This is a genomic window from Pseudomonas sp. G(2018), from assembly GCF_005502415.1.
GTDB lineage: Bacteria > Pseudomonadota > Gammaproteobacteria > Pseudomonadales > Pseudomonadaceae > Aquipseudomonas.
This window is the reverse complement of record NZ_SCOO01000004.1, coordinates 227767-282494: the sequence shown is the minus strand read 5'-3', so window position 1 is coordinate 282494 and position 54728 is coordinate 227767. Positions and strand designations below refer to the sequence as shown.

The 54728-nt window shown below is 59.9% G+C and carries 57 protein-coding genes, 1 tRNA gene and 1 riboswitch (2 of these 59 only partly in view); of the genes, 27 read left to right on the top strand and 31 right to left on the bottom strand.

The window, feature by feature from the left end; all coding sequences use genetic code 11:
• Positions 1-363: the 5' end (the start) of a DMT family transporter gene (locus FFS64_RS06445; RefSeq protein WP_137804666.1), read on the bottom strand. 543 nt of this gene lie to the left of the window's left edge; 363 of the gene's 906 nt are visible here — the first part of the coding sequence; its start codon is at positions 361-363; the stop codon falls past the left edge of the window.
• A 213-nt stretch (positions 364-576) separates the two neighbouring features.
• Here FFS64_RS06445 and FFS64_RS06440 point away from each other — a divergent pair, with 213 nt between their 5' ends.
• From FFS64_RS06440 to FFS64_RS06430, 3 genes are all read left to right on the top strand, one after another.
• The gene (locus tag FFS64_RS06440) at positions 577-1158 is read left to right on the top strand and encodes a DJ-1/PfpI family protein (RefSeq protein WP_137804665.1); all 582 of its coding nucleotides are present in this window, start codon (positions 577-579) and stop codon (positions 1156-1158) included.
• Positions 1159-1172: 14 nt separating this feature from the next.
• Positions 1173-1478, top strand: coding sequence for a ribbon-helix-helix domain-containing protein (locus FFS64_RS06435; protein WP_137804664.1), 306 nt, complete (start codon positions 1173-1175; stop codon positions 1476-1478).
• Between the two features lie 128 nt (positions 1479-1606).
• On the top strand, positions 1607-1951 hold the full coding sequence (locus FFS64_RS06430; RefSeq protein ID WP_137804663.1) for a YegP family protein: 345 nt from the start codon (positions 1607-1609) through the stop codon (positions 1949-1951).
• Positions 1952-2022: 71 nt separating this feature from the next.
• Here FFS64_RS06430 and FFS64_RS06425 read toward each other — a convergent pair whose 3' ends face one another.
• Together FFS64_RS06425 and FFS64_RS06420 are read right to left on the bottom strand one after the other, a co-directional pair.
• The gene (locus tag FFS64_RS06425) at positions 2023-2910 is read right to left on the bottom strand and encodes a dihydrodipicolinate synthase family protein (RefSeq protein ID WP_137804662.1); all 888 of its coding nucleotides are present in this window, start codon (positions 2908-2910) and stop codon (positions 2023-2025) included.
• Positions 2911-2940: 30 nt separating this feature from the next.
• On the bottom strand, positions 2941-3723 hold the full coding sequence (locus FFS64_RS06420) for an aldolase (protein ID WP_137804661.1): 783 nt from the start codon (positions 3721-3723) through the stop codon (positions 2941-2943).
• Between the two features lie 111 nt (positions 3724-3834).
• Here FFS64_RS06420 and FFS64_RS06415 point away from each other — a divergent pair, with 111 nt between their 5' ends.
• Positions 3835-4377, top strand: a complete 543-nt coding sequence (locus tag FFS64_RS06415) for a helix-turn-helix domain-containing protein (RefSeq protein ID WP_095195446.1) — start codon at positions 3835-3837, stop codon at positions 4375-4377.
• 116 nt (positions 4378-4493) lie between these two features.
• Here FFS64_RS06415 and FFS64_RS06405 read toward each other — a convergent pair whose 3' ends face one another.
• The gene (locus tag FFS64_RS06405; protein WP_137804659.1) at positions 4494-5513 is read right to left on the bottom strand and encodes a DUF4917 family protein; all 1020 of its coding nucleotides are present in this window, start codon (positions 5511-5513) and stop codon (positions 4494-4496) included.
• 151 nt (positions 5514-5664) lie between these two features.
• Here FFS64_RS06405 and FFS64_RS06400 point away from each other — a divergent pair, with 151 nt between their 5' ends.
• The 8 genes from FFS64_RS06400 to FFS64_RS06365 all read left to right on the top strand — a co-directional run bounded on the left by FFS64_RS06400 (position 5665) and on the right by FFS64_RS06365 (position 13712).
• Positions 5665-6573, top strand: coding sequence for a LysR family transcriptional regulator (locus FFS64_RS06400; protein ID WP_137804658.1), 909 nt, complete (start codon positions 5665-5667; stop codon positions 6571-6573).
• Between the two features lie 252 nt (positions 6574-6825).
• Positions 6826-8019 (top strand): CaiB/BaiF CoA-transferase family protein, encoded by a 1194-nt coding sequence (locus FFS64_RS06395; protein WP_137804657.1) that lies wholly within the window; start codon positions 6826-6828, stop codon positions 8017-8019.
• A complete protein-coding gene (locus FFS64_RS06390) occupies positions 8016-8942 on the top strand; it encodes a hydroxymethylglutaryl-CoA lyase (protein WP_137804656.1) in 927 nt (308 codons plus the stop codon). The genes FFS64_RS06395 and FFS64_RS06390 overlap by 4 nt, the downstream gene beginning before the upstream one ends.
• 183 nt (positions 8943-9125) lie before the next feature.
• Positions 9126-10457, top strand: coding sequence for an MFS transporter (locus tag FFS64_RS06385; protein WP_137804655.1), 1332 nt, complete (start codon positions 9126-9128; stop codon positions 10455-10457).
• Between the two features lie 320 nt (positions 10458-10777).
• A complete protein-coding gene (locus tag FFS64_RS06380; protein WP_137804654.1) occupies positions 10778-11416 on the top strand; it encodes a LysE family translocator in 639 nt (212 codons plus the stop codon).
• 87 nt (positions 11417-11503) lie between these two features.
• Entirely contained in the window at positions 11504-12850 is a 1347-nt protein-coding gene (locus FFS64_RS06375; RefSeq protein ID WP_137804653.1) for a diguanylate cyclase domain-containing protein, read from the top strand.
• A 117-nt stretch (positions 12851-12967) separates the two neighbouring features.
• Positions 12968-13135 (top strand): KGG domain-containing protein, encoded by a 168-nt coding sequence (locus FFS64_RS06370; protein WP_095195453.1) that lies wholly within the window; start codon positions 12968-12970, stop codon positions 13133-13135.
• A gap of 73 nt (positions 13136-13208) precedes the next feature.
• Positions 13209-13712, top strand: coding sequence for a DUF4142 domain-containing protein (locus FFS64_RS06365; RefSeq protein ID WP_137804652.1), 504 nt, complete (start codon positions 13209-13211; stop codon positions 13710-13712).
• A gap of 46 nt (positions 13713-13758) precedes the next feature.
• Here FFS64_RS06365 and FFS64_RS06360 read toward each other — a convergent pair whose 3' ends face one another.
• Complete coding sequence (locus FFS64_RS06360; RefSeq protein ID WP_137804651.1) at positions 13759-14169, bottom strand: low affinity iron permease family protein; 411 nt, start codon at positions 14167-14169, stop codon at positions 13759-13761.
• Between the two features lie 143 nt (positions 14170-14312).
• Here FFS64_RS06360 and tam point away from each other — a divergent pair, with 143 nt between their 5' ends.
• Positions 14313-15083 (top strand): trans-aconitate 2-methyltransferase, encoded by a 771-nt coding sequence (gene tam, locus FFS64_RS06355; RefSeq protein ID WP_137804650.1) that lies wholly within the window; start codon positions 14313-14315, stop codon positions 15081-15083.
• 321 nt (positions 15084-15404) lie between these two features.
• Here the strand turns inward: tam and FFS64_RS06350 are convergent, their stop codons facing one another.
• From FFS64_RS06350 to FFS64_RS06285, 14 genes are all read right to left on the bottom strand, one after another.
• On the bottom strand, positions 15405-15812 hold the full coding sequence (locus tag FFS64_RS06350; protein ID WP_137804649.1) for a type II toxin-antitoxin system HicB family antitoxin: 408 nt from the start codon (positions 15810-15812) through the stop codon (positions 15405-15407).
• A 37-nt stretch (positions 15813-15849) separates the two neighbouring features.
• Positions 15850-16029, bottom strand: coding sequence for a type II toxin-antitoxin system HicA family toxin (locus tag FFS64_RS06345; RefSeq protein ID WP_137804648.1), 180 nt, complete (start codon positions 16027-16029; stop codon positions 15850-15852).
• A gap of 432 nt (positions 16030-16461) precedes the next feature.
• Positions 16462-16535 (bottom strand) — tRNA-Gly (locus FFS64_RS06340).
• A 161-nt stretch (positions 16536-16696) separates the two neighbouring features.
• The gene (locus FFS64_RS06335) at positions 16697-17581 is read right to left on the bottom strand and encodes an alpha/beta fold hydrolase (protein WP_137804647.1); all 885 of its coding nucleotides are present in this window, start codon (positions 17579-17581) and stop codon (positions 16697-16699) included.
• Between the two features lie 313 nt (positions 17582-17894).
• Complete coding sequence (locus tag FFS64_RS06330; RefSeq protein WP_137804646.1) at positions 17895-18587, bottom strand: pseudouridine synthase; 693 nt, start codon at positions 18585-18587, stop codon at positions 17895-17897.
• 34 nt (positions 18588-18621) lie between these two features.
• Positions 18622-18840 carry a cysteine-rich CWC family protein gene (locus tag FFS64_RS06325; protein WP_137804645.1) on the bottom strand — a complete coding sequence of 73 codons (219 nt, stop codon included), beginning with the start codon at positions 18838-18840 and terminating at the stop codon, positions 18622-18624.
• Positions 18827-20320, bottom strand: a complete 1494-nt coding sequence (locus FFS64_RS06320) for a sensor domain-containing diguanylate cyclase (protein ID WP_137804644.1) — start codon at positions 20318-20320, stop codon at positions 18827-18829. The genes FFS64_RS06325 and FFS64_RS06320 overlap by 14 nt, the downstream gene beginning before the upstream one ends.
• A 151-nt stretch (positions 20321-20471) precedes the next feature.
• On the bottom strand, positions 20472-22244 hold the full coding sequence (gene atzF, locus FFS64_RS06315; protein ID WP_372242166.1) for an allophanate hydrolase: 1773 nt from the start codon (positions 22242-22244) through the stop codon (positions 20472-20474).
• Between the two features lie 24 nt (positions 22245-22268).
• Complete coding sequence (gene uca, locus FFS64_RS06310) at positions 22269-25916, bottom strand: urea carboxylase (protein ID WP_137804642.1); 3648 nt, start codon at positions 25914-25916, stop codon at positions 22269-22271.
• Between the two features lie 202 nt (positions 25917-26118).
• The gene (locus tag FFS64_RS06305; RefSeq protein WP_137804641.1) at positions 26119-26760 is read right to left on the bottom strand and encodes an urea amidolyase associated protein UAAP2; all 642 of its coding nucleotides are present in this window, start codon (positions 26758-26760) and stop codon (positions 26119-26121) included.
• An 11-nt stretch (positions 26761-26771) separates the two neighbouring features.
• Complete coding sequence (locus FFS64_RS06300) at positions 26772-27497, bottom strand: urea amidolyase associated protein UAAP1 (RefSeq protein ID WP_137804640.1); 726 nt, start codon at positions 27495-27497, stop codon at positions 26772-26774.
• Between the two features lie 12 nt (positions 27498-27509).
• Entirely contained in the window at positions 27510-28298 is a 789-nt protein-coding gene (locus tag FFS64_RS06295; RefSeq protein ID WP_137804639.1) for an ABC transporter ATP-binding protein, read from the bottom strand.
• Entirely contained in the window at positions 28295-29110 is an 816-nt protein-coding gene (locus FFS64_RS06290) for an ABC transporter permease (protein ID WP_137804638.1), read from the bottom strand. The genes FFS64_RS06295 and FFS64_RS06290 overlap by 4 nt, the downstream gene beginning before the upstream one ends.
• 15 nt (positions 29111-29125) lie before the next feature.
• On the bottom strand, positions 29126-30193 hold the full coding sequence (locus FFS64_RS06285) for a putative urea ABC transporter substrate-binding protein (protein ID WP_137804637.1): 1068 nt from the start codon (positions 30191-30193) through the stop codon (positions 29126-29128).
• A gap of 61 nt (positions 30194-30254) precedes the next feature.
• Positions 30255-30355: riboswitch (guanidine-I (ykkC/yxkD leader) on the bottom strand.
• A 277-nt stretch (positions 30356-30632) separates the two neighbouring features.
• Between FFS64_RS06285 and FFS64_RS06275 the strand changes: the two genes are divergently transcribed.
• On the top strand, positions 30633-30878 hold the full coding sequence (locus FFS64_RS06275) for a hypothetical protein (RefSeq protein WP_095195463.1): 246 nt from the start codon (positions 30633-30635) through the stop codon (positions 30876-30878).
• A 167-nt stretch (positions 30879-31045) separates the two neighbouring features.
• On the top strand, positions 31046-31492 hold the full coding sequence (locus FFS64_RS06270) for a hypothetical protein (protein ID WP_137804636.1): 447 nt from the start codon (positions 31046-31048) through the stop codon (positions 31490-31492).
• A 53-nt stretch (positions 31493-31545) separates the two neighbouring features.
• On the opposite strand, the gene FFS64_RS06265 is transcribed toward FFS64_RS06270, so the two are convergent.
• A complete protein-coding gene (locus FFS64_RS06265; RefSeq protein WP_137804635.1) occupies positions 31546-32661 on the bottom strand; it encodes an enoyl-CoA hydratase/isomerase family protein in 1116 nt (371 codons plus the stop codon).
• Between the two features lie 132 nt (positions 32662-32793).
• Here FFS64_RS06265 and ung point away from each other — a divergent pair, with 132 nt between their 5' ends.
• Positions 32794-33486, top strand: coding sequence for a uracil-DNA glycosylase (ung, locus tag FFS64_RS06260; RefSeq protein ID WP_137804634.1), 693 nt, complete (start codon positions 32794-32796; stop codon positions 33484-33486).
• Between the two features lie 45 nt (positions 33487-33531).
• Here the strand turns inward: ung and FFS64_RS06255 are convergent, their stop codons facing one another.
• From FFS64_RS06255 to FFS64_RS06235, 5 genes are read right to left on the bottom strand one after another with little or no spacing between them, the layout of a single operon-like run.
• Positions 33532-34572 carry an AbrB family transcriptional regulator gene (locus tag FFS64_RS06255; RefSeq protein WP_137804633.1) on the bottom strand — a complete coding sequence of 347 codons (1041 nt, stop codon included), beginning with the start codon at positions 34570-34572 and terminating at the stop codon, positions 33532-33534.
• On the bottom strand, positions 34565-36079 hold the full coding sequence (locus FFS64_RS06250) for a tripartite tricarboxylate transporter permease (RefSeq protein ID WP_137804632.1): 1515 nt from the start codon (positions 36077-36079) through the stop codon (positions 34565-34567). Before FFS64_RS06250 ends, FFS64_RS06255 begins: the two co-directional genes overlap by 8 nt.
• A 1-nt stretch (position 36080) precedes the next feature.
• Positions 36081-36539: a tripartite tricarboxylate transporter TctB family protein gene (locus FFS64_RS06245; protein ID WP_137804631.1), complete on the bottom strand. Its 459-nt coding sequence runs from the start codon at positions 36537-36539 to the stop codon at positions 36081-36083.
• A gap of 58 nt (positions 36540-36597) precedes the next feature.
• Positions 36598-37578, bottom strand: coding sequence for a tripartite tricarboxylate transporter substrate binding protein (locus FFS64_RS06240; protein ID WP_095195470.1), 981 nt, complete (start codon positions 37576-37578; stop codon positions 36598-36600).
• 39 nt (positions 37579-37617) lie between these two features.
• Positions 37618-38910 (bottom strand): OprD family porin, encoded by a 1293-nt coding sequence (locus FFS64_RS06235; protein WP_137804630.1) that lies wholly within the window; start codon positions 38908-38910, stop codon positions 37618-37620.
• 238 nt (positions 38911-39148) lie between these two features.
• Between FFS64_RS06235 and FFS64_RS06230 the strand changes: the two genes are divergently transcribed.
• Complete coding sequence (locus FFS64_RS06230; protein ID WP_075947499.1) at positions 39149-39820, top strand: response regulator; 672 nt, start codon at positions 39149-39151, stop codon at positions 39818-39820.
• Positions 39813-41201, top strand: a complete 1389-nt coding sequence (locus FFS64_RS06225) for a sensor histidine kinase (RefSeq protein ID WP_137804629.1) — start codon at positions 39813-39815, stop codon at positions 41199-41201. Before FFS64_RS06230 ends, FFS64_RS06225 begins: the two co-directional genes overlap by 8 nt.
• A 23-nt stretch (positions 41202-41224) precedes the next feature.
• On the opposite strand, the gene FFS64_RS06220 is transcribed toward FFS64_RS06225, so the two are convergent.
• Both FFS64_RS06220 and FFS64_RS06215 read right to left on the bottom strand, forming a co-directional pair.
• Positions 41225-42046, bottom strand: coding sequence for an HDOD domain-containing protein (locus tag FFS64_RS06220; RefSeq protein ID WP_137804628.1), 822 nt, complete (start codon positions 42044-42046; stop codon positions 41225-41227).
• Between the two features lie 35 nt (positions 42047-42081).
• Complete coding sequence (locus tag FFS64_RS06215) at positions 42082-43023, bottom strand: folate-binding protein YgfZ (protein WP_137804627.1); 942 nt, start codon at positions 43021-43023, stop codon at positions 42082-42084.
• 149 nt (positions 43024-43172) lie between these two features.
• Between FFS64_RS06215 and FFS64_RS06210 the strand changes: the two genes are divergently transcribed.
• Entirely contained in the window at positions 43173-43427 is a 255-nt protein-coding gene (locus FFS64_RS06210; protein WP_007898624.1) for a succinate dehydrogenase assembly factor 2, read from the top strand.
• Positions 43411-43863 carry a protein YgfX gene (locus tag FFS64_RS06205; RefSeq protein WP_137804626.1) on the top strand — a complete coding sequence of 151 codons (453 nt, stop codon included), beginning with the start codon at positions 43411-43413 and terminating at the stop codon, positions 43861-43863. The genes FFS64_RS06210 and FFS64_RS06205 overlap by 17 nt, the downstream gene beginning before the upstream one ends.
• Here FFS64_RS06205 and nadB read toward each other — a convergent pair.
• Positions 43832-45448: an L-aspartate oxidase gene (gene nadB, locus FFS64_RS06200; protein WP_137804625.1), complete on the bottom strand. Its 1617-nt coding sequence runs from the start codon at positions 45446-45448 to the stop codon at positions 43832-43834. The two genes, FFS64_RS06205 and nadB, sit on opposite strands and share 32 nt — an antisense overlap.
• A gap of 558 nt (positions 45449-46006) precedes the next feature.
• Here nadB and rpoE point away from each other — a divergent pair.
• The 4 genes from rpoE (at position 46007) to FFS64_RS06175 (ending at position 49781) form a co-directional block, all read left to right on the top strand.
• A complete protein-coding gene (gene rpoE / locus FFS64_RS06195; RefSeq protein ID WP_003172477.1) occupies positions 46007-46588 on the top strand; it encodes an RNA polymerase sigma factor RpoE in 582 nt (193 codons plus the stop codon).
• 31 nt (positions 46589-46619) lie between these two features.
• Positions 46620-47207: a sigma-E factor negative regulatory protein gene (locus FFS64_RS06190; RefSeq protein WP_137804624.1), complete on the top strand. Its 588-nt coding sequence runs from the start codon at positions 46620-46622 to the stop codon at positions 47205-47207.
• 8 nt (positions 47208-47215) lie between these two features.
• Positions 47216-48175, top strand: a complete 960-nt coding sequence (locus FFS64_RS06185) for a MucB/RseB C-terminal domain-containing protein (protein ID WP_137804623.1) — start codon at positions 47216-47218, stop codon at positions 48173-48175.
• A 178-nt stretch (positions 48176-48353) separates the two neighbouring features.
• Complete coding sequence (locus tag FFS64_RS06175; RefSeq protein ID WP_137804621.1) at positions 48354-49781, top strand: DegQ family serine endoprotease; 1428 nt, start codon at positions 48354-48356, stop codon at positions 49779-49781.
• 78 nt (positions 49782-49859) lie between these two features.
• On the opposite strand, the gene FFS64_RS06170 is transcribed toward FFS64_RS06175, so the two are convergent.
• The gene (locus FFS64_RS06170) at positions 49860-51293 is read right to left on the bottom strand and encodes a M48 family metalloprotease (RefSeq protein ID WP_137804620.1); all 1434 of its coding nucleotides are present in this window, start codon (positions 51291-51293) and stop codon (positions 49860-49862) included.
• A gap of 98 nt (positions 51294-51391) precedes the next feature.
• Here FFS64_RS06170 and FFS64_RS06165 point away from each other — a divergent pair, with 98 nt between their 5' ends.
• Positions 51392-51631, top strand: coding sequence for a sulfurtransferase TusA family protein (locus tag FFS64_RS06165; RefSeq protein WP_095195482.1), 240 nt, complete (start codon positions 51392-51394; stop codon positions 51629-51631).
• Positions 51632-51662: 31 nt separating this feature from the next.
• A complete protein-coding gene (locus tag FFS64_RS06160) occupies positions 51663-52733 on the top strand; it encodes an AI-2E family transporter (RefSeq protein ID WP_137804619.1) in 1071 nt (356 codons plus the stop codon).
• 143 nt (positions 52734-52876) lie between these two features.
• On the opposite strand, the gene FFS64_RS06155 is transcribed toward FFS64_RS06160, so the two are convergent.
• On the bottom strand, positions 52877-53350 hold the full coding sequence (locus FFS64_RS06155; protein WP_137804618.1) for a peroxiredoxin: 474 nt from the start codon (positions 53348-53350) through the stop codon (positions 52877-52879).
• A 10-nt stretch (positions 53351-53360) separates the two neighbouring features.
• Positions 53361-53921, bottom strand: a complete 561-nt coding sequence (locus FFS64_RS06150) for a glycine cleavage system protein R (RefSeq protein ID WP_056856013.1) — start codon at positions 53919-53921, stop codon at positions 53361-53363.
• 328 nt (positions 53922-54249) lie between these two features.
• On the opposite strand from FFS64_RS06150, the gene dapA reads away from it, so the two are divergent.
• On the top strand, positions 54250-54728 hold the 5' portion of the coding sequence (dapA, locus tag FFS64_RS06140) for a 4-hydroxy-tetrahydrodipicolinate synthase (RefSeq protein WP_095195485.1). It continues 400 nt past the right edge of the window; the window shows 479 of its 879 coding nt (coding positions 1-479); it begins with the start codon at positions 54250-54252; its stop codon lies off the right edge, out of view.

Below are 54728 nucleotides of genomic sequence, written 5' to 3'. Positions count from 1 at the left end.
CGACGGACGTTCATGGGACAGCCACGCGGCGTACAGCGCCACGCACAACGGTTGCAGGCCATTGACCAGTGCGCCATGGGACGCCGGCAAGGTTTGCATCGCCCAGGCCGACAACACCGGAAAGCCAAGAATCACCCCGGCCGACACCAGCATCAGGCCTTTGACCTGTTTCCAGGTCGGCCATTTTTCACGGCGCCACAGCAACAGCACTGCCGCAGGTACCGCCGCGAACAACGCACGACCCAGGCCATTGAGTAGCGGATGAAGTTCCTGCACGACGATCCGTGTGAAGGGCAGGGTGAGGCTGAAAATGACGACGCCGAGCAAGCCCAGGGCCATGCCGGTGTTTTCGCGGGAGGACATGATGGCAACCAGAATCTTGGGTGAGGGGAAGTGCTTTCATCTAGCCATAAACTGTGGGTTTCACGCTGCTACAGATAAGCGCAGAGTTATCCGTACAGTTCAAGGACGCCATCGCGGTCCATCAGGTAGTAGCCGGTTGTTACCCGACTCATCGGATAAGGACTACCTTGAATACTCCTGCATGCCCACGCATTTTCCAGAGGAGTCCTCCCCATGGCGGCTAAAAAAATTCTGATGCTGGTCGGCGATTACGTCGAAGACTATGAAGTGATGGTGCCGTTCCAGGCCCTGTTGATGGTCGGCCATACGGTGCATGCCGTTTGCCCGGAGAAGACCGCCGGCCAGACCGTACGCACGGCCATCCACGACTTCGAAGGCGACCAGACTTACAGCGAAAAACCCGGACACTTGTTTGCCCTGAATTTCGATTTTGCCAAGGTCAAGTCTGCGGACTACGACGCCGTGCTGATACCTGGCGGTCGTGCGCCGGAGTACCTGCGCCTGAACGAAAAAGTCCTGGAGCTGGTGCGGGATTTCGATAAGGCTGGCAAGCCGATCGCTGCCGTATGTCACGGCGCGCAATTGCTGGCGGCGGCAGGGGTTCTCGAAGGGCGCGAGTGCAGCGCCTACCCGGCCTGTGCTCCGGAAGTACGCCTGGCTGGTGGTACGTTTATCGACATTCCGGTGACGGACGGTCATGTTCAGGGCAATCTGGCCACGGCGCCGGCCTGGCCAGCCCACCCGAACTGGCTCGCGGGTTTCCTCGGGTTACTGGGCACGAAAATCACGCTGTAACGAGGAACCGATCCATGTGCGAGCTCTACGTCAAGGCCGACCCGATTCTCTACGAATCGCGCTCTCGCTCGCTGCGCATCTGCGGGGTCGTCACCACCCTGCGGCTGGAGAACCAATTCTGGGACATCCTCAGCGAAATTGCCGAGGTCGATGGCATGACCACCAATCAGTTGATCGCCAAGCTGTATGAAGAGGTGATGGACTACCGCGGCGAGGTGGTGAATTTCGCTTCGTTTTTGCGGGTCAGTTGTACGCGGTATCTGAGCCAGCGGCGGGTGGCGGCACCGGAGTTGTCGGTGGTGCGGGCGGTGGTGAAGTAGATGGCTTTCGATGACTGTACCGTCCTCATCGCGGGCTTGCCCGCGATGAGGGCGGTACAGGCGACAAAAATCCCGGGCTGGTCTTTACTCTGAAGCGCGCAACCCCTCATTTGCCAAGGAGAAAGATCATGTCTGGATGGTACGAAGTGAGCAAAAGCAGCAGCGGTCAGTTCAGGTTTGTGTTGAAGGCGGCGAATGCCGAAACCATTCTGACCAGTGAGCTGTACACCACCCGCGCCGCAGCCGATAAAGGTATCGCATCGGTCCAGGCCAACAGCCCGCTGGATGAACGCTACGAGAAAAAAACCACCAAGGATGGCCATCCTTACTTCAACCTCAAGGCAGCTAACCACGAAATCATAGGCAGCAGCGAGTCGTATGCCTCGGAGGCAGCCATGGAAAAAGGTATTGCCAGCGTGAAGGTCAACGGGCCGACCAAGGTGATCAAGGACAAGACCTTGCCCGTCCTCTGAAAACACAATGCAAATCCCCTTGTGGGAGCGAGCCTGCTCGCTCCCACAAGGGTTGCATCTGTGCCTTGAGATCAGCGCAGGGCTTTCAACAGGCCTTGCAGCTGGCCAAGTCCCGCCTCACCCAGTGGAAACACAGGCAACCGCGGATCCCCCACCTCCAGTCCGGTTTCGCGCAAGCCCGCCTTGATCGTCGCCGGCAAGCCGCCCTTGAGGATGAAATCCAGCAGCGGCAACTGGCGATAGAACAGTTCGCGCGCCTTGCCCAGGTCGTTGGCCAACACCACTTCATACAAATCCAGGTTGAGCTGCGGGATCAGGTTCGGCGCTGCGGTACACCAGCCCTTTGCCCCGGCCGCGAAGGCTTCCAGCGCCAGCGGGTTGCAGCCGTTATAGAACGGTACCTGGCCTTCGCCCAGACGTTGCAGTTGATGCATGCGCTGGATGTCGCCGGTGCTTTCCTTGACCATGGTCACGTTTTCCACACCCTTGACGATGCGCAGAATCAGATCCACCGACATGTCGGTGCCGCTGGTGGCCGGGTTGTTGTAGAGCATGATCGGCACGCCGATGCTGTCGCCGATGGCACGATAGTGGGCGAGGATTTCCGCTTCACTGAGTTTCCAGTACGAGGTCGGCAGCACCATCACCACGTCGGCGCCGTGGGCTTCGGCGAAACGGGCGCGACGTACCGCTTTGGCGGTGGTCAGGTCGGACACGCTGACGATGGTCGGCACCCGTTTGGCCACGTGCTTGATGCTGAATTCGGCAACCTGATCCCACTCCGCGTCGCTCAGGTAAGCACCTTCACCGGTGCTGCCCAAGGGGGCGATGGAGTGCACGCCGCCGTCGATCAGACGATCGATGGAACGCCCGAGGGCGTTGAGGTCCACGCCTTCGCCGTTGGCAGTGAAGGGGGTGATGGTGTAGCCGATGATGCCGTGAATGTTGGGGCTGGACATGGTGTCTCTCCGTACGAAAAAGATCTGGGTTCAGTTCAGGCAATCGGCGTGTTGACGCAGGTTCTGCCGGGCGTAGTAGTTGAAAGCGGCGGCGTGACGTTTTGGTCGGGCGATCCAGTCATGGGCTTCGCGGCCCAGCTCGGGAATGATCGGCTTGATGGTCCCGGCGCTCATCGCCAGCAACTGCAACTTGGCGGCGCGTTCGATCAGTTGGGCAATCACACAGGCCTCTTCGATGGTGGTGCCGGTGGACAATTGGCCGTGGTGGGAAAGCAGGACTGCCCGTTTGTTGCCCAGGGCGCCGGCAATCAGATCACCTTCCTCGTTACCCACCGGTACACCTGGCCAGCCTTCAAGAAACGCACAGTCTTCGTAGAGGGGGCAGAGGTCCATGTGGGAAATATGCAGCGGCACCTCCAGCATCGACAATGCCGCGACGTGGGTCGGGTGGGTGTGAATGATGCAGTTCACATCCGGCCGGGCGCGGTACACCCAGCTGTGGAAACGGTTGGCCGGATTCGGCATTCCGAGGCCTTCGAGTACTTCCAGGTCTTCGTTGACCAGCAGCAGGTTGCTCGCGGTGATTTCGTCGAAACCCAGGCCCAGTTGTTGAGTGTAATAGGTGCCCGGCTGCGGGCCACGGGCGGTGATTTGCCCGGCCAGACCTGAGTCGTGACCATTCTCGAACAGAATGCGGCAGGTCAGGGCCAGCTTTTGCCGGTCGGTCCACGTATTATCTGAGAGGGTATTTTGCATCTGGCTCAGCGCTTGCTTGACCAGTTGATCTTTGGGCAGTGCTAATGTCTTGGCCATATCGGTGTCCTCTTTGGGTGGGTCATGCAGATGACACGAAAGATGCTATATGACACTTTGTGTCATGAGCAAGGACAATTCGTCGCCTCCTTGATGGATTAATCGTTCTAAATGTCTATCCGTTTGAAATTATTGAGAAAAAAACTTGGCGTGACGCTGGAGGCCTTGGCCGAAAAATCCGGCATGACCAAGAGTTACCTGTCGAAGGTCGAGCGCGGGCTGAACACGCCGTCGATTGCGGCTGCGCTGAAACTGGCCAAGGCCTTGAACGTTAACGTCGAGGAGCTGTTTTCCGAAGACAAGGTCAGCCTCGACAGCTACAGCCTGGTGCGCAGCCACGAGCGTCAGCCATTGGGCGCCAGCGACGACAATCCGGGTTACGCGGTGCTGGCCCATCAGGTCAGTGAACGCAGCCTGTTGCCGTTCATCATTTACCCGCCGACGGAATTCACCGACAAAGCCTTCAAGGAACACTTGGGCGAGGAGTTTCTATTCGTGCATGAGGGGCAGGTTGAGGTGGATTTCGTCAATGAGCGCGTGCTGCTCAGCCGGGGAGATGCGTTGCACTTCAACTCACAGAAACCGCACCGGATCCGCTCGGTGGGCGAGGTGCAGGCGCAGTTGCTGGTGGTAGTGCATAGCACTGAAGAATGAATTGACTGGACTGACGCCATCGCGGGCAAGCCCGCTCCCACAGGTCCAGCGTGATCCTTGCGGGAGCGGCGGTGCGACGATTCGACTTGCCCGCGATGGCGCCAGTTGCGGCGCCGCTAAACCTCAACCGGTACGGTGAGCTTCGGGTTACCCAGTGCATGGCTCTTCGAATCAAAAAACCGCAACTCAACCCCCGTCCCCTCGAACACCTTCGCGTAATGCCGCTTCTGATGCTGGATGAACGCCTTGCTGCGCGGGTAAATCGAGATCGCCACAACCTTCGGTTTCGCCTGGCGCAAGGCATGAACGATATGGCTGTCCTGTTCGCTCAGTGCATGGCCGAAGAGGCACAAGCCTTCGCCATGGCCGAGTAACTGCTCGTAGCAGAACGACAGATAATCCGAGCTGCGTATGGTCTTGAGCTTGTCCGCACTCGGCCCTTCGTTGACGAACAGCGGCACATCGTCGAGGGTCTTGATCGTGTTGTTGATGGCGAAATTGCCCAGCAATGTGCCTTCGGTCGACATCAGTTTGCGCGCCGTGCCGTCCTGATTGCGCACCAGGTGCAGGCCACCGTGCAGGTAAAGCAAACGGGTCTTGTCGGTGGCGGTGGCGCTCAGGTCGAAGGCGGGTTCGGTCCCGTGAAACAGGTCGGTGATCGCGTCCGGTTGCTGCTGGATCGCCCAGTAATTGAGCAAATCGTAATTGGTGGTGAACACCGTGCGGTAGCTGGCCAGTTCCTGATTGATCGTCGCCAGTGTCGAAGCTTCGACCAACCGCCATGGGATATGCACCGTGTGCACGGTGTTGATCAGCGCTTCCTTGATCGCGTAGTAACGATTGCGCGGCGCGGCGGAGCTGACGGCCAGGGCCTTGTTGACCCGGCTGGTGGTTTTCAGCGCACTCAGCACCTGCTCGAAACTGCGCGTCTGCAGCGCATCGAATACGCTCAGCTCGGACGGGCTCAGGGGTTTTTCTTCGACGGTGCGGGCGTTTTCGAACAGCGAGTCGTAGCCGAAGTCGTCCCACACCGCGCGGCTGGCGCCGTTGCCCACCAGCAGGCCGCCGAACGCAGCGCTGGCGCGCAAGGCATTCCAGTCTTCAAGTTGGGCGTCGACATCCTGGAAATCGGTCATTGCGATCAAAGTCTCAAAGCAAAAGGTCTGATGGGCGGCGACTTTATCACGGAGGGCATCGAGATTTTCCGCCGCGCGTTGCAACCTGCCACCCTGTGGATGAAGAACGCTATGCTGCGACTTCGCCTGAACCGACATTGCCGAGTCCCTGATGCTGCAGAAAAGCCTGATCCGCCGCCTCGATCTGATCACCCTGCAACTGTTCATCGCCGTCCATGAAGAGGGCACCCTGACCCGTGCCGCCGCGCGCGAAGCGATTGCGGTGTCGGCGGCGAGCAAGCGCCTGATGGAGCTGGAGGAAGCGCTGGGTATCAGTCTGTTTGTGCGCCAGGCCAAGGGCATGACGTTGACACCGGCCGGTGAAACGCTACTGCACCATGCCCGGCAGATGTTGTTCAACGTCGAGAAAATGGGCCTCGAATTGGGCGAACACAGTCACGGTGTACGCGGTTATGTGCGGATGCTCGCCAACCTGTCGGCAATCATCCAGTTCCTGCCCGAAGACTTGCGCGACTTTTCCGAACAGCATCCCCAGGTCAAGACCGATCTTGAAGAACGACCCAGCGCCGGGGTGATTCAGGGCGTTCTCGATGGCGTGGCCGACCTCGGGATCTGCTCCATCGACAGCGACATCAAGGGCTTGCACAGCGTGCAGTACCGTCAGGACAAACTGATGGTGCTGATGTTGCCGGATCATCCGTTGGCCAAACGTTCTAGCCTGTCATTCGCCGATACGCTGGACAGCGATTATGTCGGCCTGCATGCGGACAGTTCGATCAATATGCGCACCCATGCGGCGGCGCGTCAGGCGGGCCGGGTATTGCGGGTGCGCATCCATGTACCGGGCTTCGACGCCATGTGTCGCATGATCCAGGCCAATATGGGCATTGGCGTGCTGCCGCAGCGAGCTTATGAACTGTTTGGTCGGGCGTTGGGTTTGCATGCGGTGCCGCTGACCGATGACTGGTCGGATCGGGCGTTGATCCTGGTGGTGCGCGATGAGGCGCTGCTGTCGCCGGTGAGCCGGATGTTGTTTGAGCATTTGCGAGGGGCGACCTGACAGTTCTTTGTTGAACTCGCAGGCCTCATCGCGGGCAAGCCCGCTCCCACAAGGATCTCTGGTGGTTACCCAATTTGTGCTTCACATAGCTCACTGTGGGAGCGGGCTTGCCCGCGATGACGGACCTGAGGTCACACTAATCTTTCGAGGCGTTCGCATTTCGCGAACGCCCCTTGCCAACTGAAGGTTGGATTCCTTGGGCATCGGTCCTCTAGCCTTGGCACATATTCCAAGAACAAGAGGTACCCCGCGATGACTGCCCCCCTGAGTGCAATCAAAGTGATCGAGATCGGCACGCTGATCGCCGCGCCGTTTGCCGCGCGCATGCTGGCCGAGTTCGGCGCCGAAGTGATCAAGATCGAAGCCATGGGGCAGGGCGATCCCCTGCGCAAATGGCGCAAGCTGCATGAAGGCACCTCGCTGTGGTGGTACCTGCAATCGCGCAACAAGAAATCCCTGGCGCTGAATCTGAAATCCGCCGAAGGCATTGAACTGGTCAAGCAACTGGCGACCAGCGCCGACGTGCTGATCGAAAACCTGCGCCCCGGCGCCCTGGAAAAACTTGGCCTGGGCTGGGACGTGCTGCATGCCCTTAACCCCAACCTGACTCTGGTGCGGATTTCCGGTTATGGCCAGACCGGTCCGTACCGTGATCGTCCGGGGTTCGGTGCCATCGGCGAAGCCATGGGCGGTATCCGCTACACCACCGGCACACCGGGTTCGCCGCCGGCGCGGGTTGGCGTCAGCCTCGGCGACTCGCTGGCTTCGCTACACGCAGTGATCGGCGCATTGATGTCGTTGCTGCGGGTCAAGACCGGGCAGGGCGGCGGGCAAATCGTCGATGTGTCCCTGGCTGAAAGCGTGTTCAACGTCATGGAAAGCCTGGTGCCGGAATACGACATGCTCGGCCATGTACGTGAGCGCAGCGGCGGTGCCTTGCCGGGCATCGCGCCTTCCAACACTTACCTCACGGCTGATGGCGCTTACGTGGTCATCGCCGGCAACAGCGACCCGATCTACCGTCGCCTGATGCACACCATCGGCCGCGCGGATCTGGCCGAAGCACCCGAATTCGCCCATAACGATGGGCGCGCAGCAAAAAGCAATCTGCTCGATGCCGCCATCACCCACTGGACCAGCAGCCTGCCGATCGACGACGTGCTGGCGGCGCTGGAAGCCGCTGAAGTTCCGGCCGGACGCATCTATTCGGTGGCTGACATCGTTGCCGATCCGCACTACCAGGCGCGGGACATGCTGCTAAACGCCGAGCTACCGGGCGGCGCTACGGTGAAGATGCCGGGCATCGTACCGAAACTCTCGGAAACCCCCGGAGGCGTGAACTGGTCGGGTCCCGGATTGGGCCAGCACACCGACGGCATCCTTGCGCAACTGGGCCTGACCGTGGCGGACATCGAACGCCTGAAAGTCGAAGGAGTGGTGCAATGATCACTGACTATTCCGATAGCCTCATCGTGCAGGAAGTCTCCCCGCGTGATGGCCTGCAGATCGAGTCGACCTGGGTCGAAACCGTCGACAAGATCGCCCTGATCGATCAGTTGTCCCTGGCCGGATTCAGCCGCATCGAAGGTGGTTCGTTCGTGTCGCCCAAGGCCATTCCCGCATTGCGTGACGGCGAGTTGGTGTTCAAGGGCATTACCCGCCAGCCGGGGGTGATCTACGTCGCGTTGATCCCCAACCTCAAAGGTGCGCAACGGGCGCTGGCCTGCAGCGCCGATGAGCTGAACCTGGTGATGTCTGCCAGTCAGACCCATAACCTGGCGAACATGCGCATGCGTTGTGAAGACTCATTGGCCGCGTTTGGCGAGATCGTCCAGTTTGTGGGCGGCTCGCCGGTACGACTCAACGCCAGCATCGCCACCACCTTCGGTTGCCCGTTCGAGGGCAAGATCGATGAAGACCGGGTGCTGCAGATTGTCGAGGCCTATCAGGAACTCGGCATTCAGGGCATCACCCTGGCCGACACCACCGGCATGGCCAACCCGCGTCAGGTCGACCGCCTGGTGCGGCGCGTGTTGCAACGGGTATCGCCAGCGGACCTGACCCTGCATTTCCACAACACCCGTGGCCTTGGTTTGTGCAACGTTCTGGCCGCCTACGAGGCCGGTGCCCGGCGTTTCGACGCGGCCCTCGGCGGCCTCGGCGGTTGTCCGTTTGCACCGGGCGCCTCGGGCAACATCTGCACTGAAGACCTGGTGAACCTGTGCGATGAAGTCGGCATTCACACCGGCATCGATCTGCCGCTGTTGCTGAAATTGTCGCGAGGACTGCCAGCGCTGCTCGGCCACGAAGTGCCCGGTCAACTGGCCAAGGCCGGCCGCAACTGCGACCTGCACCCCGTGCCCTCCTGACCCACCCGATACCCCCTGTGGGAGCGAGCCTGCTCGCGAAAGCGGAGTATCAGTCGACATCATCGTTGAATGTCAGACCGTATTCGCGAGCAGGCTCGCTCCCACAGTAAAAGCTCCCACACAGAGCACACCAGACAACAAAAACAATCGGACACCTACGGGAAGTCCGCCTGGAGAAACGCAATGAGCCTTAATGCATTGGAGGCCGGCGCGAGCCCGGCTGTTAGCCACGACGAAGAAAAAGCCCTGGTCAGCAAGGTCGCCTGGCGATTGATGCCGCTGATCATGGTCTGCTACCTGTTCGCGTTTTTCGACCGCATCAACATCAGCTTCGCCAAGTTCCAGTTGCAGGCCGATCTGAGCCTGAGCGACACCGCTTACGGTCTCGGCGCCGGGTTGTTCGTGGTCGGTTACGTGATTTTCGAAGTGCCCAGCAACATGATGCTGTACAAGGTCGGCGCCCGTCGCTGGATTGCCCGGATCATGATGTCCTGGGGCCTGGCCACCGCGCTGATGGTCTTCGTCAACAGCGAATGGCAGTTCTATGTACTGCGATTCTTGATCGGTGCCATGGAGGCGGGGTTTGCGCCGGGCGTACTGTATTACCTGACGCTGTGGTTCCCGCAGCATTATCGCGGGCGCATCACCTCGATGCTGTTCCTGTCATCGGCCTTCGCCGGTCTGGTAGGCGCACCGTTCTCCGGGCTGGTGCTGCAACATCTCGACGGCTTTCTGGACATGCGCGGCTGGCACTGGTTGTTCCTGCTCGGCGGTGTGCCATGCATCGGCCTCGGTTTGCTGGTGCTGACCCTGCTCAAGGACCGCATCGAAGACGCCCACTGGCTGACGCCCTCGGAGAAGAAATTGCTGGCCAGTCGCATCGCTCACCATGAACCGCACAAAAGTGGCGGGTCGCTGCTCGCAGCGCTGCGGATTCCAGGCTTCCTGACCCTCGGCCTGATCTACTTCCTGATTCAGGTGGCATCCTACGGCTTGAATTTCTGGGCACCGCAACTGATCCGCAGCGCCGGTACCGAGAGCCCGGTGATGATCGGTCTGCTGACGGCCGTCCCGTACATCTGTGGCGCTATCAGCATGGTGGTGATCGGACGCCTGTCGGATGCCTCCGGTGAGCGACGCAAGTTTGTCGCCGGACTGGTCGCGGTCGGTGCGATCGGCTTCTTCAGCGCGGGGATCTTCGCCAATCACACGACGTTCCTGATCGTCGCTCTGGGCCTGCTCGGTGCCGGGATCATCGCCTCGATCCCGAGCTTCTGGACCCTGCCGCCGAAATTGCTGGCCGGGGCTGGCGCCGGGGCGGCGGGCGGGATCGCGGTGATCAACACCCTGGGCCAGTTCGGCGGCATCGTCAGCCCGGTCATGGTCGGACGGATCAAGGACCTCACCGGCAGCACCACGCCGGCGCTGTATGTCATTGGGGTCTGCGCGCTGATTGCGGTTGCGTTGTTGCTGTGGGGGCTGCCGCAGAAGCTGCGTACGCTGGACAAGTTTTAATAGTTCGCAAGTCGCGCCGGCTCGTGCGGGGACCACGCATCCCTGCAGGAGCTGGCGCAGCCTGCGATCAATACTGAAATCTGCATGTCAGGTAGATTGCTCGCGAAGGCTGACTGATAATCGCCACCGTACTTTCTGTTGTTCACTCAACCCGCCATCACTGAAAGCGGGTACCTGCCTCCCACTGCCTGGCAGTGCCTTTCCCTTGCCCCTCGACGCTCCAAGCCCCATCTGGTAATTCTTCGACGATCAGTCATTCAACGCCCAAGGACCTGATATAGACTGGCGACCATTCACCAAACAGTTCAAAAGGACTTCCCATGACCCCATCGCTGCTAATGGCCGTTCTTGCCTCGGGCTTCATTTATGGCATTACCCCGGGGCCGGGTGTGCTGGCAGTGTTCGGGATTGGCGCGGCGCATGGCCGGCGGGCGGGGGCGGGGTTTCTTTGCGGGCATTTGCTGGGCGATGTGATCTGGTGCAGCACCGCGCTGGTGGCGATTGTCGGTGCGCGGGAAATCGGCAGCACCGCGTTCGATGTGCTGGGCGTACTCAGCGGCCTTTATCTGTTCTGGCTCGGCTGGCGCGCGGTGCGGGCGCGTCGCAGCATTGGCGAAGCGCCCCAGGGGCCGGCGCGGCAACCGTTCTGGCATGGCATCCTGTTTGGCCTGACCAATCCGAAGGCTTACCCGGTGGCGGTGGCGACATTCACTGCATTGCTGTCGAGCCGCGCCGAGCTGCTGACCTGGTCGATGCTGCCGTGGCTGATCTTCCTGAGTTTCATTGGTGGCCTTATCGCCTACGCTATCCTCATCGGCATTGTCGGGGCGCGCCGGGTGCGCACCTTGTATCAACGCCATGAGTTGGCGATTACCCGCCTGTGCGGGGTGATGTTCATCGGTTTTGCCATCAACGCCCTGGCGCATGCATTGCCGGGGCTGGTGACGAACAAGGCTTGACGCTGATTGCAGGGTTGCATCAGCGGCACACGTATTGGTCAGGGATGGTTTCTTCTTGCTGCATCGTTCGGACACGCTCTCGGCACCATGACCACCAGAAATTCCGCTCCGTTGGCGAGCTACATCGACCTCTTGCTGGACGCCGTTTGTGCGGTCGACAAACAAGGTCGCTTCGTATTTGTCAGTGCAGCTTGCGAGCGCGTTTTCGGCTACACCCCCGACGAAATGATCGGCCGGCAGATGATCGATCTGGTGCACCCGGCCGATCGGCAGCGCACCCTCGATGCCGCGCGAGAAATCATGGGCGGCGAGCCCAAGCTGAATTTCGAGAACCGCTACCTGCGCAAGGATGGCCGGGTGGTGAACATCCTGTGGTCGGCGCGTTGGTCGGAGGTTGATCAACTGCGCATCGCCGTGGCCCGTGACATCACTGAACGCAAGCAGGCCGAGTCCCGACAGGCGGCGCTATACGCGATTTCCGAAGCGGCGCATGCGGCAGAAGACCTGTTGGCGCTGTTCAAACGCATCCATCTGATCATCGGTGAATGGCTGCCGGCGCTGAATTTTTCCGTGGCGTTGTATGACGAACACTGTAAGCAGTTGAATTTTCCCTACCACGTCGACGACCACGAGCCGCAGCCCGAGCAGCCCGGTACGATCACCGGGCGCCTGTGTGCCGAGGTTATCCGCACCGGCCTGCCCATTTTGCTGACCCCGGATCAGGAGACGCCACACGTCGGGTTCGAAGCGCTGGTGTCCGGGCAACATTCACCTTGTTGGCTGGGTGTGCCGCTGAACTCGCAAAACGGCACCATTGGCGCACTGATCGTCAAAAGCATCCCCGGCGGCGAGCGCTATACCGAGCAGGATAAAGAGCTGTTGCAGTATGTCTGTGCCCAGGTCGCGACAGCGATCGAGCGCAAGCAATTGCACGCGCGATTGCAACGCATGGCCCAGTACGACCAGTTGACCCAACTGCCCAACCGCGAGTTGCTGCGTGACCGACTCAAGGCCTCATTGGCGGCCGCGCGTGAAGATCGTGGGCGCATGGCGCTGCTGTATGTCGACCTCGACCGTTTCAAGCAAGTCAACGACACCCATGGCCATGCGGTGGGCGACATGTTGTTGCAGACCGTCGCCAATCGGCTCAAGGGCTGCGTGCGCGAAACCGACACAGTGGCGCGCATTGGCGGTGACGAATTCGTCGTGTTGTTGCACAGCATCCACGCCTCGGGCGATGCCGACTGCGTGGCCGGGAAAATCCGTCATGTGCTGGCCCAGCCGCTGCGCCTGGATGGCCACAGCCTGCACATCCACCCGAGCATCGGCGTGGCGCAATACCCTGAAAACGGCACGGAAGAAGCGCAGTTGTTCCGGCACGCCGATGAAGCGATGTACAGCGCCAAGCGCGAGCATCACCTGCGGCTTGTCTGAGTATCGGTTGCCGTTCGTCGCGGCATGAACGGATTTTTCTAAACCTTTTGGCCCGCATAAATTCAGATTCTATGCGGGCGCAAGCTCGCCGCGAACATCACCAAGAGGTAGAGAATCATGCCTAACTCAAGAAACTCGAACTCGGGAAACTTCGCCAACGATCGAACCAAGGCGTCTGAAGCAGGTCGCAAAGGTGGGAAAACCACTACCACGACCGTTGATAAAGAGCCTGCGAAACCCGACATGGGCCGTAAAGGCGGACAGGGCGGGCAAAAGTCCCGCTAGTGGATGGAAGGTGGTTTTGATTGAGAAGCGGGGGCGAAAGCTCCCGTTTGAATTTTTAGAGGAGGGCGCGACCATGAACCGGATGGCCACCCGAGTACGCAATTGCGGTTTTGCCGCGTTAATGGGCCTGTGCGCCAGCAGTGCCTTCGCCCAGACGCCCGCCGAATTCATCAACGAAGCCTCGGCCAAAGGTATGGCCGACATCGAAGCCAGTCGCCTGGCGCACCAGAAATCCGAATCCAAAGAGGTCAAGGACTACACCATTGTCGTGATCAACGACCGCACCACCGCCAATCAGCACCTGGCGAAAATCGCCAAGCAGCTGGACCTGCCGGTGGCCCCGCGTGAAGAGATGGTGGATAAGGCCAAAGCCTTGATGCCTGAAGTCATGGAGGGCACGAATTTTGATGAGGCCTACGCGGCCAGCCAAGTCAAAACCACTCAGGAAGCCATCGAGCAGCTTGAGCAAACGGCGCAAACCACAGACGTGCCGCAGATCAAGGCATTCGCTGAGGAAACCCTGCCCAAACTGCAAAACCATCTGCAAATGGCCCGAGCTTTACAGGCCAGTCTCTAGTCATTCCCGTGCGCGGGTGACCTCGGGCCCCCCCGCGCAATGTCGATCAACACTCATTCAGATCCTGCTTGCCTTTCTCCTCAACGACCGTGCCGTCAATGGAAATGGTCTGTCCTTCACCCAGGCTGCGATAGTGCTTTCTCAACGCCTCAAGCTCTTTGAGGTCCAACGCCTCGAGCCCAAGCAGTGCGTTCTGCGCGTCCTTGGTTACCCGCAGCAACTCATCGACCTTCAAATGCAAAATATCCGTGTCGCGGTTCTGTGTGTTCTGGATCAGGAACACCATCAGGAAGGTGATGATGGTGGTCGAGGTGTTGATGATTAGTTGCCAGGTGTCGTTGAACTTGAAAATCGGCCCGCTCAACCCCCACAGGAAAATCAACAGGATCGCCCCCAGGAACGTCTTGGGGCTACCGGCCCATAGGGCAAGTTTCTGTGCGATTTTTGCGAATTTCATGGCCGTTTTCCTTATGGGGATGCACCTGTTTTTTCTGACAGTGAGGGCGAGATGAAAATTCTACTTACATATACGCACTCACTGAGAAAGGCGCGGGTCGGCCGTGGGTTAAGATGCTTCGGCACTCACGACAGGAGAACGCAATGAGTTGGTCCGCCAAGCAATACGTCGCTTTTGAAGATGAACGCACCCGTCCCGCCCGTGACCTGTTATCGGCGATACCCGCCGTAGACGTGCGCTCGGCCATCGATATCGGTTGCGGTCCCGGTAACTCGACCGAGTTGCTGGTGGAGCGCTTTGTCGGTGCCACGGTGCGTGGGTTGGACAGTTCAGCCGACATGATCGAAGCCGCTCGCAAGCGTTTGCCGCAGGTGCAGTTCGATATCGCGGACATCGACACTTGGCAGGACAGTGGCCCGTTCGACGTGATTTTTGCCAACGCGGTACTGCAGTGGGTGCCCGATCACGCAACGTTACTGCCTTCGCTGGTGAACAGACTCGCCCCCGGTGGCAGTCTGGCGATTCAGATGCCGGACAACCTCAATGAGCCTTCGCATCGGTTGATGCGCGAAGTCGCGGCTGACGGTCCCTGGGCGAGCAAACTTACCGGAGCCGCCGCGCAACGTACGGAAATGGCCGATGCCAGTGGCTATTACTCAATCCTGAAAGCCTGTTGCACCCGCGTCGATGTGTGGCGCACCACCTACCATCATCCACTCGCAGGCGGTGCGTCGGGTGTGGTCGAGTGGTTCAAGGGCAGCGGTCTGCGGCCGTTTCTCGATCCGCTGGATGAGACGGAGCGGGCGCAGTACCTGAAGCAGTATCTGGCCGCCATTGAGCAGGTCTATCCGACGTTGGCCGATGGTTCGGTGTTGCTGCCGTTTCCGCGGTTGTTTCTGGTGGCGACTCGCTGATGTGAAAAAGGGGCGGATGACGATCGTGTCATCCGCCCCTTTTCTTTGAACGCCTGGCACTCAAGTATTCAAAGATAAACGAAGCAAAGCCGAACAACCCGATCATTGAAATGATCATGATCCCCAACTCTGAACTGTCCATGCTGACCTCTTGGCGAACGGTGAGCCGGCAGAGTAAGGCATCTGTCGTCGGGCTCAACGCGGCTCTATGGAGTCTTTACGGGCGGGTGGAGATCTATACGCAAATTATACGAGTACCTGCAAGAAACACTCAGTGCTGAGCGCTGACCAGCCTCATCATCGGTCGCTCCCGTTCTTTCATCAGCTCTGCTGCAACACCTTCAGTGCTGCCGAAGCCAGAAAGCCCGAACGGCTTTTCTCTTCCGGGTGGTGCAGCACGTACTCATCAATCCGGTTGAGCAGGTAGCCAGGCAGTGTGATGTTCAGTTTCTGGGCCTTGCCTAGATACCTGGTAACGTCGATATCCACCAACGCCCACGCACATCCCGCGTACTTCGGGTTGGCGGCGTGCAAAGTCACTTTACTCGCGGGCGGAATTGGCGATCCGTCTTCGGCCAGAATCTCGAAGTGACCTTCAATGGCTTCCCGGGCCATGGCCATGGCGTCATCCAGATCTTCGCCAGCGGAAAAACATCCCGGAATGTCGGGGATCTCCACGCCCCAGGCGTGTTCGTCATCGCCCATTGAAATTGCGATTGGGTAAAGCATGTTCATTGTCCTCCGAGGGCTGGGCGCATCGGGCTCGTTAAAGCAGCGCCTTTTGCAAAATACTGATGGCCGTTTTTTTGAGCAGATCTTTTTTGGGATGAGGGACCGTCACCAGCCCCGGCTTGGTCGGATGCTTGAAGTGATGGTGGCTGCCTCTGATACGTACCAGATACCAGCCGTCCGCAACAATTTGGCTAATCAAAAATCGGCTATTCACATCACCTCCTTGTGGTGTGCTTGTGGTTACTATACCTACTGATTTTTCTGAATCAACACTATAACCACCAAAACCGTCCTGGCTTTGATGACATAAGGTGGTAGGGATCGAGTCTAGAGGGCGCTACAACGATCGCCTCACGCAAGGCTGAATTGAGGTGCTGTGTGTAATGCGAGGTTTTACCGATAGGGCAACACGCTCAAGTCTCAGCCGAAGATGGCCAACACTCTCTCGCATCGGCAGGTATGAAAATGCTAATGCGGGAACAAATTTGATAATAAGTCCGTGGTTTTCGAGAAAAACGCTAACGAACTTCAGGAAGGCATTACCGCCCAAGGAGTCAAAACCCAGACACAAAAAAACCGGCCATCAAGGCCGGTTTCTTTTTACCTGCATCTCCCGTCAAAAAACAACGTGAGACCGAAATTCGATTGGAGCGGGTGAAGGGAATCGAACCCTCGTTATCAGCTTGGGAAGCTGGAGTAATGCCATTATACGACACCCGCTCGGAGCGGCTGACTTTGTACCAGATGTGCGCATGGAAATGAAGTTTTTCTTTGCGTCAGATGGCTTTAGCGCAGGTGAAAGCAACGCGTAGACCGTGCGATGGTCAATCGCGGGCAAGCCTTGCTCCTGCAGAGCGGGGCTTGCTCGCGATGACGCTGTTTCAGATGGCCAATGCATGGTGGTCCTGGACGTAGTGGAAACGCGGTCGGCTTTCATGCTGCGCCGGCTTCAGGAACCCCATCAGTGCGTTGCGGCTGTCTCGGCAAGCGGCTTTGTGTTCCATGTCGAGAAAGTGGCCGGTGGCCTGCAGGGTGCTGAACGTGCTGTGTTGCACGTGGCCGGCGAACAGTCGGGCGTCTTCGGCAGCGGTGTATTCGTCCCACTCGCCGTTCATGAACAGCACCGGCACGTTGATCTTCTTCGCGGCGTTCAGGTAGCACTGCCGATCACTGTTGAGTACTTCGCTGATGTGAAAGTGCATTTGCCCGTATTCATGTTCCGCCAGGCTGCTGACGTGACGGTAGTTGAAGCGCTTGAACAGTGATGGCAAGTGTTTGCCGATGGTGTCGTTCACCAGATGCCCGACCCGATCACCGTCCCGACTACCGAGGTAATCGACGCCGCGTTCGAGGTAATCGAGCATGTGGGCGTTGACCACCGGGGAGAACGAACTGATCACGGCTTTTTCGATGCGCCGTGGCCGTTGGGACAGCGCGACCATGGTCGCGGCGCCACCAAAGGAAAACGACAGCACGTGTTCGGCGGCGAAGTGGTCGATCAGCTCGAGGAGGATCTGCCCTTCGATTTCCTTGGTCAGCATTTTCTCATGCAGGTTGTGGGCTTTTGACTTGCCCGCGTAGGGCTGGTCGTAGCAGACCACATTGAAATGCGGATAAAGGTTTTTCACGGTTTGTGCAAACGACGCAGTCGTGGCCATCGAGCCGTTGACCAAAATGATGGTCTTCTCTGCGGCGTCTGCGCGATAGAACTCCGTGTAAACCCGATACTGACCCTGTATATCCAGCACAGCGATTTCTGGCCTCATGTCATAAGACTCCTGGCAAGCGGGTATGCGCGCAAAAGAGATTGCACGAGCTTTGTGACAGGTAGGCATATGCCTTGGAATTTTCTAGCCCATGTCGATCCAATGCAGTCCGGTCGACGGGTATTGTTATTGGCGGGCAGTCTGCCGGATGAGGCCGGAACCCATGGGTTCCTACCGGCAAAAAGTTTCTTGGATGTATCTTGTGACTCATCGGTCACATTTCGGCCGACGTCCTGATTCAAGCAGGGGTCACATCATTGCGCAAGTGCCGTTGGTAAATTGTTCTACAAATTTCTGCTGAGTGGTCGTCGGCTTAGATCGATCGGATCTCTTCGTCGCTGAGTGGGCGGTATTCGCCCGGTTTCAACGTGCTGTCGAGTACCAGCGGGCCCATGCGTTCGCGATGCAGGCGCATCACTTTGTTGTCGAAGTGGCCGAACATGCGCTTCACCTGATGGTAACGACCTTCGACGATGCTCAGGCGTGCCGATTTCGGCCCCAGCAGCTCTAGCCCGGCCGGTTGGGTGGTGAGGTCTTCGAAGGCGAAGTACAGGCCTTCAGTAAATTTGAGGGCGTATTCGGGGCCGATGTCTCGCTCGGTTTCGACGTAATAGACCTTCGGCAGTTTGGTCTGCGGCTGGGTCAGGCGGCGAGACCAATTGCCGTCGTTGGTAATCAGCATCAGGCCGGTGGTGTTGAAATCCAGGCGACCGGCGATGTGCAGTTCGTCCTTGTCCGGTTCATGGATCAGGTCGAGTACGGTCGGGTGCTGCGGGTCACGGGTGGCGCTGACGCAACCGGCCGGTTTGTGCAGCATGAAGTGACGCAGCGGCTTGCCGGCTTGCAGGACCTCGTCATCGACTTCGACGCGGCTGAACTCGCGGACTTCGGCGTGGGGGTCGCTGACGACTGTTCCGTCGATGCTGACGCGCTTTTCCACCAGCAACAGGCGCACCTGCTTACGGTTGAAGCGGGGCAGGTTGCTGAGGAAACGGTCGACGCGCATGGCTCAAGGATCGGTGAGGACAGGGCCGCGCATCTTACTTGATCGGCTGGGGCGCTGCTTGCAACTGCGCCTCGACTTCGGCGCAGCGCGGACACAGGCAAGAGGCGTTGCGCAGTTCGGCCGGCAGCGCTTCAAGTACCGCCGGGTCGATGCTGACGCCGTAGCACCAGCACGCCCGATCGGCGGTTCGCGGGTCGGCCAGGGTGCAGTCGTTGGATGCGCCGCAGGCGGGGCAGAGGTCAGGCTGGTTCATAGCTGGAGTGAGGCTTTTCCACACAGGTACGGTTGCGGCCACTTTGCTTGGCCCGGTACATCGCATGATCGGCCCGCGACAGCAGTGTATGCAAGGTGTCAATGGGTTGCAGGGTGGTCAGGCCGATGCTGACCGTCAGATGCAAGCTGCTGCCGTTGTAGGCATAAAGCTGTTGCTCCACATGCTGACGAATTTTCTCGGCAATCATCAGACCGGTCTCACCGTCGGTGTCCTTGAGCAGCACGATGAACTCTTCGCCGCCCCAGCGGCAGACGATATCGGAATGGCGCAGACAGCTCTCCAGATCCCTGGCAAAGCCGATCAGCACCTGATCGCCGGCCAGGTGGCCGTAGGTGTCGTTCAGGGCCTTGAAGTGGTCCAGGTCCAGCAGCAATGCCGTCAGAGGCTTGGGCTCGCGCTGGGCTTCGTGCATGGCTTGCGCGGCGAGCAGGTCGAAGCCGCGGCGGTTGGGTAGTTCAGTCAGGCTGTCGAGGGTCGCCTGGGCGTGAATCCTGCTCTGATAACGCTTGATCACCCGGTTGAGCAGAGCGAGGACGGTCAGGGTGACCATCAGGCAGATCAGCAGGTTGAGGTACAGCGAGCGACGGATCTCACTGAGGTCGCCATCTTCGCGTTTGTCGACGAACAAGTACCAGTTCAGTTCCGGAATGAACCGCACGTTGAGGAAGTGTCCCTGGCCCTGGCCGGAATACTCGTAGCTGCCGCTGTGGGGCTTGGGCAACTGAGTGATCAAGTCTTTCATGCTCTCGAGTTCACCCAGGGTCTGCCCGGCCCGTGAGCCATCCGGGCCACCCTCGGCGCCGGTGAGCACCAGGCGCCCGAAGGTGTCGACGAAGTACACGCTGCGCTGGTAGCGCTGCTGGTATTTGTCGATCAGCTTGATCACCGCATCGACCGTCAGCCCGACACCCGCCGCGCCAATGAAACGGTCGTTGTAGTCATAGACCTTGTAGTTGATGAAAACGGTCAGGTTGTCTCTGTTGGCAAGATCCGGATCGACGTTGATCTCGTAGGGATCTTTCATGTCGCGCACGCGGAAGTACCAGGTGTCGCGGGGTTCAGTGGCTTTGACCTGCTTGAGTACGCCCTTGGCGTGGTAGTAGGTCAGGCTGGTGTTGGAAACGAAGAAGGCGGTGTAGGCGCCGTAGTGGGTCATGACCTCATTGAGATAGCGGGTCATCTGGTCGGTGTCGCGTTCGCCGTTTACCACCCAGTCACGCATGAAGGTATCGCGGGACATCATCGAGGAAATCAGGATCGGTCTGACCAGGTCTTTCTGGATTTCCGAGTAGACGGTGTCCGATGTCAGTGGCAGTTCGGTGTTGACGATGTTGTCGCGGATCGACGCCCGCGACGCGTAGTAACTGAGGAAGGAGGTGGCCAGGAAACCTGCGCCCAACAATGCGACCAGCGTGAGGACCAACGAGCGTTGAGAGTACAGCGGCGATCGAAGCGGCATGGCAGTTCCGTTGACAATTGTCCGATGGCAAGCATTCTAGTGGCAACGGCGGGGAATAACTGCTCTATGTGCGCCTTGAATGGTCGTAGATTGTGCCCGGACCTTGTGGAAGCGAGCCGCCCGGAGCCGGCTCGCTTCCACAGGTTCTGAGTTAACTCAGGTTTTTCAGATACGCCCGCCATCCCCCCAGTTGGCTGATATCCACTGCGCCTTCCAAGCCATACGCCTCACAGATAAACCCGCTCTCCCAGCGCCCATCCGCCAGTTGCACTTTACCCAACCCCAGCGGCGCCGGGATTCCGGTCAGGAACGAGCCCAACTCGCTGCTCGGCAATTCCCAGACTTCCACGGCAATCGCCACGCCACCATCCTTTACCCGAACCATGCCCGGGCGAAAGGGTGGGCCGCCGGCCAGGGCGTAGAGTTGATAGTCGGGGGAGCTGTATGTCGATTCGACCAGCCGGGCGCCGCGCTGCTTGAGCTGCCAGTTCAACGCCAACCCGTCCAGATGCGCCCCACAAACCACCAGCCGCGCACGATCATTGCGTGCAACCGCTGTTGGCGCAGGTGCTGCCAAACCTTGCTGGCGCTGCAAGCCGTCGGCCACACTCAACAGATACTGATCGGTAAACGCCCGGCCAAACAGCGTCACGCCCCAGGGCAAACCGTTGTTCATGAAGCCACTGGGCACGGCGACGGCGGCGTAGTCGAGCAGGTTCATGAAGTTGGTGTAGTAACCCAGTTCCGAATTGCGCAGTACAGGTTCAGCCGCAAGCTCTGCCAGCGTGACAGGGCGGCCGATGGTCGGCGTGACGACGCAATCGAGAGATTGCAGCGCCTTGTCACACAGGGCTTTCAAGGCTTGCAATCGATACTGGGCGTGAAAAGTTTGTACGCCGCTGACAGCCGGAGCCTTGGCCAGCACGGCGCGAATCACCGGCAGCACGGCTTCGGGATTTTGCTCCATCAGTTCGCCCGCCACGCTGTAGCGTTCAGCCACCCAGGGACCTTCGTACAGCAAACGCGCCGCTTCGAGAAACGGCGACAGATCAAGTTCGACGGCCTCACCCCCCAAGGCCTTGAGTTGTTCGACCGCTTCGCCGAACAACACCGGACCCTGGGTGCAGCCAAAAAATTCCAGATCCTGCGCCCGTGGCACGCCAAACCGGAAGGCGCGAGGAGTGCCGAACGCCGAGCCGTCATTCCACAATGGATTGCCGCGGCTGTATTCGTCCCGTGGGTCAAGGTGCGCGGTGAGTGCCAGCAACTGACTGGCCTCCTGGGCGGTAGTGGTAAACGTGGTCACGCAATCCAGCGTGCGACAGGCCGGAACCACGCCCGCCGTGGAGATCAGCCCTTTGGTGGCTTTCATCCCGACCAGATTGTTCAACGCCGCCGGCACCCGCCCGGAGCCTGCCGTGTCGGTGCCGAGGGAAAAACTCGCCACACCGAGCGCCACCGCCAGTGACGAACCGGCGCTGGAGCCGCCCGACGGGTACTCCGGCAACACACTGTTAGGGCAAGCACCGTAGGGCGAGCGACTGCCATTGAGGCCGGTAGCGAATTGGTCGAGGTTGGTCTTGCCCAACGGAATCGCCCCCAGCGCCAGCAGTTGCTCGACGATGGTTGCCGAACGCTCCGGCATGTAGGCAAACGCCGGGCAGGCCGCCGTGGTCGGAATGCCCGCCAAATCAATGTTGTCCTTGATCGCGAAGGGCACGCCGTACAACGGCAGGCTGTCGATGTCGCGGCCATCGAGCGCGGCCAGATACGGCTCCAGTTCCAGGGCGCTGAGCAAATGGATAAACAGGTGATAGTCCGGGTTCAGCGCGGCGGCTTTTTCCCGCAAGGCCAACAGCAGTTTTCGTGGCGTGGTCTCGCCGGTGCGGTAGGCCGTGCGCAGGGCATCGAATTGCAAATTCATGGCGTTCATCCTTCAGAAATGGATTCAGTCGAGTTCCAGCACCACGACGCGCTGTCCGGCGCGCACCGCCGAGCCCGGCTGCACGCGAATCTCCCGCACCACGCCAGCCATGGGCGCCAGCAGCGGAATTTCCATCTTCATCGACTCCAGAATCACCAGCACATCACCGGCCTCGACCCGGCTGCCGGTTTCCACCTGCACTTGCCAGAGGTTACCGGCGATGTGGCTGTCGATGGTCTGTTGACCGTTAGCCAGCGGTGCGTCCTCGGTCACCTCCGGGGCCAGTTCCTCGCTGTCGAAATGCGCCTGACCGCTGGCGATCCAGCGTTCGCGTTCGGCGTTGAACGCGCCCTGTTGCTGCTGGCGAAACGCAGCAATGCTCTCGGCTTCCCGGGCCAGAAACGCCTGGTAATCCGCCAGGTTCAACTGACTGTGTTCGATGTTCAGCTCGAAGCGCCCGAGGGGGAAATCCCGGCGAATGCGCAGCAGTTCATCGGCACTCACCGGGTAAAAACGGATCTGGTCGAAGAAGCGCAGCAGCCAGGGTTTGCCATCGAACGCCGCGACTTCGCGATAGCGGTTCCACATCTGCAAGGTACGACCAACGAACTGATAACCACCGGGACCTTCCATGCCGTACACGCACATGTAGGCGCCACCGATGCCCACCGAGTTTTCCGCGGTCCAGGTGCGCGCCGGGTTGTACTTGGTGGTGACCAGGCGATGACGCGGATCAAGCGGGGTGGCAACCGGTGCACCCAGATAGACATCGCCCAGGCCCATTACCAGATAACGGGCGTCGAACACCGTGCGCTGTACTTCATCGAGGTTCGGCAGGTCGTTGATGCGACGGATGAACTCCAGGTTACTCGGGCACCAGGGTGCATCCTTGCGCACGGTGGTCATGTATTTTTCGATCGCCAGTTGGCACGCCGGGTCGTCCCAGGACAGCGGTAGATGGACGATGCGCGAGGGCACTTGCAGGTCCTTGGCGGCGCACACGGCGTCCCATTCACCGGCAACGATACCCAGCAGATCGGCCAGCGGCAGCTGCTCGGGTTGGTAGTGCACTTGCAATGAGCGGATGCCCGGGGTCAGGTCGATCACGCCGTGCAGGTTCTTGCTTTCCAGCGCTTGCATGAGGGCGTGGGCGCGGAAGCGCAGGACCAGGTCGAGTTCCGGGGCGCCGATTTCCAGGAGCAGGTGAGTGTCGCCGGACAGTCGTGCAACCAGCCGCGTATCGTTCAGCCCTATATCCAACACCACAGGCGACACAATCCCCTGTGGGAGCTGGCTTGCCAGCAATGAAGTTGATGTGGTGTCAGGTCGGCCCCCATCGCTGCGATGCGGCGACCCGACAAGCCAGCTCCCACAGGAATTCCATTTCAGAGCCAATGACCGAGCGGTTTTGAGATCGACGGCTTGGAACTGCACTTTGTCCCCAGCCTTGAGCTGCCCCAACTGCCACAGATCCGCCTCGATCACTGTCACCGGGCACACGAACCCGCCAAGGCTCGGACCATCCGGGCCGAGAATTACCGGCATGTCCCCGGTGAAATCCACGGCGCCAATCGCATACGGATTGTCATGAATGTTCGATGGATGCAGCCCGGCCTCGCCACCATCGGCACGCACCCATTCCGGCTTCGGTCCGATCAGGCGCACGCCGGTGCGGCTGGAGTTGAAATGCACTTCCCACTGCGTGGCGAAGAAGGTGCCGATGTAGTGTTCGGTGAAATATTCCGGTGCACCGTGTGGGCCGTAGATCACCCGGATTTGCCGCACATCGGGCAACTCGCTGATCTGATCTTCAACCAGTTGCTGACCGACGCTGCGGTCGCTCAAGGCTGGTACATGCAACACGTCGCCGGCCCGCAAGGCACGACCGCCGTGCCCGCCGAACTGGCCGAGGGTGAAGGTACTTTTGCTGCCCAGATAATCCGGTACTTGCAGTCCCCCCCGCAGGCACAGATAACTGCGCGCGCCGGTACCGGCGATTGTGCCAAGGCTCAAGGTCGCGCCAGCGGGAATCAGCAACGCCGTGTTCATGGCGACGGTTTCACCGTTCAACGTCAGCGGGATCACCGCCCCGGTCACCGCCACTACCGCATCGCAATTGAAGCGCAGCAAGGGCCCGCTCATGGTGATTTCCAGCGCGGCAGAACCTTCGTCATTACCCAGCAAAAGATTGCCCAATCGCAGCGCGCGACTGTCCATCGGTCCCGACGGCGGCACGCCCACTGCCCAGTAACCGAGGCGCCCCGGATAATCCTGGACACTGGTCTGGGTACCGGCACTGAGTACCTCAAAGGTGTTGGCTTGATACACCAGCCCCTCAAGGCAGCGGGTCCATGGCTGGCCGTTGGCGAACGGTGCATCAAGCAGAATCTGCCGCAGATAATCGCGGTTGGTTTCCACGCCATACAACAGGCTGTCACTCAATGCCTGATGCAGATCGGCGTGGGCTTCTTCACGAGTTGGCGCCCAAGTGATGACCTTGGCGATCATTGGATCGAAGTACGGCGGGATCTCGCACCCGGCCTCGACCCAGGTGTCGATGCGCAGTTGTTTGCCATCGGCGACGGGGAATTTCACTGCGGTGAGCAACCCCGGACTTGGTTGGAAATCCCGCCCCGGATCTTCAGCGTACAGTCGCGCCTGAATCGCATGCCCCTCGGCTTTCAACCCTCGGCTCAACTCGCTCAATGGCGGCAGTTCACCAGCCGCCAGTTGCACCATCCAGCGCACCAGATCGACGCCCCACACCTGCTCGGTGACGCCATGTTCAACCTGCAGACGGGTGTTCACTTCCAGAAAATAGAAACGGCCGGCATCGCTGTCGAACACGAATTCCACGGTGCCGGCGCTGCGATAATTCACCGCCTTGGCCAGTTTGATCGCCGCCGCGCACAGCTCATCGGCCATGCCTTCGGGCAGGTTCGGCGCCGGGGTTTCTTCGAGGACTTTCTGATTGCGGCGTTGTACCGAACAATCGCGCACGCCAAGGGCGATCACTTCACCGTGACCGTCGCCGAACACCTGAACTTCCAGATGTCGGGCGCGCTGGATGTACTTCTCGATGAATACGCCGGCGTCGCTGAAGTTGTTCTGGCCCAGGCGCTTCACCGCTTCGAAGGACTCGCTCAACTGCGCAGCGTTGCGGCACACGCGCATGCCGATCCCGCCACCGCCGGCGGTACTCTTGAGCATGACCGGGTATCCGACCTGTTCGCCGGCAATCAAGGCCGCGTCGAGGCTGTCGAGCAGTTCGGTGCCTTCGAGCATCGGCACGCCGTGTTGCCTGGCCAGGGCGCGGGCAGTGTGTTTGAGGCCGAATACGCGCAACTGCTCAGGTGTCGGGCCGATGAAGGCAATATCGACGGCTTGGCAGGCTTCGGCGAACGCAGCGTTTTCCGAGAGAAAACCGTAGCCGGGATGGATCGCCGTGGCGCCGCTGGATTTGGCGATAGCGAGGATTTTTTCCACCGCCAGATACGTACCGGCGGCCGCGCCTTCACCGAGGCTGTGAGCCTCATCGGCTTGCAGGATATGCAGGCTCGCGACATCGGCTTCGGAATACACGGCGACGCCCTGGACCCGCAGTTCACGCAAGGTACGCAAGATGCGGCAGGCGATGGCGCCACGGTTGGCGATCAGGACTTTTTCGAACATGGCATAACCCCTGGAGGGGATGCGGGCCGTCCCGCAGTTTTTCGATGAGCGCCAGGGTCGTCCCCGACGGCAGAATCAATTCGCTTCAAAAACACCACGGACCCCTTGTGGGAGCGGGCTTAGTGGTGAACTTCAGATTTGAGGCACTGCCCCGAACGGGCTTGGCACAGGGCAAACAACCACCGCCGCAACCGCGCTAATTTCAGTTCCATACCAGCAGCTCCGCAGGTGTCGGGTTGTAGGCGTTGCACGGGTTGTTCAGTTGCGGGCAGTTGGAGATCAGCACGATCACGTCCATCTCGGCCCGCAGGTCGACGTATTTGCCCGGCGCGGAAATGCCGTCTTCAAAGGTCAGGCCGCCGTCGGCGGTGACCGGCACGTTCATGAAGAAGTTGATGTTCGGGCCGATGTCGCCTTTGCCCAGTCGGCCATCGTGGACGCAAGCGCGCAGGTAGTTGTCGCGGCAGCTGTGCATGTAGCGTTTTTCCAGGGCGTAACGCACGGTGTTGCTCTCTTGCGCACAGGCGCCGCCGAGGGTGTCGTGGCGGCCGCAGGTGTCGGCGACGATGGTCAGCATCGGCTTGCCGAGGTTGGAATACAGCACGCTGCCGGTACTCAGGTAGACGCTGTTTTGCCGGCGCAAGGTGCGTTGCACGTCGTAGCGTTCTTTCGGATTGGCGAGGCTGTAGAACAAGGTGTCGACCGCCTGGTTGCCTTCCAGGTCGAGGATGCGCAAGGTCTGGCCGGCCTTGACCTCCATCAGCCAGGGTTCGCCGGCGGGGATGGTGGCGCGGTAGATCGCGGTTTCTGGTTGCTTGTGAACGGTGGCGATAGCGAGTGACATGGCAGCGATCCTCAGGCGAACAGACGGTCGGTGTTGATGAAGCCACGCTCGTTTTCCGGGCGCGAGGTGCGGCAGTGTTCGGCGACGCTGGCGTCGGCGTTCATCCAGCTGAGCTTCAAGGGTTTGGGTGCATATTCCGGCGCCGGGTCCATTGGATGTTGCAGCGCAGTGAGTACCACCAGCGTATCCATCGGCGCGTACAACTCTATGTAGTCACCGGCTTTGGAGTTGCCTTCGACAAAGTGGAAACGTCCGCTTTCATCGACGTTCACCCGGCTGAACAGATTGAGCGTCATCAACAGGTCGGACAGGCCTAATCCCCACTTGCCCAGTTCCACCAGCAGGTTGTCGGTACCGTTGCGGAAAAAGCCGTTGCGCAGTTCCTGGTAGCGACCGGCACCGTATTTGTCCGCGACTTCTTCAGCGCACAGCACGCCGCCGAGGCTGTCGCTCCAACCGCAGGTGTCGGTGGTGATGGCGGCCAGCACCCGGCCCATGTCCGAGTACAGGCAATGGCCGGCGGTGAGCTTGGCGGTGTGTTGGCATTTGAGGCTGTCGGGCAGGTTCAGGCGCTCGGTTTTTTCATAGGCGTTGAGCAGCGTCAGGCTGACGTTGGCGCCGCCACGGATGTCCGTCAGGCGCAGCAATTGGCCGCGGTTGAGCACGAACGAACGATGGCCGCCACCGGGAAGCATTTCTTCGGCGAAGGGTGGGAACAGTTGGGTCGAATCAGTCATGGAAAAATCCTCTCAAGCGGTACGAAGCGTGCCCGCCAGTTGCACCGGCAGGGCGTCGACGACGGCACGTTGGACGCGGCGGTCGCTGTTCAAAGGGATGTCGTAGGTGATGCGCGCGCCATAGGCGCCGGGGGCGTGCGGATCGACGCGGATCTTGTCGAACACCAGCAAACGGGTGCCGAGGCTGAAACCTTCGGACAGGTCGTGGGTGACCATGAATACGGTCAGTTGCGTCTCGCGCCACAGCTCCAGGAGCAAGGCGTGCATGTCTTTGCGGATACCCGGATCGAGGGCGCCGAACGGTTCGTCGAGCAGCAGCACTCGCGGCTTCATGATCAGCGCCTGGGCGATGGCCAACCGTTGCTGCATGCCACCGGAAAGCTGCGCCGGGTATTTGTCCAGCGAGTGGCCCAGGCCGACTTTGTGCAGCAGCACCGAGGCTTGATCGCGGGCCTCTTTTTTGGCACTGCTGAACAACCGCCCCAGTATCGGAGAACGCGGCAGTTCCAGACCGAGGGCGACGTTGTCCAGCACGCTCAGGTGCGGGAACACCGAATAGCGCTGGAACACCACGCCACGGCTGGCATCCGGTTCACCGGCCAGCGGTTGGCCGTCGAGCAGAATCTCGCCGCGACTGGCTTTTTCCTGGCCGAGCAATAACCGCAGGAAGGTCGACTTGCCGCAACCCGAGGCGCCGACCAGGGTGCAGAACTCACCCTCGTTGACACTCAGGTTCAAACCTTCGAGCACCACTTGATCGGCGTATTGCTGCCAGACGTTTTTCACGGTGATAAAGCTCATGCGCGTGCTCCTTCGTACCAGGGAAACGCACGTCGGGTCAGGTGTTTCAGCGCCCAATCCATCAGCCAGGCGAGCAGGGTGATCCACACCACGTAGGGCAGGATCACGTCCATCGCCAGGTAACGGCGAACCAGGAAAATCCGGTAGCCGAGACCGTCGGTGGAGGCGATGGCTTCTGCGGCAATCAGGAACAGCCACGCCGAGCCGAGCATCAGCCGCAGCGAGATCAACAGGCGCGGCAGCAGTTGCGGCAGCACCACCCGCAGCATCAGGGTCCAGGTCGAAGCACCGAGGGTCTGGGCCTTGATCAGCAGCTCCACGGGAATTTCCCGGGCGCGCTGTTCCAGATCGCGGGCCAGGGCCGGGGTGATGCCGATCACGATCAGCATCACTTTCGACAACTCGCCGAGACCGAAGACGATGAACAGGATGGGCAGGATCGCCAGTGGCGGCACCATCGACAGCACCGTCAGCAAAGGCGATAACGGTGCGCCGAACAGCGGCAACGTACCGGCCGCCATGCCCAGGCACAGACCTGCCAGCGCGCTGATACCCAGGCCAATGGCCAGGCGTCGAAGGCTGGAAGCGGTGTCCTGCCACAGCACATATTCACCGGTGCGCGTGTCGGCCACGAAAGCCAGGCGTTTCACCGCGTCGGTCATCTGTACGGCGCTGGGCAACAGCTTGTCATTGGGGTTTGCCGTCAGCCGCTCTGCCGAACCCATGAAGTAGGCGAACAGCACCAGGGCGAACGGCAGGATCACCAGCAACAGGCGACTCGGGCGGTCCGGGTGGCGATTGATCAGGCGCATGGCCAAGTTCTCCTCTTACAACTTGGCGTCGGCGGCCATCTGCACGTAACTCGGGTCGAAGCGCAGCTTGAGGTTGCCCTTGTCGCCGCTGGTCACGCCGTTGGCGAAAGCCATACCGACCGCACTGGTGTCCTTGGCGCCTTCACCCAGCAAGCCATGCTGGAAGGAGAACTCGGCGACCTTGCGCATGGTTTCCGGCAGTTGCTTGCTGGTGCTGAACGCCAGGGCTTCCTTGGGGGTGGCGAACAGTTTGGTGGTGTCCAATTGCGCCTGGAAACCCGCCAGGTCAGTGCCCGAGGCTTTGGCCATGTGTTCGAGGGCGGCTTTACCAGCGGCGCTTTTCGCGTTCATCAACTCGACCACTTCGAACCAGGCACCGGTCAGCGCCTTGCCCAAGGCCGGGTTGTCTTTGAGGGTTTGCGAGTTGACGACCATCATGTCCATGATTTCGCCGGGTATCTGGCTGGAGTTGAAGACTTCGGTCACTGCCGGTTTGGCCTTGATGTCCGAAAGCATCGGGTTCCAGGTGGTGACAGCGTTGACCTGATCGGTGTTAAAGGCGGCCGAGATGTCGGCGTCGGAGGTGTTGACCACTTTCAGGTCTTTCTCGGTGAGGTCCACCGAATCCAGGGCCCTGGCCAGCAGATAGTGGGACACCGACAGCTCCACCAGATTGACGTCCATGCCCTTGAGGTCGGCGACTTTCTTGCCTTCGCCCTTGAGTACGATGCCGTCGTTGCCGTTGGAGAAATCGCTGATGATCAGCGCGGTGCTGTCGACGCCACCGGCCGCCGGGATGGTCAGGGCATCCATGTTGGTCATTGTGCAACCGTCGAACTGGCCGGCGGTGTACTGATTGATGGATTCGACGTAGTCGTTGAGCTGCACCACATCGATCTTGATGCCGTACTTCTTCGCCCATTTGTCGACGATGCCCTGGCTGCCGGCGTACTCCCAGGGCATCCAGCCGGCATAGATGGTCCAGCAGACACTGAAGTGATCTTTTTGCGCGGCCTGGGAAGAGAAGCTGACGAAGGCTGCGAAGGCAGCGGCGAGCAGGGTGGGTAAGCGAAGCTGGGGCATGGTGGTTCTCCAGTTGATCAGGGGCGGGCAGGAGGCAACGCGGCACCGCGAACGGTGGCTTGTCTCCCGGGCTTTTGTCCCGCCGTGTAACCTCAACTGGAGGTCGCCAACTCTCGGACCAGTCACTCGCGATTGCGAGCCGGAACCCTAGTCAGCCATTGCAAATTGTGGTGCCGCGAACCTGTGATGACTCCTGCACGCTGTTGCTAAAGCGAGAGCCGTGCCAAGTCGACTGAAGCGCTCTGGCGTGGGGGATTGGTCGAATGATGCTGTGGCAGGGAGCCAGGTTGATGCGTTGTGATGGTGCGCCTGCGCACCGCAATGGGACGTCTCGGCCACTGATCCGAAGGTTGGCCTGGCGGCGCACTTGATAGGGGATTGTGAGTCAAAACAGGAGTCAGTCGGCCTGTTCCGGCTGCGGGTCTTTCAGGAGGCCGCCATGTTTCGACGACTGTTGCTCGGTGCTGCGTTGGGTCTTGGATTGTCCGGTTGTTATTACTACGCCGGTGGCTACGACGTCGTGTATCCCGCCCCTTATTATTATCCTGGTTATTCGCCTTATTCCTACTATTACGGCCCGCGTTACTACCATGGCCCACGCTTTTACGGTGGCTATCGCTATTACTACTGGGGCGGCCACGCGCCACGTTATTACGGCGGTGGATATCGCGGGGGACGCCACTAATCAGCGCGTGAATAGATGAAAAACCTTTCATCGGCGACATGTTTCAACTTGTTGCGTGATCGCACCAGATTCCGAAATCGATGTCAGATGTTTCGACAGTTGCACAACATTCGACTGTCGCCTGCCAGCGTCGCTGGTGTGGCTCACTCGCGGTCCAGGAGGCCGCTATGCATCGCCAAATTCTACTGATGGCTGTGTTGGCTTTGTCCCTGAGTGGATGCGTGCCTTATTCCGATGGAGGAGTCAGTTACTACAGTTCAGAGGTCTATACATCGCCGGCGCCAGCCTATTACTCCAGCGGCGGGCCTTACTACAACGGCGGGTACTACACACCACCGCGCCGGTACTACGCGCCGCCTGCCAGGTATTACCAGCCGACGCCGCGCTATTACCACCAGCCGCGGGTCTATCAACCGGCACCGCGTTATTACCAGCCGGTTCCTCGTTACTATCAGTCACGGCCTGACTACAGGGTGCATCAGAACCATGGTTGGGACGGTCGCAACCGTGGCGGCTGGGACAATGATCATCGTCGCGGACGAAACGACAATCACGATCGTCGAGGCGGCCGCAATGGACGCGGCGATCACGACGGCCGGGGTAATCACCGCTAATCCGGTGTAAACGCAATTCCCTGTGGGAGCGAGCAGGCTCGCTCCCACAGTTGTTATTGGTACTCCGACAAGTCTGCCAATGGATGCCGCCCCTCCCAAACCTTGTGAAAATGCGCCTGGACCACCGCATCCGGCACATTGTTGATGTCCGGCCAGTGCCAATGCGGTTTCTGGTCCTTGTCGATCAGCCGCGCTCGCACACCTTCGCTGAACTCCGGATGCCGACAGCAATTGAGGCTCAGGGTGTATTCCATCTGAAAGACTTGCGCCAGCGACATATGCCGGGCGCGGATGATCTGTTCCCACACCAGATGAGCGGTCAGCGGCGAGCCCTCGCTCATAGTCCGCGCGGCGCGGCTGAGCAGCAGGTCGGTGCTGTCACGTAGCCCGCTGATGGCCTTCCAGGCACAACGCACATCGCTGACATCCAGCAGTTCATCGATACGCTGGCGACGCGGCAACCACTGGGCTTCAGGCATCTGGTCGACGGCTTCCTGCTGCAAGGCCTTGAGCAGACTATTGAGCTGCATCGGCGTCTGTTCCTGCCAGTTGAGCTGCAACAAACCTTCGATCAGCACTTCCTGCTGTTCATCGAGCAGGAAGCGGTCGGCCAGGTCCAGATCGATCGCATCACGACCGTTCATGTGGGCGCCGGTCAAGCCGAGAAACACGCCGAGCTTGCCGGGCAGGCGCGACAGGAACCAACTGGCGCCGACGTCCGGATACAGGCCGATACTGATCTCCGGCATCGCCAATCGACTGCTCGGCGTGACAATGCGAGTGCTTGCCCCCTGCAGCAGACCCATGCCGCCGCCGAGTACATAACCGTGCCCCCAGCAGATCAACGGTTTAGGGTAAGTGTGCAGGCTGAAGTCCAGGCGGTATTCCGAGTTGAAGAAATGAGCGGCCAGCGTCGGCACTTCACCCGGATGGGCGCGGCAGGCCTCCACCAGACTGCGCACTTCGCCGCCGGCGCAGAAGGCCTTGGCGCCGTTGCCGCGCAGCAGGACGCAGACGATTTGCGGCTCCTTGGCCCAGGCGTCCAGTCGGTCGCGCAGGGCGTTGATCATCGGCAAGGATAGGGCGTTGAGCGACTTTTCTGCGTTGAGGGTGGCAACGCCGATGCGGGCGCCGTCGGTGCCGGTGAGTTCTTCGAAGTGCAGATTCATCGTGACCTCGATCGGGAATTTGAGGGTTAAGTATGATCGCTGTGTGGGAAAGTGCCGGATCTGCGTCAGATCAATTGACAAGCGTGGTGAGGCTTCTTAGGGTTCGCCCCATTGTTTTTGCCGGATATGACCATGACTGCTGACGACCGTATCAAACTCGAACCGAGCTGGAAGGAGGCACTGCGTGCGGAATTCGACCAGCCCTATATGGCAGAGTTGCGAAATTTCCTGCAGCAGGAGCGGGCGGCCGGCAAGGAAATCTATCCACCAGGCCCGATGATCTTCAACGCGCTCAATTCCACGCCGCTGGACAAGGTCAAGGTGGTGATCCTCGGCCAGGACCCGTATCACGGCCCGGGCCAGGCCCATGGCTTGTGCTTCTCGGTGCAACCGGGAGTGCCGGCACCGCCGTCGCTGGTGAACATCTATAAAGAGTTGAAACGCGACCTGAACATCGACATCCCCAACCACGGCTACTTGCAGAGCTGGGCCGAGCAGGGCGTGCTGATGCTCAACACCACCATGACCGTCGAGCGCGCCAACGCCAACGCGCACAAGGACAAGGGCTGGCAGTTTTTCACGGATCGGATCATTGAAGTGGTCAGCCAACAGCAATCGCATCTGGTGTTTATGCTGTGGGGCGCCCATGCCCAGAGCAAGCAGAAGCTGATCGACGCCACCAAACATTTGGTGCTGACGTCTGTGCACCCATCACCGCTGTCGGCCTATCGAGGCTTCCTCGGTTGCGGACACTTCAGCCGGACCAACAAGTTCCTGGAACAGAATGGCGAGACGCCGATCGATTGGCGGTTGCCGCCGGTTTGATGTGGTGTCCGTGATGGCCCCTTCGCGAGCAGGCAACTCGGTCTTTCAGACAGAATCCGGGTTGCGGTTCCAATACCTGAACAACGGCTCCGCCAGAAACAACACAAACAGCAGCCGCATCACCTGCATCGCCGTCACCAGCGGCACCGACAGTTGCAGGGTTTCCGCCGTCAGGCTCATTTCCGCAATGCCTCCGGGCATCATGCCCAGGGTCAGCGAGCGCAAATCCAGGTGGGTCAGGGCACTCAAACCCAATGCCGCCGCCGTCGCGATCAACATGGTCAACACCGTGCCAACCAACGTCCGGCCCATGAACGAGGGCGCGCGACGGAAAAACTGCCGGTTGAAGTGACAGCCCAAGCCGCTGCCGATCAGCCATTGACCGATCTGGCTGCCGCCGTCGGGCAATCCGATATGCAGGTCCCAACCGATGCTGACCGTTGCACTCACCAGCAGCGGCCCGAACAGCCATGGGTTGGGTTGACGCAAACGTTCCCAGATCCAGGCGGCCAATGCGCCTGCGGGAAACAAGATCGCCAGCCAGCGCCAATCGATGCTGCCGGCGTGGGAAATAGGCGTGCCGTCGCCCAACAGATATTTGAATGCAGCCGGCACACACAGCACCACCACCAACACCCGCAAGCTCTGGCCGGCAGCGACCCGGCTGAGTACCGCACCGTTGCGGGCGCCGAGGTTGACCATCTCCCCGGAGCCGCCGGGCATGCTGGAGAAGAACGCCGTGGCGCGGTCTTCGCCGGTGCGCCGCATCAGCCAGACCCCGACCACCGCGGACAGGCTGGTGACCAACGCACCGAAGAAGATCAGGCCGAAATGACTCAAAACCTGCTCCATCACCACCGGGGTGAAGTGCAGGCCAATACCGATGCCGACGATCCACTGACCGCACTTGCGGCCGCCAGGGATTTCCGCCAGTTGCCAGGGCGTCAGGCAGCGAACCAGGATGATCGCCAGCAACGAGCCCACCATCCATGGCAGCGGCCAGCCGACCTGGCTGGCGAGGTAACCGCCCAGCAGGCCGACCAGTGGTGTGCCCCACCACGCTTTGAACGGTGTCCGATCAGACATCGGCAATGACGCGCCGAGCAACCGAACGTTTGCGCCAGATGCGCACAATCGGCACCAGCAACATGACCACGATCAACCCCCAGACACCCATGGTGATTCCGCTCGACCAGAGAATATCCAGCGAACCGTTGGAAATCGACAAAGCCCGACGCAGGTTCTGCTCCATCAAGCCTCCGAGGATGAAGCCCAGCAAAACCGGCGACAACGGGAAGTCCAGCTTGCGCAGGATGTAGCCGAAGATGCCGATACCGATCATCAGGAACAGATCGAAGGTGGTGGCATGCACCGCATACACACCGATGGCGGTGATGATGGCGATCATCGGTACCAGCGCCCAGTTCGGTACGGCGAGAATCTTGGTGAAGATACGGATCATCGGAATGTTGAGGATCACCAGCATGATGTTGGCGATAAACAACGACGCGATCAGGCCCCAGACGATATCCGGTTGCTGTTGAAACAGCAGCGGACCCGGCGTGATGTTGTACAGCGACAGCGCGCCGATCATCACCGCCGTGGTGCCCGAACCCGGAACGCCGAGGGTCAGCATCGGCACCAGCGCACCGCAGGCTTCGGCACCGATGGCGGTTTCCGGGGCTGCGAGGCCGCGCTTGTCACCCTGGCCGAATTTGCCGTTTGGCCCGGCGATGCGTTTCTCGGTCATGTAGGCCACGGCGCTGGCCAGCGTCGCGCCGGCTCCCGGCAGTACGCCCATGATGAAGCCGAGCACCCCGCAACGCATGTTCACCCAGAACACCGACGCGGCTTCCTTGAAGTTGAACAGCATCCGGCCGGTGGCCTGGAAGGCTTCCTGGCCACGGTGGGTTTTTTCCAGCAGCAACAGGATTTCGCTGATGGAGAACAGGCCGAGCACCAGCACCACGAACTGAATGCCGTCGGTGAGGTGAATGTTATCGCCGGTGAACCGGTAAACACCGCTGTTGGCATCAATGCCGACGGTCGACAGGAACAGGCCGATCAGCGCTGCAACGAATGTCTTCAGAGGACGGTCGCCGGCCATGCCGCCGAGGCAGACAATCGCAAACACCATCAGCACGAAGTATTCCGCCGGGCCGAAGGCAATCGCCCATTTCGCCAGCATCGGCGCGAACACCACCATGCCGCAGGTCGCAATGAATGCACCGATGAACGAACTCCAGGCCGACAGCGACAGCGCCACACCGGCCAGGCCCTGGCGGGCCATCGGATAACCGTCGAGGGTGGTCATCACGGTGGAGGCTTCGCCTGGAATGTTCAGCAGAATCGAGCTGATCCGGCCGCCGTATTCGCAACCCAGGTACACCGCGGCCAACAGGATCAGCGCCGACTCCGGCGGCAGGCCCAGGGCGAAGGCGATCGGGATCAGCAATGCCACGCCGTTGATCGGCCCCAGCCCCGGCAACAGGCCGACGATCGTACCGATCAATGTGCCGCTGAGCGCGGTCACCAGGTTGTAAGGGGTCAGTGCGACGCCAAAGCCGTGACTCAAATAACCAAGCGTATCCATATCAGTTCTCCAGAACGTCGAGCAGGCCCAGAGGCAGTGGCACGTCCATGACTTTGTCGAACAGCAGGTACAGGCCGACGCTCATCAGGCTGATGATCACCGCGCCCGGCAACCAACGCCCGCCGTACAGGCGTGCCATCGGAATGCCTACCAGCATGCTGCTGAGGATGAAGCCCAGCGGTTCGAACAGCCCGGCGAAAACCAGCAGCAACAGCACGCAGACACCAATCTTGCTCAGGGTCTCGCGATCCATCGGTGGATCTTCATCGGTGTGCTTGATCGGCGAGGGGCGATACACCATGTAAACCAGCGCCAGGCCCATCAGCCCCAGCATCAACAAGGGGAAAGCCCGAGGGCCGATCGGTTCGTAGGAAAAAGGTGCCTGATAGGGCCAGGCCATCAGCACCAGGCTGAGGCAGGCCAGCAACAGCACCGAAGCAAAAATGCGTTGTAAGAGCATGGGGAACTCCTGTGCCACGGCCCCGCAAAACGGAACCGTGGCCGCTAGACAGTGACGATCACTGGATCAGGCCGAACTCTTTGGCCAGTACCTTGTAGTCCGCGACCTGTTTCTTCACGTAGGTGTCCAGCTCCTGGCCGGTCATGGCGAACGGGAACAGTTCACGCTGATCGCGCAGCTTGGCGAAGTCTTCGGACGCCAGCAGCTTGTCGAAGGAGTCCTTCCACCAGGCGTAGTCTTCGTCGCTGACTTTCGGCCCCAGGTAGAAACCGCGAACCACCGGCCAGACGATGTCGTAGCCTTGCTCTTTGGCGGTTGGAATGTCTTTCATTTCCGGCTCGTCCAGACGCTTGTCGGAGAACACCGCCAGCAGGCGCATGTCACCGCTCTGGATATGCGGCATGGAGTCGGAGATGTCGGTGCTGCCAACCTGGATGTGGCCGCCAAGCAGGGCCGTGGCGATTTCACCGCCGCCTTCGAGGGCGACATAACGCAGGTCGCGCGGGTTGATCCCGGCGGCCTTGGCAATCAGGGCGGTCTGCATCCAGTCCTGGCTGCCGACGGTGCCACCGGAACCGATCACCACTTTGCTCGGGTCTTTCTTCAGAGCCTGTACCAGATCGTCCAGGGTCTTGTAGGGCGAATCGCTTTTCACCGCGATGGCGCCATAGCTGGTGCCGACGGCCGCGAGCCAGCGCACGTTGGTTTCATCGAAACGACCGAACTTGCCCTGCGCCAGGTTCAGCAGCGAACCGCTGGACCAGGCCACCAGGGTCCCGGCATCCGCCGGGCGCTGGGCAACCACCGCGTTGTAGGCCACCGCGCCGACACCGCCGGGCATGTAGGTCACACGCATCGGCTTGGTCAGCAGCTTTTCATTCACCAGCGCGCTTTGCGCCAGTTTGCAGGTCAGGTCGAAACCGCCGCCAGGGGACGCCGGGGCGATGCATTCCGGGCGCTTGGGTTCAGCCATCAGTTGGCCGGCGAACAACATGCAGCTGGCGGCGAGGGCTACTTTTTTACGCATTGACAGGTTCATTCAAGTCTCCTTGGGAGTTTTTGTTATGGACGTACTGAATTACCAAAGGGCAACGCTATAGCTCACCAGCAGACGCACTTCGTCGGCATCGCGAGCAGAATAATTGGAGCGGTAAGTGGCATTGCGCAGGCGTACGGCGACGTCCTTGAGGGCGCCACTTTGCACGACGTACTTGATCTCGGTATTGCGTTCCCACTCTTTGCCTTCGTCACCGTTCTTGAGTTTGATGTTGTCACCGCTCAAGTAACGGCTCATGAAACTCAGGCCGGGAACGCCGAGTTTGGCGAAGTCGTAGTCATAACGTGCCTGCCATGAGCGCTCTTCGGCGCCGGCAAAGTCGTTGATTTGCACGAAGTTGACCAGGTACGGGTCGGCACCATCCACATAGGGGAACGCGCTGTCGCCGGACATGTGCTGATAGCCGGCGCTGAACTTGTGCCCGCTCAAGGCGTAACTCACCAGGCCATTGAGGGATTTGTTGTCGATCTTGCCGCCACGGGCTGCACCCTCGTCATCACTGATGGCCAGGCGCAAATCGGTACCGAAGGTCCCTGGCCCGAACGGCTGCGAGGCAATCACACCGAGGAAATGCTGGTTATAGACTTCATCGAGTTGCGCGAAGTGGTAACTGCCGGTGATTTTGTCGGTGAACTTGTAGTCCACGCCGCCAAAGTCGAAATGCTTGCCCGCAACCGTGCCGGCGAAACGGCTGTTCTTGTTGTTGAGGGCGATGTCCTCGAAATCCGTGCTGTCGCGGTCCTTGGCTTTTTCCAGGCGCCCACCGGTGAAGGTCAGGTTCTTGATCTCTTTGGACGTCAGCAGGCCGCCTTCAAACGTCTGCGGCAGGATGCGCCCATCGTTTGGCTTGAGGATCGGCAATTCCGGTATCAGGCTGCCGATTTTCAACTCGGTGGCGGAGACCTTCACTTTGCCGGTCAGGCCCAGTTTGGAGTATTCGTCAGCCGCGCGCCCGTCATCGTGGGTCGGCAACAGGCCAGTTCCTGTTCGGTCAGGACTGGAATCGAGCTTGACCCCCAACATGCCCAGTGCATCGACCCCGAACCCCACGGTGCCGTCGGTGTAACCCGATTGAAGGTTGAGCATGAAACCCTGGGCCCATTCATCACGCTTGGACTGCTGGGCGCTGGTGCCGTCGCGAAAATCGCGGTTGAAGTACATATTGCGGGTTTCGAAAGTGGCCGAACTGTCTTCGATGAAATCGGCCTGGCTCAACGGCGAAAAGCCGGCAAGCGCGGCAGCACTGGCAAGGGCGGTGTGGCTGAAACGGGAGAGGCGGGCAGGCGCGCGAGCCTGGGTCTGCAAGGACTGCATGGGTGACGTACTCCGTTTATTGTTCTTATTGGTCGAAAACGCTTCGAGGCGTTTTTCGGGTCGCTGTGTGGCAGCAGCGTCGGAACTTGAAACATTCCGTAACTCGACTCTAACCAGCCAACCTTTCGCTAACCTTTCATCAGGCTTTAACGGCTTTGCGGGCTTCACAGCAGCGGAGGTGGCTGTAAACTCCGCGCCAAAGAATGGCGTCGACCATCCCTGAATGAGGTAAAGATCCATGCGTGTTCTGCTCGTCGAAGACCATCTGCAGCTCGCCGAAAGCGTCGCCCAGGCGCTCAAGAGCACCGGGTTGACCGTGGATGTGCTGCACGACGGCGTGGCTGCCGACCTGGCGCTGGGCAGCGAGGAATACGCCATGGCGATCCTCGATGTCGGCCTGCCGCGCATGGATGGTTTCGAAGTGCTGGCGCGTCTGCGCGCGCGGGGAAAGAACTTGCCGGTGCTGATGCTGACCGCGCGCAGCGATGTGAAGGATCGTGTCCACGGCCTTAACCTCGGCGCCGACGATTACCTGGCCAAGCCTTTCGAGCTCACCGAACTCGAAGCCCGGGTCAAAGCCTTGTTGCGCCGTAGCGTGCTGGGCGGTGAGCGGCTGCAACGCTGTGGCGTGCTGGCCTATGACCTGGACACCCGGCGCTTCACCCTCGGTGAAGAGTTGCTGACCCTGACCTCCCGCGAGCAGGCCGTGCTTGAAGCACTGATCGCTCGTCCCGGCCGGGTGATGAGCAAGGAGCAACTGGCCTCTCAGGTCTTCGGTCTGGACGAGGAGGCTAGCCCCGACGCCATCGAAATCTATGTGCATCGCTTGCGCAAGAAACTCGACGGTCAGCCCGTCGCCATCGTGACTTTCCGCGGTCTCGGTTATTTGCTGGAAAGCCGCGATGCATAAGCCCAGCAGCCTGCGTTGGCGCCTGCTGTGGAACCTGGCGCTGTTGCTGGTGGTGTTGATGCTGGCCAGCGGCTTGAGCGCCTATTGGAATGGTCGCGAGGCCGCCGATACCGCCTATGACCGGACCTTGCTGGCCTCGGCGCGGACCATTGCGGCAGGTGTTTCCCAACGTGACGGGACGCTCAGCGCCGACGTGCCTTACGTGGCGCTGGATACCTTCGCCTACGACAGCGCCGGGCGGATTTTTTACCTGGTCAACGACATCCACCAGAACCTGATTTCCGGTTACGAAAACCTACCCGCTCCACCTCCCGGAACACCGCGCACCGATGACTACCCGGCACTGGCGCGTTTTTACAACGCTACCTATCGCGGGCAGAACGTGCGGGTGGTCAGCCTGCTCAAACCGGTCAGCGAACCGAACATGAATGGCATGGCGGAAATTCGTGTCGCGGAAACCGATGAGGCGCGGGTGAGCATGGCGCGCAGCCTGGCGGCGGATACCTTGCTGCGCTTGGGCATGCTGGCAGTCGGTGCGCTGCTGTTGGTGTGGTTTGCCGTCAGCGCCGCGCTGCGCCCCCTGGAGCGCTTGCGCACGGCGGTGGAAGAACGGCAATCCGATGATCTGCGTCCGTTGCCGTTGGTGGAAGTCCAGCGTGAGCTGTGGCCGCTGGTGCGTGCACTGAATCACTTTACCGAACGCCTGCGTGAGCAATTCGAGCGTCAGGCGCAATTCATCGCCGACGCCGCCCATGAACTGCGTACGCCGCTGGCAGCCCTCAAGGCGCGACTTGAGCTTGGCCTGCGGGCGAACGAGCCCGAAACCTGGCGCAGTACCCTGGAAACCGCCGCCCAGAGTACCGATCGCTTGACCCATCTGGCCAACCAGTTGCTTTCGCTGGCGCGGGTCGAAAATGGCGCCCGGGCGATTGCCGAGGGCGGTGCGCAGTTGCTGGATCTGAGTCAACTGGCGCGTGAACTGGGCATGGCCATGGCACCGCTGGCCCACAAGCGCGGGGTGGCGCTGGCGCTGGAAGCGGACGAGCCGGTATGGCTGCGGGGCGAGCCGACCTTGTTGAACGAACTGTTGAGCAATTTGGTGGATAACGCGCTGGCCCACACACCTCCAGGCGGCAACGTCATTCTGCGGGTCTCGGCGCCGGCGGTGCTGGAGGTCGAGGACGATGGCCCGGGCATTCCCCTGGATGAGCGTGACCGGGTATTCGAGCGCTTTTACCGACGCAACCAGCAAGTGGCCGGATCAGGTTTGGGCTTGGCGATTGTCGGCGAGATCTGCCGCGCGCACCTGGCACAGATCAGCCTGCACGATGGCGAGAGGGCGGGGTTGAAAGTGCGGGTGAGTTTTATTGCCGGGGAGTGAGGTGGCCTCTTCGCGCTCCTGGATCAGTAAAACATCGAACGCGTTTCTTCCAGGTCGGCGCACATCACCTTGTTGTCCGGATCGATCCCGAGCTTGATGAAGGCCGGCACGCTGAAAGGATCAATGCGCGAGATCGGGTGATCGGTGTCTTTGTGGCAATACAGGCTGGCCACTTGCACCAGGTCGACGTAATCGATCTGCCCGGACTGTCGCTTGAAATTCAGATACAGCTGCGGCACTTGCACCAGCATGTCCGGAAACTCCCAAACCCTGAGCAGCTTGTCGCCGAGCAACGGGTGAATGTGATCGATCACATGGTTGAGGCTGACCGGGTCCGACAGCAGTTCGTAGTGATCTTCGGCGTAGGTCAGGATCGGCAGTACACCGATCTGATGCACCAACCCGCCAAGGGCTGCCTGATCGGGCTTGAGCTGGGTATAGCTGCGGCACAACGCATAACTGACGCCGGCGATTTCCAGACTCTTGCGCCAGACTTCGCGCATCTTCTGTTCCACTACTTCGGAACGGGCATGGAAAATCTGCTCCATGACCAGGCCGATGGCCAGGTTGCTGCTGTAGTTGATGCCCAGGCGTGTGATCGCCGTGTGCAAGTCGGTGACTTCCTGGGTGGCGCGCAGCAAGGGACTATTGACCACTTTGATCAGGCGCGCCGACAGCGCGGCATCGCGGCCGATCACTTTGCTCAGGGTGCTGATGCTGATTTCCGGATCTTCAGCGGCCTTGCGAATCTGCAAAGCCACTTCCGGTAATGTCGGCAGGACCAGGTCATCATTATCGATGGCCTCAACCAAATCCCTCTGGACCTTTTCCGCCAGCTCACTCATTTCGTTTCTCTAGGTGTCGCAAAAAAATACTGCGGTTAACGCTGGATTTCGCGGTCGCGGTCCAGTTGGTAAGGCAGGTCGAGCAAGTGCAGGGCAGGGCCATCAAGCGCGCCGACGTGGATATCACCGGCCTCGGCCGCTTCGGCTTGCAACACCGCCAGCAGTTCGATGTGCTGACCGGTACTGGCAGCCAGCACCACTTCACCGATCGAACTGGCGTGGCTTGGGGAAAACAGTTGGGTACCGGGTTCCGGCAGTTCGCTGGCATCCAATCGCACGCGATACAGGCGACGCTTGAGTTTTCCCAGGTACTGCATGCGCGCGACGATTTCCTGGCCGGTGTAGCAGCCTTTTTTGAAACTCACGCCACCGACGGCTTGCAGATTGAGCATTTGCGGGATGAACAACTCGCGGGTGCCTGGCATCACCTGGCCGATTCCGGCGCGGACCTGGCCCAGCAGCCATCGGTTCAGATCACCTTCCGCCAGCAGGGCGGACAGTTTGCCCTTGATGGCATCGGCTTGATCGGCGGCGACCCAGAGTTCGGCCCGTTCAGGTGAAACACGAATGGCGATCAGTCCGTCGTGGCGCGCAACGCTGTCGGTTTCTGCCGGCAACCCAAGCCCAAGGCTATTGAGTGCTGCATCGCCCTGTTCAACGCCGAAGCGAACCCAGGCGGCGCTTTCGTCGGTCAACTTGGACTTGGAGAACACCGCGTACTTCTTCAGGTCCGCCAATTGCGGTTCCAGCAGTTCGCGGGCCATGGCCAGGAGTACACCATCGCCTTCGAGCAGAATGCGGAAGCTCGATTGCATCCGGCCTTTCTGCGTGCAGCGCGCACCGAGGCTGGCCTGGGTGTCGCTCAGGTAATTGAGATTGCAGGTCAATTGGCCTTGCAGGAACTTGCCGGCGTCCGCGCCGCGGACCGCCAGAACACCTTCATGAGACAGCGTGCAGAAAAAAGCAGAATCGGCCATGGGTCATCGCAGGGTAAAGAGTCTGGCGGACATGATAAGGGGGCGCCCTCGAAATGGGTAGTTCACAAAGGATCGTCGGTGACCGACCAAAGCCGACTGTTCGATGAGGCGCGGGGCTGTATACTTGCGGCCTATTTGAGGAGCGCTCCATGGTCGAAGATGTTGAACTGAATCGCCTCTACTGGCACAGCCGCCGCGGCATGCTTGAGCTTGACGTGTTGCTGGTGCCGTTTGTGAAAGAGGTCTATCCGCACCTCAACGAAGTGGATCGCGCCTGCTACGTCAGGTTGCTCGAATGCGAAGATCAGGACATGTTCGGCTGGTTCATGGAGCGTGCCGAATCGGAAGATCCGGAGCTTCAGCGCATGGTTCGCATGATTCTGGATCGTGTCCAGCCCAAGTAATTCGTTCGAATGCCGCTGGCATGCCTCACGGCATTTGCTGGCGGCCTATCTTTTGGCCCAGTTGTCTGTGCTGGGTTCGTTTTTTTTGCTTTCCATTCCGCTTTGGACTTGTTTGTTCGGTGCTTTTTGTTGCCTGTTGCACGCCGCCTGGACGCTGCCGCGTCAGATACTGCTGACGCATCCACACGCGTTCCGTGGCTTGCGGCGCGACGCCGAGGGCTGGCAGTTGTGGAGTCAGGCAGCGGGGTGGCAGCCGGTACAGTTGAGACCGGACAGCCTGGCGTTGCCATGGGGCGTTGTGCTGCGCTTTCGTTTGCGCGGTGAGCGGCGAGTCAGGGCCATTTGCGTGCCCCGGGATTCGCAGGCGACGGATCTGCACCGACGCCTGCGGGTCCGGCTCAAGTTCAGTCGGCGTAGGTGGGCGGCACCAGAATAGTGTCCAGGGCCACTGGCAACATGTTCGGGTAGTCGAGTGTGTAATGCAGGCCGCGACTTTCCTTGCGCTCCATGGCTGAGAGGATCATCAGTTCGGCGACCTGGGCCAGGTTACGCAGTTCGATCAAGTCCCGGCTGACCTTGTAGTTGCTGTAGAACTCGTCGATTTCGTCGAGCAGCAGGCGTACTCGATGCTGGGCCCGCTGCAAGCGCTTGTTGGTACGCACGATGCCGACGTAGTCCCACATGAAGCGCCGCAATTCATCCCAGTTGTGCGCAATGATCACGTCTTCATCAGAGTCGGTCACCTGGCTCGCGTCCCAGGCGGGCAGGGCGACAGGGGTTGAAACCTGCGGCAGCTGCTCCATGATGTCCGCCGCCGCCGAACGGGCGTAAACAAAACATTCCAGCAAAGAGTTACTGGCCATGCGATTGGCGCCGTGCAGGCCCGTGAAGCTGGTTTCGCCAATCGCGTACAACCCCGGCACATCGGTGCGGCCTTGCTGGTCGACCATGACGCCGCCACAGGTGTAGTGCGCCGCCGGCACCACTGGAATCGGTTGTTTGGTGATGTCGATGGAAAACTCGAGGCAGCGTTCGTACACGGTCGGGAAGTGCGACTTGATGAACGCTTCGGATTTGTGACTGATGTCCAGGTAAACGCAATCGACGCCCAGACGCTTCATTTCATGGTCGATGGCCCGTGCGACGATGTCCCTCGGGGCGAGTTCGGCCCTTGGATCGAAGCGCTGCATGAAACGCTCGCCGTTGGGCAGTTTCAGGTGCGCACCTTCGCCGCGCAGGGCTTCGGTGATCAGGAAGCTCTTGGCTTGCGGGTGATACAGGCAAGTGGGGTGGAACTGGTTGAATTCCAGGTTTGCCACCCGACAGCCCGAACGCCAAGCCATAGCGATACCGTCACCGCACGCACCGTCGGGATTGCTGGTGTAGAGGTAGACCTTGGCTGCGCCGCCGGAAGCGAGGATCACGAAACGGGCGCCGTAGGTGTCGACTTCGCCGGTGCCACGGTTGAGTACATAGGCACCCAGGCAGCGCTCGCCCTCGAGTCCGAGGCGTTTTTCCGTAATCAGGTCGATAGCCACCCGCTGTTCCAGCAGTTCGATGTTCGGCCGCTGTGTGGCTTGGGTCAGTAGTGTCCTGAAAATGGCCGCCCCGGTGGCATCGGCGGCATGAATGATCCGTCGATGACTGTGGCCGCCTTCGCGAGTCAGGTGGAATTCGAATCCGCCATCCTCAGTGCCGGACTGTTCATCGCGGGTAAAGGGTACGCCCTGATCGATCAGCCATTGAATCGCTTCTTTACTGTGTTCGACGGTAAAACGCACAGCGTCTTCGTGGCACAGGCCACCGCCGGCATTAAGAGTGTCGTCGACGTGGGATTCGACAGTGTCGGTGTCGTCCAGCACGGCAGCAACGCCGCCCTGGGCCCAGAACGTCGAGCCGTTGGCGAGGTCGCCTTTGCTCAGTACGGCGATGCGTAAATGACCGGGTAAGGTCAGCGCAAGGCTCAAGCCGGCAGCACCGCTGCCAATTACCAGAACATCGTGTTGAAACTGTTGGCTCATTTCAGGATTCCGCTCAAGGCGACCCGGGTCGGGGGAGGCGCTGGACATCTGGACATGCAAGGTCAGGCAACCGCACAGCCCACTAGTATATAGAGGGGGGGAGCGGCACAATAGCCGGGTCCATATGGCATTGTGAAACTACTGTGACGGAAAAAACCGGACGCTTCGTCGGATGGATACTTGGTCGGTTCGGCGACAAGAGGACTGTATCGCGGATTTAACAGTCTTTTTCGCTTCACGGTTGCACAATGTCGGTTTCGCGCAGCTATAAATATTTGGAACTTTTGCCAAAGGCCCAAGATCAATAGACGGTTGCCTGATAAAAGGGACAGTGTCGGTTTCAGTGGAGGATCTGCAGCTGGATCCTTGTCGCGAATCCGATGACAAGATTATTCGCGCAGCCGGGGCATCTCGCGCTGCGCTTTTCGTGCGTGCCGGTTCAGAGGCCGCAGGAAACTTGCCTGGAGGGGGAGAACTTTTGCGAAAAGCCCGAGTCTATGTTTGCAAGCCCGGTCGTTTAGTGATGCAAGCCTCCTCCGAGCTTATCGAGGAGTGTTCATGCTAACCCAGGAAGAGGATCAGCAGCTGGTCGAACGCGTTCAGCGCGGCGACAAGCGTGCTTTTGATCTGCTAGTGCTGAAATACCAGCACAAAATTCTCGGGTTGATCGTGCGTTTCGTGCACGACACCCATGAAGCCCAGGATGTGGCGCAGGAAGCCTTTATCAAGGCGTATCGCGCACTTGGAAATTTTCGCGGAGACAGTGCGTTTTATACGTGGCTTTACCGCATCGCCATTAATACGGCGAAAAACTATCTGGTTTCACGCGGCCGTCGGCCGCCGGATAGCGATGTCAGTTCCGAGGATGCAGAGTTCTACGATGGCGATCATGGCCTCAAGGATCTCGAGTCGCCAGAACGAGCTTTGCTGCGGGATGAGATCGAAGGCACCGTCCATCGAACCATTCAGCAACTGCCGGAAGATTTGCGTACGGCTTTAACTTTACGTGAATTCGATGGTCTGAGTTACGAGGACATTGCGAGCGTCATGCAATGTCCGGTGGGCACCGTGCGCTCCCGGATCTTCCGCGCCCGGGAGGCCATCGATAAAGCCCTGCAGCCGTTGTTGCAGGAAAACTAAAGACAGCGGCGACAGCCAAGAGAGGAACGCCATGAGTCGGGAAGCCCTGCAGGAATCGCTGTCCGCAGTGATGGATAACGAAGCGGACGAATTGGAATTGCGTCGGGTGCTGAGTGCCTGCGACGATGTTGAAACCCGTGAAACCTGGGCTCGTTATCAGATCGCTCGGGCAGCGATGCACAAGGATCTGTTGCTTCCACGCTTGGATATCGCAGCGGCCGTTTCTGCAGCCCTGGCTGACGAAACCGTTCCGGCAAAAGTCTCCCGTGGTCCATGGCGCAGCCTGGGTCGCCTGGCAGTGGCTGCTTCGGTGACCGTTGCCGTACTGGCAGGTGTTCGCCTGTACAACCAGGATGAGATTGCTGGTGTAGAACTGGCGCAGCAGTCCACCCAACAGAATCTGGCCGCTCCTCAAGTAAAAGGCCCGGCTGTTCTGGCAGGCTATAATGAGGGTTCGGAAGCCACTGGCCCTATGGCCAACGGCGTATTGCAAGGTCAGCTGGGCTGGCACGATCAACGTCTGCCGAGCTACTTGCGCCAACACGCTCAACAGGCTGCACTGAAAGGTACTGAGAGCGCTCTGCCTTACGCTCGTGCAGCAAGCCTGGAAAACCGTTAAGGAGGATCATGCGCGCCATACCTCTACTTTCGCTTCTGCTGAGTGGCTGGTTTGTTGTTCCAGCCCACGCCGATGAAGCCCAGGACTGGTTGACCCGTCTTGGTCAGGCCGAGCAGCAGCAAAGCTTTCACGGTACTTTTGTCTACGAGCGTAACGGTAGTTTTTCTACCCATAACATCTGGCACCGCGTCCAGGATGGCAAGGTCCGCGAGCGTTTGCTCCAGCTCGACGGCTCAGCACAGGAGGTCGTACGCATTGATGGACATACTCAATGCGTCAGCGGCACTCTGATAGCCGGGCTGGGGGATTCGCCAAACTCTGCAGCTCGTACACTCGATCCACAAAAGCTCAAGAACTGGTATGACCTTGCTGTCATCGGCAAGTCGCGCGTGGCTGGGCGTGCGGCAGTGATTATTTCACTGACGCCTCGCGATCAACACCGTTACGGGTTTGAACTGCATCTGGATAAAGAAACCGGCCTGCCGCTCAAGTCGTTACTTCTAAACGACAAGGGACAGTTGCTGGAGCGCTTCCAATTCACGCAACTCGATACCGTCGATGTTCCCTCAGACAGTGATTTGCAGCCTGGCACTGATTGCAAGCCAATCAACCTCGCCAGCGACAAGGCTTCGGCGATCAAAGCCGCACAGGTCTGGCATTCGGATTGGTTGCCTCCCGGCTTTGAGCTGACCAGCAGTTCGGCACGCAAGGATCCGCAAACCAAAACCCAGGTCAGTAGCCTGCTCTATGATGATGGCCTGGCGCGTTTTTCGGTGTTCCTGGAGCCTTTGAATGGCGCCGCCGTCACCGACACCCGAACTCAGTTGGGTCCCACCGTTGCGGTTTCCCGGCGCTTGACCACGCCACAAGGCGAGATGATGGTGACCGTGGTAGGCGAAATTCCGGCTGGCACCGCGGAACGAATTGCGTTATCCATGCGTACTGATGCCGCTGCCAGCAAGCAGTGAGCTGAAATCGAAATGTTTCGTGAGCATTTCAAGTTGCAAATCCCTCCCAAATTTTTTATAGGTCAGAGCCCCTCGGCTCTGGCCTTGTTTGTTGTTCCCGGAACAAAAATACCGGCGTATCTTTCCCGGTGTTCCTTGATCCATATCGCTTAACCATGCTCGTCGTAACGGGAGCCGTATGTCGATACCACGTTTGAAGTCTTATCTCTCCATTTTTGCCACCGTGCTGGTTCTCGGTCAGGCGGTCGCTGCACAAGCGGTCGAATTGCCTGACTTCACGCAGCTGGTCGAGCAAGCTTCGCCGGCAGTTGTGAACATCAGTACCACGCAGAAACTGCCGGACCGCAAAGTGAACCAGCAGATGCCCGATCTCGAAGGCTTGCCGCCGATGCTGCGCGAGTTTTTTGAGCGTGGTATGCCTCCACAACCGCGCACCCCTCGCGGTGATCGTCAGCGTGAAGCCCAGTCCCTGGGATCGGGTTTCATCATCTCGCCTGACGGCTATATCCTGACCAACAACCACGTGATTGCCGATGCCGACGAGATTCTCGTCCGTCTCGCTGACCGCAGCGAAATGAAGGCCAAGTTGATCGGTACCGACCCGCGCTCCGACGTGGCACTGCTGAAAATCGAAGGCAAGGATCTGCCGGTGCTGAAACTCGGCAAATCCCAGGATCTGAAGGCTGGCCAATGGGTCGTAGCGATCGGTTCGCCATTCGGCTTTGACCACACGGTGACCCAAGGTATCGTCAGTGCCGTCGGCCGCAGCCTGCCGAACGAAAACTATGTGCCGTTCATCCAGACCGACGTGCCGATCAACCCGGGTAACTCCGGTGGGCCGCTGTTCAACCTGAATGGCGAAGTGATCGGGATCAACTCGCAGATCTACACTCGTTCCGGCGGCTTCATGGGTGTGTCGTTCGCGATTCCTATCGACGTGGCCATGGACGTTTCCAATCAGCTGAAAAGCGGTGGCAAAGTCAGTCGTGGCTGGTTGGGCGTGGTGATCCAGGAAGTGAACAAGGATCTGGCCGAGTCGTTCGGCCTGGATAAACCGGCCGGTGCACTGGTCGCCCAGATCCAGGATGACGGCCCGGCAGCCAAGGGTGGCCTGCAAGTTGGCGACGTGATCCTGACCATGAATGGTCAACCCATCGTGATGTCCGCCGATCTGCCACATCTGGTGGGTGCGCTGAAGGCAGGCTCCAAGGCCAATCTGGAGGTGATCCGTGAGGGCAAGCGCAAGAACGTCGAGCTGACGGTCGGCGCCATTCCAGACGAGGACAAAGAGCTGGGTGTGCTATCGAAATCGGGCGTCGAGAGCAGCAGCAATCGTCTCGGTGTTTCCGTCGTCGAGCTGACCGCGGAACAGAAAAAAACCTACGACCTCAAAGGCGGTGTGGTGATCAAGGAAGTTCAGGACGGTCCTGCCGCCATGATCGGCTTGCAGCCGGGCGATGTCATTACTCACCTGAATAATCAGGCCATCGAATCCACTCAGCAATTCACCGACATCGCCAAGGCGCTGCCGAAGAATCGCTCGGTGTCGATGCGGGTTCTGCGCCAAGGTCGCGCCAGCTTCATTACGTTCAAACTGGCTGAATAATCCGGTTGCTGGCTGAATAAAAAACCGCCTCGAAAGAGGCGGTTTTTTTGTGCCTGAAATCAATGATTTCCGAAGCCGTCAGCCCATCATGTCCTTGATCATCCGCTCCTGTTCCATCAACTCTCGTTGACGGGCATCGATTCGCGATGACAGCGGGAAGTTGCTGCCAGCCTTGCGTTTGGCGAAATCCAGTTGCTGGATAGCCTGGCGATAGTCACCGACCAGGGCGAAGTACTCGGCACGTGCCTGATGCAGGCCGATGATATTGCCTGACAGGCCACGAGTCTCGGCCACCTGGTACCACACGTCTGGATCGTCCGGACGCGACTTGAGCAGACCTTCCAGTGCTTTTTCGGCATCGGCGGCGCGGTTCTGTTTCAGTAGCAGGTCGACGCGCACCTGGTTCAGCGGATAGTTGCCGGGGTACTGGGTCAGCATGCGGTCTACCCGGGTTTGCGCGTCTGCCAGGCGATTGTTGGTGATGTCCAGATCGATTTGCGCGAGGTTGTAAATGATCTCGTTTGGCGATTTGGCCAGCAGTAGCTTTAGATTTCCCCGTGCTTCATTCAACTGCCCGCCCTTGATCTGGGCGATTGCCAGGCCGTAGCGAGCGACATCGCTTTTCGGATTTTCATCCAGTTGCGCTCGAAAACGCTTGGCGCCCAATCCAGGGGTTTCCTCATAGATCAGTTGAACCCGTGCGCGAATCAGCTGATAGCGCAGGGTATCTTCGATACCGCCCGATTTGGCCTGTTCAGCGCGGTTGCGGGTGTCGGCAATACGCGATTCCGTCACCGGGTGAGTCAGCAGGAATTCCGGTGGCTTGGCGTCGAATCGGTATTGGCGCCCCAGGCGTTCGAACATTGAGGGCATCGAGCGCGGGTCGTAACCGGCCTTTTCCAGATTGAGGATGCCGATACGGTCGGCTTCCTGTTCGTTCTGGCGCGAGAAACGCCGCTGTTCCTGAATTGCTGCAGCCTGTGTACCCGCAATGGCGGCGATCCCGGCATCGCCGGCACCGGCCGCGGCAATCACGATCCCGGCCAGCAGCGCGGCCATCATCGGCACTTGCATGCGCTGTTGGGCTTCTACGCCACGGGCAAAGTGGCGCTGCGACAAGTGAGCCAATTCGTGAGCCAGTACCGAGGCATATTCGCCTTCAGTCTGGGCATTGAGGAACAAGCCACCGTTCACCCCGACAATCCCGCCCGGCGCCGCAAAGGCGTTGAGTTGCGGGCTGTTGATCAGAATGAACTCCAGGCGCCGGTCATTGACCTGGCTGGTCTCCACCAGCCGGTAGACGCTGGATTCGACATAGTCCTTGAGCTGGGGGTCGTTGAGCTGCGACACCTGGCTGCGCAACAGTGCCAGCCACGCGCGGCCCAACTGATATTCCTGCTGCGGCGAGACGATGGCAGAACTGGCGTCACCGAGTGACGGCAGGTCGTCGGCGAAGCCCGGTGAGGCGAGCAGGCAAGCGAGCGTCAGCAGGGTAGGGCGCAAAAAAGTCATGCACAAAGCCTTAGTCGACAAAGACCTTACTGTAGCCGGACACCAGCCTCGCGACCAGATATTCTAGGCCGCTCAACCACCTGAACCGGAGTGATGCAATGACCGACGCTGTAGCCCATGACGTTGAACTGGACGCCAGTGGCTTGAATTGCCCGTTGCCGTTGCTCAAGGCCAAGATGGAACTTAACCGGATGGTCAGCGGTGCGGTACTCAAGGTGATTGCCACTGATGCGGGCTCACAGCGTGATTTTCGCACCTTTGCCCGATTGGCCGGTCATACGCTGCTTCGTGAAGAAGATGAAGCGGGCGTGTACCGCTATTGGTTGAAAAAAGCCTGAAACCTGCGGCATTTGTTCTTAAGGATTATTGATGTTCAAAGTGTTACGCGACTGGATTCAGCGCTACTTCTCCGATGAAGAGGCCGTGGTTCTGGCGGTTCTGCTGGTCCTGGCGTTCACCGCCGTGCTGACCCTGGGCGGTATGCTGGCGCCTGTACTGGCCGGGATGGTGCTGGCGTACCTGATGCAAGGGCTGGTGCTGACCCTGGAACGCCTGCGTGTACCGGGCGGGGTGGCGGTGGGGCTGGTCTTTGCGTTGTTCATGGGCGTGCTGCTGGTGTTCATCGTGGTTGTGGTGCCGCTGCTCTGGCATCAACTGATCACCTTGTTCAACGAGTTGCCCGGCATGCTCGCCAAGTGGCAGTCGCTGTTATTGCTGCTGCCGGAACGCTATCCGCATCTCGTGTCCGACGAGCAGGTGCTGCAAGCCATCGAAGTGGCGCGGGGCGAGATTGGCAAATTTGGGCAGTGGGCGCTGACGTTCTCGCTGTCGAGCCTGCCGCTGCTGGTCAACATCATGATCTATCTGGTGCTGGTGCCGATTTTGGTGTTTTTCTTCCTCAAGGATCGGGCGATGATCGGTCAATGGGTGCGCGGCTACCTGCCTCGCGAGCGAGCGCTGATCACCCGTGTCGCCCATGAAATGAACCGGCAGATCGCCAATTACATTCGCGGCAAGGTCATCGAGATCTTCATTTGTGGTGGTGTGACTTACATCGCCTTCGTCGTTCTGGAACTCAACTACGCGGCGCTGTTGGCGTTGCTGGTCGGTGTGTCGGTGGTGGTGCCCTACGTCGGGGCCGTGGTGGTGACCGTTCCGGTGCTTTTGATTGCGCTGTTCCAGTGGGGCTGGAGCGATCAGTTCATCTATTTGATGGCGGTCTACGGGATCATCCAGACGCTGGACGGCAACGTACTGGTGCCGCTGCTGTTTTCGGAAGCGGTCAACCTGCACCCGGTGGCGATCATCTGTGCAGTGTTGTTGTTTGGCGGGTTGTGGGGGTTCTGGGGGGTGTTCTTCGCGATTCCCCTGGCGACCCTGTTCAAGGCCGTGCTGGACGCGTGGCCGCGCAAAGAGCCAGTAGTTGCGCCGTTGTTGTAACGGGGGGGGGGCTCTGATTTGTTTGGTGAGGTGGGTGGCCTCTTCGCGAGCAGGCTCGCTCCCAAAGGTACGTTTGCGGTGAACGCAGCACCAATGTGGGACCGAGCCAGCTCGGGAAGGCGCCTGAGCAGGCGCCCGATCAATCAGGCCTTGTTCAGCGCCTGAGCAGCCGCCAACACCGCATCAACATGTCCCGGTACCTTCACACCGCGCCATTCCTGACGCAGCACGCCATTCTTGTCGATCAGGAACGTGCTGCGATCCACGCCCATGTATTCCTTGCCGTACAGCTTCTTCAATTTGATCACGTCAAACAGCTGGCAAAGCGCTTCTTCCTTGTCGCTGATCAGCTCGAACGTGAACGCCTGCTTGGCCTTGAAGTTCTCATGGGATTTCAGGCTGTCGCGGGAAACGCCGAACACTTCGGTATTGGCTGCTTTGAAGGCTTCAAGCTGGTCGCGAAAGCCCTGGCCTTGAGTGGTGCAGCCCGGCGTGCTGTCCTTCGGATAGAAGTAGATCACCACCTGCTTACCTTTGAGTGCCGCCAGGCTGACGGTTTGCCCGCTGGTGGCGGGGGCGTCGAAGTCGGCAACCGGTTGATCGATGGCAACGGCCATGAAAGCTTCCTTACATTGGGTTTTGTGGGCGCCACGGTTCGATCAGGGCATCCAGGTTCAGCGCGTCGGCGAAATCCAGGAACTGATCGCGCAACCAGCTGATCTGCACGCCGGCCGGCAGGGTCACGGTGAAGGTGGCATTGAGCATGGTGCCGCCGGTTTGCGGAGCCTGATACGTGTCGCAGGTCAGGTTTTCCAGCTCGACGTTGTGGTCCATGAAGAACTGGCACAGCTCGTTGATAATGTCCGAGCGGTAAGCCGAACTGACATAGGCGACGTACGGCAGGGCCTGGGGACGGTTCTCCAGGGCCGCGCTGCGCACCACGTTGACCGTGAAGGCGTGCCGTTTTGCCAGTACTGGCAGGCTGCCTTCCAGGCGTGCCAGGGCGTCCCAGCTGCCGGAGACTTCGAGGACCAGCGCACTGCACTCGCCGTGACGGGTCAGGCGAGAGGTGACCACGGCGCAGCGGTTTTCATGGCTGGCGCGGCACAGGACGTTAGTCAGCTCCATGGGGTTGGCGCCGAGGGCACTGATGACAAGGAATTGTTCGCGAACTGTGGGGGTGGACATGCAGCATTCCTAAAGCGATGAGCGGTCGGTACTTCTATCGGCTTGTTTTGCCGGGGGCGAGCCTGCGGATGCGAATTCAGAAAGTCCCGGGCGCAGGTTGCAACGTGCTCCAGTATGGCAGGAGCGGGCGGTGGCAACGCTGGAATGGGGCTTGTGATGCCGAAAATGGAGGCTGAAACCCGACGTACGAGCTTGTCAGTACCGATCAAAGTCTGAAGGGTAGCGAAAAGCGACGCCAAGGGGAATGGCGGCAGCGCAGTACTTCGCTTGTACAAGCATCTTGGCGCCAGTACCATTACGGCTCTCTTTTTCCGGCAGGAGCGGTTGCATGATTGCGGGCAGTATGGTGGCACTGGTCACACCCATGGATGCACAAGGTAATCTCGACTGGGACAGCCTGAGCAAACTGGTGGACTTTCACCTGCAAAACGGCACCCACGCCATCGTGGCGGTCGGCACTACAGGTGAATCGGCCACCCTCGATGTGAACGAACACATTGAAGTGATCCGGCGCGTAGTGAAGCAGGTCAATGGTCGCATTCCGGTGATCGCCGGTACCGGCGCAAACTCGACGCGCGAAGCCATCGAGCTGACTACCAACGCGAAGAACGCCGGCGCCGACGCCTGCCTGCTGGTCACGCCGTACTACAACAAGCCGACCCAGGAAGGCTTGTACCAGCACTTCAAGGCCATCGCCGAAGCCGTCGATATCCCGCAGATCCTCTACAACGTGCCTGGTCGCACCGCGTGCGACATGCAAGCCGAGACAGTGATCCGCCTGTCGACCGTCAAGAACATCATCGGTAT

Bases quoted from the DNA above. Each gene is read 5' to 3' on its own strand.
- FFS64_RS06330 (WP_137804646.1), bottom strand. From the start codon at position 18,587: ATGCGCGTCGACCGTTTCCTCAGCAACCTGCCCCGCTTCAACCGTAAG.
- FFS64_RS06165 (WP_095195482.1), top strand. From the start codon at position 51,392: ATGACCGACGCTGTAGCCCATGACGTTGAACTGGACGCCAGTGGCTTG.
- uca (WP_137804642.1), bottom strand. From the start codon at position 25,916: ATGTTCGAAAAAGTCCTGATCGCCAACCGTGGCGCCATCGCCTGCCGC.
- FFS64_RS06305 (WP_137804641.1), bottom strand. From the start codon at position 26,760: ATGTCACTCGCTATCGCCACCGTTCACAAGCAACCAGAAACCGCGATC.
- FFS64_RS06405 (WP_137804659.1), bottom strand. From the start codon at position 5,513: ATGACCGATTTCCAGGATGTCGACGCCCAACTTGAAGACTGGAATGCC.
- FFS64_RS06425 (WP_137804662.1), bottom strand. From the start codon at position 2,910: ATGTCCAGCCCCAACATTCACGGCATCATCGGCTACACCATCACCCCC.
- FFS64_RS06380 (WP_137804654.1), top strand. From the start codon at position 10,778: ATGACCCCATCGCTGCTAATGGCCGTTCTTGCCTCGGGCTTCATTTAT.
- FFS64_RS06240 (WP_095195470.1), bottom strand. From the start codon at position 37,578: ATGAACCTGTCAATGCGTAAAAAAGTAGCCCTCGCCGCCAGCTGCATG.
- FFS64_RS06190 (WP_137804624.1), top strand. From the start codon at position 46,620: ATGAGTCGGGAAGCCCTGCAGGAATCGCTGTCCGCAGTGATGGATAAC.
- FFS64_RS06285 (WP_137804637.1), bottom strand. From the start codon at position 30,193: ATGCCCCAGCTTCGCTTACCCACCCTGCTCGCCGCTGCCTTCGCAGCC.
- FFS64_RS06335 (WP_137804647.1), bottom strand. From the start codon at position 17,581: ATGAGGCCAGAAATCGCTGTGCTGGATATACAGGGTCAGTATCGGGTT.
- FFS64_RS06235 (WP_137804630.1), bottom strand. From the start codon at position 38,910: ATGCAGTCCTTGCAGACCCAGGCTCGCGCGCCTGCCCGCCTCTCCCGT.
- FFS64_RS06210 (WP_007898624.1), top strand. From the start codon at position 43,173: ATGGTCGAAGATGTTGAACTGAATCGCCTCTACTGGCACAGCCGCCGC.
- nadB (WP_137804625.1), bottom strand. From the start codon at position 45,448: ATGAGCCAACAGTTTCAACACGATGTTCTGGTAATTGGCAGCGGTGCT.
- FFS64_RS06430 (WP_137804663.1), top strand. From the start codon at position 1,607: ATGTCTGGATGGTACGAAGTGAGCAAAAGCAGCAGCGGTCAGTTCAGG.
- FFS64_RS06250 (WP_137804632.1), bottom strand. From the start codon at position 36,079: ATGGATACGCTTGGTTATTTGAGTCACGGCTTTGGCGTCGCACTGACC.
- atzF (WP_372242166.1), bottom strand. From the start codon at position 22,244: ATGAATTTGCAATTCGATGCCCTGCGCACGGCCTACCGCACCGGCGAG.
- FFS64_RS06375 (WP_137804653.1), top strand. From the start codon at position 11,504: ATGACCACCAGAAATTCCGCTCCGTTGGCGAGCTACATCGACCTCTTG.
- FFS64_RS06170 (WP_137804620.1), bottom strand. From the start codon at position 51,293: ATGACTTTTTTGCGCCCTACCCTGCTGACGCTCGCTTGCCTGCTCGCC.
- FFS64_RS06155 (WP_137804618.1), bottom strand. From the start codon at position 53,350: ATGGCCGTTGCCATCGATCAACCGGTTGCCGACTTCGACGCCCCCGCC.
- FFS64_RS06175 (WP_137804621.1), top strand. From the start codon at position 48,354: ATGTCGATACCACGTTTGAAGTCTTATCTCTCCATTTTTGCCACCGTG.
- FFS64_RS06385 (WP_137804655.1), top strand. From the start codon at position 9,126: ATGAGCCTTAATGCATTGGAGGCCGGCGCGAGCCCGGCTGTTAGCCAC.
- FFS64_RS06295 (WP_137804639.1), bottom strand. From the start codon at position 28,298: ATGAGCTTTATCACCGTGAAAAACGTCTGGCAGCAATACGCCGATCAA.
- FFS64_RS06435 (WP_137804664.1), top strand. From the start codon at position 1,173: ATGTGCGAGCTCTACGTCAAGGCCGACCCGATTCTCTACGAATCGCGC.
- FFS64_RS06220 (WP_137804628.1), bottom strand. From the start codon at position 42,046: ATGAGTGAGCTGGCGGAAAAGGTCCAGAGGGATTTGGTTGAGGCCATC.
- ung (WP_137804634.1), top strand. From the start codon at position 32,794: ATGACTGCTGACGACCGTATCAAACTCGAACCGAGCTGGAAGGAGGCA.
- FFS64_RS06270 (WP_137804636.1), top strand. From the start codon at position 31,046: ATGCATCGCCAAATTCTACTGATGGCTGTGTTGGCTTTGTCCCTGAGT.
- FFS64_RS06370 (WP_095195453.1), top strand. From the start codon at position 12,968: ATGCCTAACTCAAGAAACTCGAACTCGGGAAACTTCGCCAACGATCGA.
- FFS64_RS06350 (WP_137804649.1), bottom strand. From the start codon at position 15,812: ATGCTTTACCCAATCGCAATTTCAATGGGCGATGACGAACACGCCTGG.
- FFS64_RS06390 (WP_137804656.1), top strand. From the start codon at position 8,016: ATGATCACTGACTATTCCGATAGCCTCATCGTGCAGGAAGTCTCCCCG.
- FFS64_RS06215 (WP_137804627.1), bottom strand. From the start codon at position 43,023: ATGGCCGATTCTGCTTTTTTCTGCACGCTGTCTCATGAAGGTGTTCTG.
- tam (WP_137804650.1), top strand. From the start codon at position 14,313: ATGAGTTGGTCCGCCAAGCAATACGTCGCTTTTGAAGATGAACGCACC.
- FFS64_RS06440 (WP_137804665.1), top strand. From the start codon at position 577: ATGGCGGCTAAAAAAATTCTGATGCTGGTCGGCGATTACGTCGAAGAC.
- FFS64_RS06265 (WP_137804635.1), bottom strand. From the start codon at position 32,661: ATGAATCTGCACTTCGAAGAACTCACCGGCACCGACGGCGCCCGCATC.
- FFS64_RS06150 (WP_056856013.1), bottom strand. From the start codon at position 53,921: ATGTCCACCCCCACAGTTCGCGAACAATTCCTTGTCATCAGTGCCCTC.
- FFS64_RS06300 (WP_137804640.1), bottom strand. From the start codon at position 27,497: ATGACTGATTCGACCCAACTGTTCCCACCCTTCGCCGAAGAAATGCTT.
- rpoE (WP_003172477.1), top strand. From the start codon at position 46,007: ATGCTAACCCAGGAAGAGGATCAGCAGCTGGTCGAACGCGTTCAGCGC.
- FFS64_RS06400 (WP_137804658.1), top strand. From the start codon at position 5,665: ATGCTGCAGAAAAGCCTGATCCGCCGCCTCGATCTGATCACCCTGCAA.
- FFS64_RS06245 (WP_137804631.1), bottom strand. From the start codon at position 36,539: ATGCTCTTACAACGCATTTTTGCTTCGGTGCTGTTGCTGGCCTGCCTC.
- FFS64_RS06420 (WP_137804661.1), bottom strand. From the start codon at position 3,723: ATGGCCAAGACATTAGCACTGCCCAAAGATCAACTGGTCAAGCAAGCG.
- FFS64_RS06255 (WP_137804633.1), bottom strand. From the start codon at position 34,572: ATGTCTGATCGGACACCGTTCAAAGCGTGGTGGGGCACACCACTGGTC.
- FFS64_RS06360 (WP_137804651.1), bottom strand. From the start codon at position 14,169: ATGAAATTCGCAAAAATCGCACAGAAACTTGCCCTATGGGCCGGTAGC.
- FFS64_RS06415 (WP_095195446.1), top strand. From the start codon at position 3,835: ATGTCTATCCGTTTGAAATTATTGAGAAAAAAACTTGGCGTGACGCTG.
- FFS64_RS06290 (WP_137804638.1), bottom strand. From the start codon at position 29,110: ATGCGCCTGATCAATCGCCACCCGGACCGCCCGAGTCGCCTGTTGCTG.
- FFS64_RS06325 (WP_137804645.1), bottom strand. From the start codon at position 18,840: ATGAACCAGCCTGACCTCTGCCCCGCCTGCGGCGCATCCAACGACTGC.
- FFS64_RS06395 (WP_137804657.1), top strand. From the start codon at position 6,826: ATGACTGCCCCCCTGAGTGCAATCAAAGTGATCGAGATCGGCACGCTG.
- FFS64_RS06365 (WP_137804652.1), top strand. From the start codon at position 13,209: ATGAACCGGATGGCCACCCGAGTACGCAATTGCGGTTTTGCCGCGTTA.
- FFS64_RS06160 (WP_137804619.1), top strand. From the start codon at position 51,663: ATGTTCAAAGTGTTACGCGACTGGATTCAGCGCTACTTCTCCGATGAA.
- FFS64_RS06225 (WP_137804629.1), top strand. From the start codon at position 39,813: ATGCATAAGCCCAGCAGCCTGCGTTGGCGCCTGCTGTGGAACCTGGCG.
- FFS64_RS06320 (WP_137804644.1), bottom strand. From the start codon at position 20,320: ATGCCGCTTCGATCGCCGCTGTACTCTCAACGCTCGTTGGTCCTCACG.
- FFS64_RS06275 (WP_095195463.1), top strand. From the start codon at position 30,633: ATGTTTCGACGACTGTTGCTCGGTGCTGCGTTGGGTCTTGGATTGTCC.
- FFS64_RS06185 (WP_137804623.1), top strand. From the start codon at position 47,216: ATGCGCGCCATACCTCTACTTTCGCTTCTGCTGAGTGGCTGGTTTGTT.
- FFS64_RS06230 (WP_075947499.1), top strand. From the start codon at position 39,149: ATGCGTGTTCTGCTCGTCGAAGACCATCTGCAGCTCGCCGAAAGCGTC.